Below are 57,671 nucleotides of genomic sequence, written 5' to 3' on the forward strand. Positions count from 1 at the left end.
CGACCGCATCTTCCTTGAACTGCTTCGAGAATTCCCGTCTTCCCATCTGACACCTCTCTGTCCGGGTATAAGTCTACCTTTTGAGGTGTCCAGGATTATTAGGCCACTACAGCACCTACTTTTCTTTGCTTGCCGCAAAGAAAAGTAGGCAAAAGAAAGCGGCTCAAACCGCTAATGCTAAGTGGGCGCCGCTGTCTGCTACGGGTAGTGGTGCGACTGGAATCCGTGCTCTCGCACATTCCGCGCTAGTGACAAAGGTGTCATCCGCTCCCACTCCGCACTGCGTGCGTCGCGGACGGGTATGCAGGGGAAACCACGGCTTCGGTTGAGGTTTGTGGGGGCCGTCGGCTTCGCCTCGGCGACGCGCTCCTCCACTCACCCGGGAACCCCCACCTCAAATGATTTGTCGGTCTCGGTCTCGGTCTCGGTCTCGGTCTCGGTCTCGGTCTCGGTCTCGGTCTCGGTCTCGGTCTCGGTCTCGGTCTCGGTCTCGGTCTCAGCTGTAGTGGCGGCGGCTGTGGCTGTGGCTGTGGCTGTGGCTGTGGCTGTGGCTGTGGCTGTGGCTGTGGCTGTGGCTGTGGCTGTGGCTGTGGCTGTGGCTGTGGCTGTGGCTGTGGCTGTGGCTGTGGTGGCTGTGGTGGCTGTGGTGGCTGTGGTGGCTGTGGTGGCTGTGGTGGCGGTGGCGGTGGCGGTGGCGGTGGCGGTGGCGGTGGCGGTGGCGGTGGTGGCGGTGGTGGCGGTGGTGGCGGTGGTGGTGGCGGTGGTGGCGGTGGTGGCGGTGGCGGCGGTGGCGGCTGTGGCGGCTGTGGCGGCTGTGGCGGCTGTGGCGGCTGTGGCGGCTGTGGCGATGGTGGCGGTGGCGGCGGCGGAGCAAAGACGAGCCACGGCCCGCTGGCGCGGGGTGAGCGTCAAAACGTAGCGGGTGGTTTTAAGAAGTACTCTTCGGCGCGCGCAGCGCCGCCGGAAGTATGACGCCCTTGTCACTGGCGTACGCACACGCACGAACACAGATTCCAGATGCACCACTACCCCATGCAAACCACGGACCCCACTTAGCATTAGCGGTTTAAGCTGCTTTCTTTTGCCTACTTTTCTTTGCAGCCGGCAAAGAAAAGTAGGTGCCCCCCCGCACAGGGGGAACGCTAATAGACCACTAACAAAACAAGGAAAGGCACCAAACCAAGAACAAGGAAAACCCAAAGCCCCAAGAACACTGACAAACAAGCGCTGCAAAAGGCAAAACCCTAAAACACCCCCATTAACCTGGAAAGCTCCAAAACATACTCCCCATAAAGGGGATCACTCTTAACGTGATCAGCCCCCCGAGGCCGCGGCAACTCAATCTTCAGATCGTGAACAACCTTCCCAGGCCGCTCCGACATCACCAACACCCGATCCGACAAAAACACCGCCTCATGAATGCTGTGCGTAACCAGCAAAACAGTCAGCGTGCTCCGCTGCCAGATCCGCAAAAGCTCGACATTCAACCGGTCCCGCGTCAACGCATCCAACGCCCCAAACGGCTCATCCATCAGCATCACTCGCGGTTCGAGCAGCAGAATCTGCCCGATCGCGGCACGCTGCCTCATGCCGCCCGACAACTCATGCGGATACCGGTCGGCGAACGCCGTCAATCCCAAGGTCTCCAGCAACGCGGGAAGCCGCTCCTCCACCTGCGCCCGCGGCACATTGCGCAACTTCGCGCCTAAGCGGATATTCGCCCCGACCGACAGCCAGGGCAGCATATTGCTCGTCTGAAACACCACGCCAATATCCGGCACCGGTGCGGAAATCGGCTCGGTGCCCAGCAGAATCCGCCCGCCGTCGCACGGCGCCAGACCCGCCACCATCCGCAGCAAGGTGCTCTTGCCACAACCGCTCGGCCCCAGGATCGAGACGAACTCGCCCTGACGAATCTGCAGCGACACATCATCGAGCGCGCTGAACGCCCCCGCCCCACCCCGTGCGGCAAATCGCTTGCCGACTTTCTCGACGGAAATCAGCGCGGGCGCCGCTTCGTCGCCATGCAACGGATGAACCTGTGCGCCGGTTGCCGCGGCGCGCTGCACTATACGCAACTTGTCGACCAATGCCATCAGACCGTCACTCCTCTCCACCACACGCCGCGCGAAACCAGTTCGACGGTCCAGTAAAACAGCATCGCCAGCACGGTCACCATCAGGATCGCAGCGAACGACAACGACGTCTGTGCATTCGATGTCGCGAACACAATCAGATGCCCCAGCCCCGACTCTGACCCAATGAACTCGCCGACAATCGCGCCAATCACGGCCAACGGCATGGCGATCTTCAATCCGTCGACCAGCGCGGGCAACGCAGCAGGCAAGCGTAAATACCAGAAGGTCTTGGCCTGCGAAGCGCCGAGCGCACGAAAATGCTCATCCAGATTGCGCGGCACACCGGCGAGGCCGCCCATCGTAGCGATCACGATCGGGAAGAACGCGAACAGCACGGCCGCGGCCAGCTTCGATGCAAACCCATAACCGAACCACACGATCAGCAACGGTGCGAGCGCGATCTTCGGCATGCTCTGCAATGCGGTGACAAGCGGAAACAGCGTGCGCCGCGCAATGCCCGACATGCTCGCGAGCAAGCCGATCGCCAGACCGCCGATCAGCGCCAGCGCAAACCCGGCGAACACTTCCCACGCGGTCGCCAACGTATCGGACAGCAACTGTCCGCGCATTTCCCATCCGGCCGCAAAGACCTGCGACAACGCCGGCAGCACATATTCACGCGTGCCCGTCCAACGCACGCCGAATTCCCAGATCAAGCCAATCACGATCCAGAACGAGACGGTTTCGATCAATCGCTTCATGAGGGTTCCGAATTATTCGTGATCGGACGGATCGGCTTTCGCTGAATCCCGACCCAGGGACTGCGCCGTTGACTGACCCGTTCCTTGTGCTGCTGTCTGGGCCGATTTTTGCGCGACCAGATGCGGTGGCGGCGGCACCACGAAGCGCTCGAAGCGGTACTGGTCGAACGATTCGATCGTGCGCTCCCACACCTGCGGCTCGTGCGCGTCGCGCTCGCCGATCTGTGTCATCTCGCAGTACACCTCGACGTTGTTGCCGTCCGGGTCCTTGAAAACGAGGAACAGATTGTTGCCCGGACCATGCCGGCCTATGCCGCGCACGATCTCGACGCCATGCTCCTGCAGCACCTTCACCGAGCGCTCCATCTCCTCGTAGCTGTCGATCAGATACGAAAAGTGCTCGAGACCGGGGCGCGAGTAACGCGGCAAGTCGTTGAAGTCGGCGGAATCTTTCGGCAATTGCGCGAGCGCAAGATCGTGGTGATCGCTGCCGGCACGCAGAAACACCATCTGGTCGCCGATCCAGTCCGATACTTTGAGGCCCAGTACGTCGGTATAAAACTGTGCGGACTTCTGGATATCCCGCACCATCAGTACCATGTGTCCAAGCCGCTTCGGACGCAAACTGTTCATTGCCTGTCTCCAATGTGCCCACGCTTCGCGCGGGCTGGTTGGAGCGAGCCCATCGTCTAACCGATGCGCCGCTCCCGAACGGATTTACTCGACGAACCGATTCGTATAGAGATCGGTGGCCTTCACCTTCGCGCCGGTGCCGAACGCACGCGACACGAACGCAGCAGTGGCATCCATGCGCGCGGGACGCAGCCAACCGGTTTTGTGCTGAGTGGGATCGTCGGCGATCAGGCCGTTGGTCTCGACGATCTGCTGCAACAGGATTGCCTTGTCGAGCACCGGATAGAGTCCGCCAATCGCATCCGCGGCTTCCTGTGGATGCTCCCGCATCAGCGCATACCCGCGATACGTCGCGGCGACAAACCGCTTGACCACATCGGGATGCTGCGCGACGAAGGTATCAGTGGTGACGATGCCGTTACCCATCATATCCAGCCCGAAATCCCGGTAGTAGACCTTGCCAAGTTGCTGGCCTGCCCGCTTCGCCAATGCGGCTTGCACAGGCAGGCTCGCGCCTTCCCAGCACTCGGACAGGTCGATGCGCTTTTGCAGCAGCGCGGTATTGATCACGGCCGGGTCGAGGCGCACGGTTTTGATCGCGTCCGGCGCCATGCCGTTCTGCTTGAGCCACGCGGGCATGATGTTCTGCACCGGCGATGCGCCACCGCCGCCAAGCGTCATGCCCGAGAGATCCTTCAGCGTATTCACCTTGAAGCCGGGCCGCTCGAGATAGCACATCGCGCCGGGCCAGCGCGTATTGATCGCGCCGACCATCACCGCATGGCCGCCATGCGCGCGGTTCAGCATCACGCTCACGGGGTCGCCATAGCCGAACTCGAACAGGCCCTCATCCACTTCATTGACGGTGCGTTGACCGCCATATCCGCGCATCACGCTGACGTCGAGCCCTGCGTCGCGGTAGTAGCCCTTCGCCTGCGCGAGCAGGATGCCACCGGTGCTGCCCTGCGGCAGCCACGCCAGATTGACGCGCACCGTATCGGCCGCATGGGCGCTCGTGACAAGCGCCCATGCGGTCAATGCAAACGCGCTCACCACAGCCCGCCGCTTCATTGGCTGAACCAGCCGTCGTACCGCGCGCCGTACCCGCTGCAACATGTCGTGTTCCCCGTCTATGAGTGGAGTGAGTGGATCGCGCGGCGAGCGTGCTGGCGCTCAGCCGGCGACCAGCGGATTCTCGATCGAACCGATCCCGTCGATCGATGCGACCATCACGTCGCCTGCCTTCAGATAAATGCCGCGCCCCATGCCGACGCCGGTCGGCGTGCCTGTCGCGATCAGATCGCCAGGTTGCAGCGTGAGAATCGTCGACAAATATTCGATCTGCTCGGCGATGTTGAAAATCATCTCGGACGTATTGCCGTCCTGCATCATTTCGCCGTTCACCGCGAGACGCATGCGCAGATTCTGCGGCTCGGCGATGCACGCGCGCGGCACGAACCAGGGGCCGAGCGGACCAAAGGTATCGAAACTCTTGCCGCGAAACCAGTCGTGTTTGAACGGATAGTCGGTGCGGCGATTCAGGTCTCGCGCGCTAACGTCGTTGAGAATCGTGTAGCCGGCGATGTACTCGTAGGCGTCTTCTTTGGCGATGTGGCGGCCGGTCCTGCCGATCACCACGGCCAGTTCCACTTCCCAATCCACCCGTTGCGCGTGCGGCGGAATCACCACGTCGGCGAGGGTCGGCACAACGCTCGTTTCCGCTTTCATGAACATGTACGGCGTGCTTTCTTCGCGCGGCGCCAACTCGGTCCCCATCTCCCGGGCGTGTTCGTAGTAGTTCGACGCCGCCGCGAAAATGCGCCGCGGCTGGTACGGCACGCACAGCGTGTGGCCGGCGAGCGGCGCGATGTCGAGCGTGCCCGCCTCGATCGCCCGCGCAGCGGCTTCGAGGCGTTCAACGGTCGCCGCGCTGCCGGTCTCCCAGGCAGCGATCAGCGTGCCGACATCGGCGAGCGGCGCCGCTGAAGCGGTTTGCCTCAACGCCGCCTGTGCGTCGTAAAGCGTGCCGCCGACCGCCAGGCCGGTGGCCGTCCGGCCATTCAATTGATAAGTTGCGATACCAAACCAGGTCACGTGTTGCCTCGCTTTTTGTGTTTGTAGGGTGCTAGTTAGCTGCTGCCGAGGGTTCAATATTTCGTATACATTAGGTAATCTGTGTATTTTTATTGAAATCATCGTATACACCAATCGGGGTGCGAACACGTTCGCGCGTACACTGCATGGGCCTGCAGAGGCCGGATATGCGCGGTGGCGATTGAGGCGGTTGGGCCGCTGGCGCATAATGGGGCCGCTTGCTCACGGTATCGCTCAACCCACGACCATCACGATGACGACGCTCTCCTCCAAGATCTACCGCCTGCTGTGCGACGAGATCATCGACGGCACGCTCGAACCGGGCCAAAAGCTCGAAGAAGCGGCACTCGCTGAACGCTTCAACGCCTCCCGCACGCCGATCCGCGAAGCGCTGCGCGAACTCGCCGCGCGCGGCCTCGTCGAACTGACGCCGCGCAAGGGCGTGGTGGTCGCGCAGTTCAGCATCGACGAACTGGCCGACATGCTCGAAGCGATGTGCGAACTCGAAGCGCTGTGCTGCCGCTTGAGCGCGCAGCGTATGAGCCTCGTCGAGAAGAAGCAGCTCGAAGAACTGCAAACCGAAATGAACGCCGCGATCGCGCGCGGCGATGAAACGGAGTACTTCCAGCTCAATCGCGAATTCCACGAACTGATCTGCAAGGGCGCGCAAAGCAAATCGCTGGCGTCGATCATGTCCGTTCAGCGGCAGCGCCTGGCGGGCTTTCGCGCAGCGCAGCCGGCTTCGCCGTCGCGCTTCGAAGCGGCTACCGACGAGCATCGCGAGATCGTCTCCGCGATCCTCAACTCCGAACCGGAACGTGCGTACAACGCGATGCGCGACCATACGGCGCGGCTGTCGATCGTCGTGCTCGGCCGGCTCAAGCGCCAGCGCACCGAGCGCGAGAGCGCCTGAGCCTCTGGGCGGCACCAGTCCATGCTGGCGCTGCGCCGGCTGCGCTCGCTCCATGCTCACGCCGCCACCGCCGCAAGCGATGCCATCGACGGCATCGAAAAATCCAATGCCTGCAGTTGCTGCAACAGTGCACCGGACTGCGCCGGATTCATTGGCGTGAGCGGCGCACGCACGCGCGTCCAGCTGGAATCTTTAGCGAAGTGCGCGACGATGCTTTTCAACGCGGGGATCATCGGCTGCGCCTGCACAGCCAGACGAACCGTCGCGACCTTGCCCTCCCACTCCGCCCTCTCTTCCAGCGTCACCGCATTCAGCAGGCTGGCAATCGCGCGAGGTTGAATATTCGCCGTTGCCGAAATGCAACCGGCCGCGCCCAGCGGCAGCGCCTTGCCGAGCAAAGCCTCGGAAGCGGGGAACACTGCGAAGCCGGGAAACTTCTCCAGCATCGCGGCGGTATTGGCCCAATCGCCCGAACTGTCCTTGATGCCCACCACCGTGTGCGGATACACCGCAATCAGCCGCTCAATCAGTGCGTGCGTGATCGGCACGCCGGTGAACTGGGGGATGTGATACAGCAGCACGCGCAACTGATCCGAGCCGACGGCCTGAATCACGTCGGAGTAGTACGCGAACAGTCCGTCGTCGCTAACACCTTTGTAGAAGAATGGCGGCAGCATCAATGCGCCGGCGCAACCGGCTTCGGTGGCGTGACGGGTCAATGCAATCGCATCGGGCAACGCGCATGCGCCGGTGCCCGGCAACATCTGCGCGGGGTCGATGCCGGCTTCGAGTACGTGATCCAGCAACGCGTGGCGTTCGGCAAGACTCAACGAATTGGCTTCGCTATTCGTGCCGAACAGCGCGAGCCCGGCACCCTGCCCGACCAGCCACTGACAGAACGCCACGAAACGCGGCGCATCGACATCGAGGCCGGCAGTAAATGGCGTAACGACCGGCGCGAACACGCGCGGTTTTGCAAAGACAGATGGAAGGCTGACGGACATGCGGATCTCCTGATTGACTGGACGGCTAGGCGTGGAGGCTGTCGTGGACAATCACGCGCTGAAAAAGCCGAGCATCGCGTCGCCTAACAACGTCTCGCCCGAATCGAAATGCGCGACGACCGATGTGTGGTTGTGCCCCAGCATCTGCACGAAGCGCGGTGCGCGTTTGAGCGCCGCGCCACCGGCGTGTTGACGCGCCTGCAGCACGCGCTCGAAGAACGCCGCGCCATAGGCGTCCAGATAAGGGTTCTCGTATTCGGCGACGACCACCATCAGCGGTGTGTCGAAATGCGCCGCATGGGTCAGGGGCGAGCGCGCGGCGTAGCGTGTTTCGTCCGCGCCAAAATAGGCGCGCACGCCTGCTGCGTTCGGGTTATCGGGAAGCACGTCGGCTACGAGCCGTGCGCTGATCAGTACGGCACCGGCAACCGCCGGAGCGCTGTCGCGCAACCCGGCCAATAACGGATCGCAAAGATACGTGGCGACATGTGCGCCGCCCGCCGAATGGCCGACCAGAAAAATCCTCCGCGGATTCCCGCCGAATTCGGCGACATGTTTCAGTGCCCACGTGAAAGCGGCGGCGACGTCCTCTGCGCCAGCGGGGTACGGCGCTTCAGGCGCAAGCCGGTACTCGACGTTCAGCGCGACGCAGCCCTGCCGCGCAAACCAGCGCGACACGTTGTCGTAAATGAGGCCGTTAAAGCTCTTGCTGCCGCGCAAAAATGCGCCACCGTGGACAAACAGCACGACATCGGCGCTGCCCTTCTCCCGCGTTTGCGCCGAAGCAAACACGTCCAGACGCTGCCGCTCATGGTCGCCGTACGCTATCTCGCGCGCCACCTCGAACGACTCGCCCTCATCTCTCGCAGCAGCCACCAAGGGCGAATACGCGTCGATCACCAGATCGCGATGCGTATTGATATCGCGCCCCCACACCGGCCCAATCTGCGCAAAGCGCTGCCTGAGCGTGGCGGAAAGACTGCCCAACGGTTCCTGCGAGGTGTGCATTGGTGGTCCTCATACAGTGCGGCGAATCGGCGCTTACGACGGCGACCGGCGTATGAAGACCATTCTGGTATATCAAATCGTTTTTGTGTATACATTTGTTATACGTAGTATACCTGGTGAAGTTGCGGACACACTTGATTCACAGTCACGACAACCCTTCCTTCGCCGACGGGCGATTCACCCCTATGACAACCCAGGCACACCTCAAGGACATCTTATGGACAAGCTCCGCCACATCGCGCTCTCGGTCGACGATCCCGAGGCCGCCGCGCAATTCTTCGAGCAGGCATTCGGCATGCGTCGCGCGGGTAACGCGATGCGCGGCATCTATATGACAGACGGCACGATGAATGTGGCGCTCCTCAACTTCAAGGACGAGACCGTCCCCGGTTATGCGGGCCTGAAAGACGTGCGTGGCGTGATCCACTTCGGCATGTGGGTGGACAGCGTCGAAGACACCGCGGCGCGCGTGGTCGCGGCGGGCGGCACATATCTGACGGGACGCCACGAGAAAGACCCGAACGTGTTCTACGAAGTGAAGTACCGCATGCCCGACGGCACCGTGTTCGATATCACCGAAAACGGCTGGAAAGGCGCTGTGAAGGAAGTCGCGCCCGCCGCGCACACGGCTGATCCACAATCATGAGCGCGGTGCTGGGCGGCAAACATGTGCTGGCGCTGATCGCGCTGCCCGACGCGACGCTCGATGCGCTGCGGCGCGACTACACGCTTCACTATCATCCCGACGGTTGGAGCGAGACGCTGCCCGCCGGCGTTGATCCAGTGAACGTGCGCGCGGTAGTAACCAACGGTTCGACCGGGTTGTCCGACTCGCAGATGGCCGCGCTGCCCGCGCTCGAGATCGTCAGCGCGTTCGGTGCGGGCTACGAGAACGTCGACGTGGCCGCCGCCACGCGACGCGGCATTGTGGTGACGCATGCGCCGGGTGCGAACGCGGCGACCGTCGCCGATCACGCCATCGGCCTGATGCTCGCGCTCGCGCGCGGCTATGCGCCGCTCACCGAGGCGGTGCGTGTCGGCCGTTGGCGCAGTTCGCGCGCCGAACGGCCCACGCTGACCGGCGCGCGCCTTGGCCTGGTCGGCATGGGACGTATCGGGAGACTGATCGCATCGCGCGCGCAGGGCTTCGATATGACGCTCGGCTATCACGCACGGCGTCCGCATGTCGATGCGCCTGGCCGCTACTACGCGAACCTCATCGAACTGGCCGCTGCCAGCGACTTCCTCGTGATCGCCTGCAACGGCGGCGCCGCGACCAGGCATCTGGTTAGCAGCGAGGTGCTGAAGGCCCTGGGGCCGAACGGCTTCGTGGTAAACGTCGCGCGCGGCTCCGTGCTCGACACGCAAGCGTTGATCGACGCCCTCGCTGACGCTGCGATCGCCGGCGCGGGACTCGACGTGATCGAAGACGAACCCGAGGTGCCTCGTGCGCTGCTCGATCATCCCGACGTGCTCGTCACACCGCACATCGCGGGCCGCTCGCCCGCTTCGTTGATCGCGCAACGAGACGCGTTGCTCGCCAGTCTGTCCCAGCACTTCGCGCACGCACTGATCGAATTCGCAGTGCCCTCTGCCTGAAACGTGGCGGCTCCGCGCCGCCACCTGACGCTTCGTCGCTGTCTCGCTGCCGTCCCGCTGCCGTCCCGCCGATGCCTTGCTAGTTGCAGGGCTGTTCTCTCGTTGTCCCAGCTGCACAAGAGGATCCGCCATGAACGTTCGATCGTTGAGCGCGCTCGCGCTCAGTTGCGCCGCCGCATGGGAACTCGCGTCCCACGGTGTTAAAGCGCAAACGTCTGTCACGCTATATGGGCTCGTCGGGCTCGATATCGCCAGCACCAAACGCAGTAACGGGCCGCCCGCCGCCATCGCCCAACAGAGCCCGGGGTTGACGGCGCCTTACTGGGGCATCCGCGTCAACGAAGAGCTCGGCGCCGGCTATCGCGCGATCGCCGTACTCGAGAGCTTCTTTCAGCCGACCAACGGCGGAATCGGCCGCACCGCCGCCGACCCGTTCTGGGGACGCAATTCATACGCCGGTATCGCCGGGCCGTTCGGACGCGTGACCCTCGGACGGCACACCAACCTGCTCTATCTCGCCGAACAGGCGGTCAATCCGTTTCAGGCGTCGATCCTGTTCTCGCCGCTCGTCATGCAGACATTCACCGCACCTTACGGCGGTGCGATGACCGGCGACACCGTCTGGAACAACGGCATCCAGTACACCAGCCCCAATCTGAACGGACTGACCGGCACTGCGGTCTATGCGCCCGGCGGTTTCGCGGGCTCGGACAGCACGTACAACGCCGCGCTATCGACACTCTATGCAGGCGGTTCGCTCACTGCTGTCGCGACCGTACAACGCACACGCGTGGTCGCCGGTGTGGCGTCGCCGACACAGAACGCGTACATCGTCGGCGCCGCCTACGATTTTTCGCTCTTCAAGCTGTATGGCGCGCTGCAAGGCCTGCGCACCGATTCGACCCATATCGGTGCGCACACCTATGAAGCGGGTCTCTCGGTACCGCTGAGCTCGCAACTCACCGCGCTGGCGGAATGGGCGTACACGCGCCGCAGCGCGCCGAAAAATGCCGTCACCGGTCGCAATACCGGCTCCGCGGGCCTCGACTACTTTCTGTCGAAGCGCACGGATCTGTACCTGCTCACTGTCTACGACAGGCTCTCCGGCTATGGCACTGCGATGACCTATGCAACCGGAATCCGGCATCTGTTTTGACGCGCGATGCCATCAGGGTCAACCCGCTATAACTAAACCGCTGTTTTGTATAAAAAAATAAAGCTCGGAATCCAAATTTTGCCGTGGGTATAATTTTTACCAGTTTGTGTATACACGACAGAAAAAGGACGTAACCGCGGCTGTCGCGCGCGACGACAGCACTCTCTACCACACGAAAAGAACAACGATCTGTTTGGAGATTGAATGAAAAAGAAAGCACTCGTGTCAGGCGCCGTCATGCTCGCATGCGCCGGGGCACACGCTCAGTCGAGCGTCTGGCTGTCGGGTTATGTCGACCTGAACATCGAACATCTGATTTCTTCCGGCTCCGGCGGCAACGTGACCCGCATGTCGAGCGGCGGCCTGAACAACTCGCGTTTCAACCTGAGCGGCGTCGAAGATCTCGGCGGCGGCAACAAGGCCGTGTTCGCCGTCGAGCCGATGTTCTCCGCGAATACCGGCGTGCAGTCGACGCAGTTCCGCCAGTCGTTCGTGGGCCTGAAAGGCAACTGGGGTGAAGTGACGATGGGCCGGCAGTTCACGCCCTCGTACTGGATTGCGGGCTACGCCGATCCGAGCTGGGCGGCCGATTTCAGTATGGTCAACAACATGGAGTTCTTCTACGCGTCGTACCGCGTGGATAACGCGATCCAGTACAAGACGCCGACGTTCTACGGCTTCACCGGCCGGATCATGGCGACGACCGGCGTAGGCGACAGTACTCGTGCGGGGCGTTTCCTGAGCACCAGTATCGATTACCGGCACGGGCCGATCTTTCTCGGCGCGGTGAGCGAGTTGCAGTACACGCGCGACATCTTCAAGTCGTCGCAGATCCATTCATCGCGAGACAATTATTTCTCTGCCGTCTACAAGTTCGGCGGTTTCGAACCGACGCTGATCTATCACACGTACAACGGCTACTACGCGTACCCGCCCTACGTCGCGTTCAATTCGCGCGGCTGGGATGTACAGGTCGGCGCGCGCTGGAATATCGACGGGCGCAACCGCCTGTACGCGAGCGTCGTGCATCGTCACGACGACAACAACACGAGCATTTCCAGCGCCACCGGCGGTGTGATCGGCTACCTCTACGGTTTGTCGAAACGGACGGACCTGTATGCGACTTTCGCACACGTAACGCATCAGCACGATGTACCCATCCCCTATCCGGTCACGTTCCAGGTGTATCCGAACGGTGGACAGAATCCGAGCGGCTTCCAGTTCGGGATTCGTCACGCGTTCTAATATAAAAAGGAGGAAGCCAATGCTTCGCAAACGCAATCTGCAATCCACTCTCGCAACAGGCGTCCTGTTGACCTTCGTATCCGCGGCGGCTTGTGCGGCTACGGAAGCCACGCCGGCCGCAGCGGCATCGGACAGCGCGGCCTCTGCTTCGCAAGCGACGCCCGGCACGCCAAACGCGAGAGACGCCTACCTCGCCCAGTGGCTGCGCCTCACGCCCGAGCGTCGGCCTGCCCCGCTCAAGCCGGGCGTCGACTACGGCATGGACCCGGCAACGGGCCAGTTCGTGTGGCCGAAAGCCACCCCTGAAGTACATCAGGGCCAGCACTTCCCCGGTGAAATGACCACGTGGGACAAGAAGAGCTATGCCAAAGACGTCAAGGTTCTGGCCTTCTATCCCCTCGTCGATTCGCCCTTTCACGCCTGGAATAATATTGCCGACTTCGACGGACGCCGTTACCTCTATATCCATGATCGCGACTATCTGCGGATCATGGACGTCACCGATCCCGCCAACGGCAAGGTCGTGTTTTCGCAGGGCGGCACGTGGGGACCGAAGGGACCGACCGAGAAGTTCGACCCGAACAATGTGCATGACTATCTCGGCGGCGCCACCATCGTGTGGAGCAAAAAGCTCGGCAAGCCGGTGCTGGTCGCCTCGTTTGAAATCGGCCGCTACGGCCTGATGACCGACAAGAGCGAGCAGCCTGACAAGGTCGAAGCACAGCGGCACTACAACTCGCTCAAGGGCTTCAAGGTCTTCGAAATGGACGGCCCGTTGCCGAGCCAATGGAAGCTGATCGCCACGCGCACGACCGACTACAAGCATCCTGATGCGCCGATCGGCCAGCAGCAGGGTTCAGGCTCGCTCGATGCGCCTGAATATTACGGTGGCAAGTACATGATCCTGTCGGCCGCGCCGGACGACAGCTACGCTCTGACTGAATACCCGAACTACCTGTATTCACCGGGTTATCAGGTCTGGGATATGTCCGATCCCGCTGATCCGAAGTTTGTTTCGCAGATCTCGGTGCCGGGGCAAAAACTCGGCAACGAAGCCGACGAACAGGCTTATCTGACGAACCCGCGCGCCGGCAACCGCACCTCGTGGATGGGTTCGCGTATTCCCATCTTCCTGCCGAAGCCTTTGGAACAAGGCGGCAAGATTGGTTTCGGCGCGATGGGCGGCCTGGGACTTTATTCGTTCGACCTGTCCAATCCGGCGAAACCGAAAGTGCTCGGCAATGTGAATACGGCGCCAAGCTTTGCCGGCACCGAGTACGACAATGCCGACGTCAGCCAGTACGAGCGCACGGGTTTCGTGCTGACGAGCGGGTATCCGATGAACCGCGATTGCTACGAGCCGTACAAAGACATTTTCGTCGTCGATGCGCGCGATCCGTCGCATCTGAAGGTCGCGGGCAAGCTGCCGCAGCCGACACCGCCTGAAGGCGCGCCGTTCACGAGTTTCTGTCAGCGTGGCGGCAACTTTGGTCCGAAACGTTCGAACGCGATTGGTCAGCCTGGTGGCTCGCGTCAGGGTGTGATTCCGTATTCGTTCTACAACGCCGGCGTGCAGATTTTCGACGTGCGCAATCCTGAAAAGCCGACGATTGCCGGGTATTTCGTGCCGGCGCTGGCCGACGAGAGCGAACTGCCGAGTTATACGCTCGGCAAGGGCGTGCTGGCGATTTATACCGAGTACGACCGAAACATCATTTGGGCCTTTACGGAGAATGGTGCGTATGCGTTGTCGACGCCGCTGCTGGGCAAGCCGGTGATTGGCGCTCCGGCCAAGCCGTGGCCGCCGCGGTAAGGTAGTTTGGTTTCCTCATTCTTCATGTTGGTTTGTTGAGCGCTTTGCCCTGCCGGCGGCTTTCGCCGGTGGGGTTTTTTGTTTTTTTACGGGGTGACATTGTGAGAGGGATGGTTCTGGTTGCTGCGCTGGCTGGCGTGTTGTGTGGGAGTTCTTTCGCTGCGGCGCCGGGGAGCGGCGGTTCTGTCTCTGCTAGCGAGCAGACTTGCCGCGCTTGTCATTCGATTGATACGACCAAGGTCGGGCCGTCGTTTCGGGCTATCGCCGAGCGGTATCGAGGGGATTCGGATGCGGTCGCGAAGCTTAAGAAGAGTATGTTGGAGGGGAGTTCCGGGAAGTGGAATACCGGGGCTCAGATGCCGCCTAATGCTATTTCGGCCGCTGACGCGGAGAGGTTTGCTGGGTGGATTTTGGGGGTTAAATGAGGGGTTGGGGGCGGTTCCTTGATCTGGGTTTGGGGCGGTTCCTTGTTCTGGCTTTGGTGCCTTTCCTTGCTTTGTTAGTGGTCTATTAGTGTTGCCCCTGTGCGGGGCGGCACCTACTTTTCTTTGCTTGCCGCAAAGAAAAGTAGGCAAAAGAAAGCGGCTCAAACCGCTAATGCTAAGTGGGCACCGTGGTCTGCTACGGATAGTGGTGCGACTGGAATCCGTGCTCTCGCGCATTCCGCGCTAGTGACAAAGGACTCATCCGCTCCCACTCCGCACTGCGTGCGTCGCGGACGGGTCTGCGTGGGAAACCGCCGGCTTCGGTTGTGGGCCGTGGGCATTAAAACGCAGCGATTGGTTTTATGAGCGGCTCTTCGGCGCGCGCAGCGCCGCCGGAAGTATGACGCCCTTGTCACTGGCGTATGCCGGGGCACGAACCCAGATTCCAGATGCACCACTACCTGTAGCGGACCACGGGTCCCGCTTAGCATTAGCGGTTTAAGCTGCTTTCTCTTGCCTACTTCTCTTTGCAGCCGGCAAAGAGAAGTAGGTGCCGCCCCGCACAGGGGCAACGCTAATAGACCACTAACAAAGCAAGGAAAGGCCAAAACCCTAAGAACACAGACAAACAAGCGCCGCAAAAGGCAAAAAACAAATCACATCACCTCAACACCCCCCACGTCCCCCACCCTCCCCCGATACCAAACAAAATAAACAACCAGCAACGCGACAACAAACGGCACACCAATCACCAAAGTCATCCGAAATTCCCGAGTAAACCACGTGGTGACAAGCGCACTCACCATCAGCCCTGCGCCAAGCAGAGAAGTCACCGGAAACCCCCACATCCTGAACGCCAGCGGCACACCCTTATGCCGATGGCGAAAAAAGAAGTGCGTAACAAAAATCATCAGCCACGTGAACATAGCCCCAAACATGGAAACCGACATCATCAACACAAACGAAGCATCCGGATAAACCACATTCAGCACAGCGGCCAACGCAATGCCAATCGTCGAAAGCCACAATGCGGCAACCGGCACCCCCTTGCGATTCAAAGCCCCCAGGCGCCGCGGCGCATACCCCGCGCGAGACAAACTGAACATCATCCGCGTCGTGATATAGAGCTGGCTATTCATCGCCGACAACGCAGCCACCAGAATCACGAAATTAATCACACCCGCCGCGCCCGGCACATGCGTCGCCGCCATCACCCGCACAAACGGACTCTCATCCGTACCCGCTGCATTCCACGGCACGATCGCCAGCATCAACGCCAACGTCAGCAAATAAAAGAACACCAACCGGAACATCGTCGCGCGAAATGCCCGCGTGATTGCCTTCTGCGGATCGCGTGCCTCGCCCGCCGCCACCGCAATCATCTCGATGCTCAGATAGCTGAAAATCGACACGATCACCGCCACCCACATGCCCCATACGCCCTTCGGAAAGAAACCATCGTGTGACGTGTAATTGGCAAAGCCGATTCCCGAACCCGACGGCGCGCCGAACACCACATAGGCGCCAAGCAGGATGAAACCGACAATCGCCACGATCTTCAACATCGAAAACACATACTCGACCGCGCCGAACACCTTTACGCTCACCGAGTTAATGCCGATCAGCGCCGCAGAAAATCCCACAATCCAGTACCAGCCGGGCACGGCTGGAAACCAGTACCTCATGTACACGGCAATCGCCGTCACCTCGGTGCCGACCGCAAATACAATCGACGACCAGTACGCGTAGCGCACCAGAAATCCCGCCCACGGCGCGATGTAGTGCTCGGCGTACGCGCCGAACGATCCCGACGTGGGATGCGCCACGGTCATCTCGGCGAGGCATCCCATCAAAAGCAGCGCAATCAACGCGCCAATCGCGTAACTGACCAGCACGCTCGGACCGGCAAAGCCGATGGCGAATCCGCTGCCGAGAAACAGGCCCGTGCCGATCGCGCCGCCAATCGCAATCATCGATAACTGCCCCGTCGATAATCCACGATGCAACCCCTTCTCACGTTCGACAATCGTGTCGAAGCCTCGCTGTTCCTGCGTCATCTTTGTGTCTCCTCCTGGGATACGGTTGCGTGTATGGACGCAACCGCCGGTGCCGCGCTGTCGTATTACTTGTATTACTTGTATTGCTCGACTCGCGGCGCTTGTCTGTTCACTGGGTTGTCGTCGAGTTCACGTCGAGTTCACGTACTCACGTCACCGCTCATGTGACTGATTTCCGGGCTTTGAATTCCTCGGTATTCCATGCATCAGTCGAGATGATGTCCTTGAGTTGGGCGATGGTGTCCCAGATGTCAACGTAGCGCACGTACAGCGGCGCAAAACCGAAGCGCAGAATGTCCGGTGCGCGGAAGTCGCCGATCACATTGCGCGCAATCAACGCCTGCATGATCGCGTAGCCTTGCGCGTGGCCAAGCGAGACCTGGCTGCCGCGTTGCTCGGCGTCGCGCGGCGAAGCGAGCATGCACCCGAGACCTTTCAGCTCCTGATCGGTCAGCTCGATAAACACATTGCCGAGCGCGACGCTCTTGTCGCGCAGCACATCGAGATCGACGCCGTCGAATGCTTCCAGCGCGCTCTCCAGCGCAATCACGCCGAGTTGCGGTGCGGTGCCGGTCAACATGCGGTCGATGCCCGGATGCGGCGCGTAGTCGTGGGTAAGATCGAACGGCTTCGAATGGCCGTGCCAACCCGTCAGCGGTTGACGCACCGCTTCGATATGGCGCGACGCGACGAACACGAAAGCCGGTGCGCCCGGGCCACCATTCAGATACTTGTAGCCGCAACCCACCGCGAAATCAGCGCCGCTGCGGTTCAGGCTCACGGGCATCGCGCCCGCCGAGTGGCACAGGTCCCACACGATCAACGCGCCGGCCTCATGCGCCTGGCGCGTCACCGCTTCCATGTCGTAGCGTTTGCCGGTTTTGTAGTTGACGTGCGTGAGCGACACGATTGCCACGGTATCGTCGATCGCCGCGACGATGTCGTCCGGATCGACACAACGCAGCTCGCAACCCGTCATCTCGGCGACGCTCGAGGCGATATACACGTCTGTCGGAAAATTGGTTCGCTCGGCAAGGATCACGTTGCGACCGGGGCGCATGCGCGTGGCCGCAACCAGCACCTTGAACAGATTCACCGAGGTCGAGTCGGCGACGATCACTTCGTCCAGTCCCGCACCAATCAGCCTGGCGATCTTGTTGCCGGTGCGCTGCGGCGCCGGATACCAGTCGGCGTCATTCCACGAACGGATCAAACCGTGCGCCCATTCCTGCTTGAGGGCGCGTTCGATACGCGCAGGCACATTGGCAGGCATCGCGCCCAGCGAGTTGCCGTCGAGGTAAATCGTGTCGGCGGGCAGATCGAAGCGCGCGCGGCAGTGGGCCAAGGTGTCGGCAGCGTCGAGTGCGGCGCAGTGTTCCCGGGTGATCATCTGGCTAATTCCCTTTTTGTTCTGATTGCAATTGCAAAGTCTGTAGCGTGGTTTGCCTAGGCGGCGTGCGCCACTGGTGTGGGCAAATCGAAAAAGCGCTGAGCGTTGGCGCCGAGGATCTTCGCCTTGGCCGTGTTGCTCAGTTGCGGGTGGTGTGCGACCAGGTCGCCGATCTTCTGCTCGCCAAGCGGAAACGGATAGTCGGAGCCGAGCAGCACGTGGTCTTCGCCCATCGTTTCGACCAGCAGGCGCAACGCCCCCTGGTCGAACACCGCGCTGTCCACGTAAAAGCGCTCGAGATACGACACCGGCGGATTGGGACAGTCTTCGCGCACTATGTCGCGTTGTTCCCACGCGTTTTGCACACGGCCAAGGAGGAAGGCGAAGCTGCCGCCGCCATGCGCGAAGCACAGTTTCAGCGACTTCGGAATCCGCTCGAAGGCGCCCGACAGAATCAGCGACACCATGCTCAATTGCGTTTCGGCCGGCATCGCGACGAGCCACGGCAGCATCCATTTCTTCATGCGGCCGTCGGTCATCATGTCCCACGGATGCACGAGCACCGGAATACCGTCGTTCGCACAGTGCGTGAGAAACGTCACGAGGTGTTCGTCGTCGAGATCGCGCGGGCCGAGGTGATTGCCGATCTGCACGCCGCGATGTCCCGCACGGTGAGCGCGCGTCGCCTCGCGGCACGCCAGCTCGATGTCCTGCAGCGGCACTTGCGCCAACGCCATCAGACGGTGCGGCGCATACGCGCACAGTTCGAGGGCGCGGTCGTTCATCCGCGCGGCCCAGTCGTGTGCGGCGGCTGCGTCGTTGCGATAGCCGAACATCACGGGTGTCGCGCACATCAACTGGATATCGACGCCGAGCGCGTCCATTTCGGCAATACGTGTGGCCGGATCCCACAGTGCGCGATACACCGGACGAAAGCTCTTCTCGCCGGTCATGATCATGCCGTGCTCGCCGTCCGCGTCGATCCTGAGCCACGGCGCGTGTTCCGCGTCGAGGCGCGCGGCCTCTTCCCGCGCGACGGGCGGGAAGAAGTGGGAATGCATGTCGATTCGAAGTGTCATCGTGATTCTGCTTGTTTAGACGGCGCGGCCGGGATGGACATGTCCGCAATGCGCACAGCGGCGTTTCTCTTCCGAGGCATAGAACGCGTCGAAAAGCGGTGGCAGATCGCTAACGATGCTTTCCAGTTGCACCTCGACGCGGTAGACGAGATGCCCGCAGCCATCGCAATACCATTCGAAGCCATCCACCACGCCTTGCGGGCGTTGCCGCTCGATCACGAGGCAGGCGCTGCCGGTTTCCGGCCGTTGCGGCGAATGGCGCACATGCGGCGGCATCAGAAACACGTCCCCTTCCTTCAGATCGACGCGTTCACGCTTGCCGTCGATCCATAGATACAGATACGCGTTGCCGCGCAACTGATAGAAGAATTCTTCGAACGGATCGTCGTGGTAATCGGTGCGGTGGTTCGGGCCACCCACCACCGTGACAATGAAATCGCTGTCCTGCCACACCTGTTGATTGCCGACAGGCGGCTTTAGCAGATGCGCATGTTCGTCGATCCAGCGCTGGAAATTGAACGGTTTGCCGTACGTAAGCATGGCTGTCTCTATCGTTAGTTTTCTATGCGTGTCTATTTTTTCGGTGCGTATGCAATCGCCTTCATCTCGATCAGCAGATGCGGATGAGGCAATTGATGCACGGCGACCGTCGTACGCGTCGGGCCGGTTTCGTCGAAGTACTCGCCGTACACGGTGTTATAGCCGCCGAAGTCGTTCATGTTGACGAGAAACGACGAGATCTCGACGAGGTTCGACAGGTCCGCGCCTTCACTCTGAAGAATATCGCGAATGTTCTCGATCACCACACGTGTTTGCTCGCGAATGTCGAGTTGCACGGTGCCGAATTCGTCGGCGGAGGCGCCTGCGATCGTATTGCCCGGACGACGCGAACTCGTGCCGGAGACGAACAGGAAGTCGCCCGCTCGCGTCACGTGCGGAAAGCGGCCACGCGGTTTGGCCTTGCCGGGCACGACGCGCCCTTGAATGTTCGGTTCGTTGGTCATGAGAGTCGATAGGTAGTGAATTCGGTGCTGCCGAGGCCGTTGATGACGCAATGCACGTGCGCATCGACGGGCAGTGGATGAGCCGCCGTGGCGGCGCCGGCCATGATCAGCGAACCGGCCGGCAAAACCAGGCCGCTCTGCGCAATCAAGCGCGAGGCTTGCACGATCGAGCGCAACGGATCGCCGAGAATCGCCGCAGTTGAACCGGCCTGGACGATGCGGCCGTCGAGTCGCATCGTCACGCCCGCGTTGCGAAGACCGTCGAAGCGTTTAGTCCACGGGCCGATCACCAGCCCTGCCGACGAACAGTTGTCGGCCACCACATCCTCGAGCGTGAATTTGAAATCGCGGTAGCGCGAATCGATGATTTCCATCGCCGGGGCCACTGCTTCCAGATAGCGCGACGCTTCAAGCATGGTCAACGGACGGTCGATCTCGCGGCTCGTCAGAAAGCAGACTTCCGGCTCGACACGCGGATGAATGAAGCGATCGAGCGCAACGCGCCCGCCGTCTTCGTCGAGCATCGCATCGGTCAGCCAGCCCCAGATCAGGCTGTCGACGCCCATCTGGATCATCTTCGCGCGGCTCGTAAAACCGAGCTTCACGCCGATCATGCTTTCACCGCGATGGATGCGCCGCTCGATCGACGCGCGCTGAATCACATAGGCGTCATCCAGCGAAAACGGCGTGGAGGCGGTGAGTTGCGCGATCGGTTCGGCGTGGCGCGCGGCGGCGTCAATACGTTCGGCCTGAGCGTCGAGGTCGATCATGCGGCCTCCTTCTGCGCGAGGTCGCGCGCCTTGAGCATATCCAGTGCGACGTCGACGATCATGTCTTCCTGGCCGCCCACCATGCGGCGCTTGCCGAGCTCGACCATGATGTCGAAGGCAGAAAGTCCGTATTTCCCTGCGGCTGCTTCCGTATGGCGGAGGAAGCTGGAATACACGCCGGCATAACCCAACGCGAGCGTTTCGCGATCCACGCGCACCGGCCGCTCCTGCAACGGACGCACGATGTCTTCCGCGGCGTCGATCAACTTCTTCACGTCGCAACCGTGATTGAGCTTCATCCGGTCTACCGCGGCGATGAACACTTCGAGCGGTGCATTGCCCGCGCCTGCCCCCATACCGGTCAGCGATGCATCGATGCGGTCGCAACCATGTTCGAGCGCGATCACGGAATTCGCCACACCCAGCGACAGATTGTGATGCGCGTGCATACCCGTTTGCGTCGCGGGATCGAGCACAGCCTTGAACGCATCGAAACGCTCGGCGACGTCGCGCATATTCAGCGCGCCGCCGGAATCGACCACATACACGCATTGCGCGCCGTAGCTCTCCATCAGCCTGGCCTGCTTCGCCAATGCATCCGGCGTGGTCATGTGCGACATCATCAGGAAGCCGACCGTATCCATGCCGAGCGAGCGCGCGTATTCGATGTGCTGCTTCGAAATATCCGCTTCGGTGCAATGCGTGGCGATCCGCACGATCCGCGCACCGGCGTCGTAGGCTGCCCGCAGATCGTGGACGGTGCCGATGCCGGGCAGCAATAGCGTGGCCACTTGCGCACGCTTCACCGTACTCGCCACCGCTTCGATCCATTCGAGATCGGTGTGTGCGCCGAAACCATAGTTGAAGCTCGACCCCGCCAGACCATCGCCGTGGGCAACTTCGATACTGTCGACCCCCGCTTCATCGAGTGCTTGCGCGATCGCTACCGCGTCGTCCAACGAGTACTGATGGCGGATCGCGTGCATGCCGTCGCGCAGCGTCACGTCCGACACGTAGATTTTCTTGTTGCTATCGGTCATTGCGTCTTTCCCCTCACGCTGCCACGCGGCTTGCCGCGATCTGCTCGGCCGCGGCGAGCGCCGCCGAGGTCATGATGTCCAGATTCCCCGCATACGAAGGCAAATAATGCGCGGCGCCCTCCACTTCGAGGAACACGCTCACCTTCAGGCCGGCGCGACGCTCGTTCGCATGCAGGGCAAGCGGGCTTGCCGCGGTGTAACGGTCGAACTGCACGGCCTGCTTCAGACGATAACCGGGCACGTAGCTCGCCACCGCCGCAACCATCGCGTGAATCGAGTTTTCGATTTCGCCGGTATCGGCGTCTTCTTCGGTCAGGCAGTAGACCGTGTCGCGCATCATCAGCGGCGGCTCAGCCGGATTCAGCACGATGATCGCCTTGCCGCGCGCCGCGCCGCCGACGGTTTCGATCGCCTTCGAGGTGGTCTCGGTGAATTCGTCGATGTTGGCGCGCGTGCCCGGTCCTGCCGAGCGACTCGCAATCGATGCGACGATTTCGGCGTAACGCACCGGCGCCACTCGCGATACAGCGTGGACGACCGGAATCGTCGCCTGACCGCCGCATGTGACCATGTTCAGGTTGGGCGCGTCGAGATGCGCGAAAAGGTTTACCACCGGCACCACGAACGGCCCGATGGCGGCAGGCGTCAGATCGATCACCGTGACACCGTGTTCGCGCAGTACAGCCGCATGGCGATGATGCGCACCGGCGGAAGTCGCGTCGAAGGCAATGCGAATATCGCCGAAGTTCGGCAGGTTCACGAGGCCGTCGATTCCCTGCGCGGTGGTCGGCACGCCGAGCCGTTCGGCGCGCGCCAGACCGTCCGAAGCCGGGTCGATGCCGACCATCGCGCCCATTTCGAGGTGTTTCGCGTGACGCAATACCTTGATCATCAGATCGGTGCCGATGTTGCCGGAACCGATGATGGCGACGGCCTGCTTGTCTTGCTTATCGTGCATGGCATTCCCAGTCATGATGCGGATTCAGGATGGTGGGCGAAACTCGCGCTCACGGAGCCGAGCCCTTCGATATGGGCGGTGAAGACGTCGCCGGCATTCACGCCGACCATCGGGCCCAGTGCGCCGGTAAGCACGATGTCGCCCGCTTTGAGCGACGCACCGACACGTGTCATCGTATTGGCGAGCCACACGGCCGCGTAGAGCGGATTGCCGAGGCACGCCGCGCCGACGCCGACACTCACCTGGTCGCCGCGCCGCTCCATCACCATGCCGCAGTTGATGGCGTCAAAGGCATCGAGTTTGACGGGGCGATTGCCGAGTACGAACAGACCGCTCGACGCGTTGTCGGCCACCGTGTCCGTCAGCCGGATATCCCAGTTGGCAATCCGGCTGCCGACGATTTCGATGGCGGGCAACGCATAGGCTGTTGCGCCGATCAGATCGGCAATCGTGTGGCGTTCGTGCGGCAGATCGTGCGCGAGCACCAAGGCGATTTCCGCTTCCACCTTCGCCTGCTGCGTGCGCGACATGGCGATCTCTTCACCGTCCGCGATCGACATATCGTCGAACAGCATGCCGAAATCCGGTTGATCGACGCCAAGTTGCGCCTGCACCGCTTTCGACGTGAGGCCGATCTTGCGGCCCACCAACCGGCGACCCATTGCCAGCTTGCGCCCGGTATTCAGGCGCTGCACCGCGTAAGCAGCTTCCAGCACATCACCGCCTAGCTCCGCGATGGCTGTGCGCACCGGTGCGACTGGCGTGCCGTTCTGCTGCGCCTGCCAGAGTGCATCGGCGATGTTCTGTGCGGCATTCAGGTCGATCCCGCTCATGCGATCCTCACGCAAACGTTGGTCAATTCCGAATAGAAATCGAGCGAATGACGCCCGCCTTCACGACCGATGCCCGAGAGCTTGGTGCCGCCAAACGGTGTGCGCAGATCGCGCACGAACCACGCATTGACCCACACGATGCCGGTTTCGATCTGCCGCGCCACGCGATGGCCACGCGAGAGCTGCGTCGTCCAGATGCTGGCGGCGAGGCCATAAGCGCTATCGTTCACGCGGCCGATCACCTCGTCTTCGCTATCGAACGGCGCAATGTGACAGACAGGTCCGAAGATTTCTTCCTTGACGCAGCGTGCATCGTCGGACAGACCGGTCCAGATGGTCGGCATCACGAACGCGCCCTGATCGCGCCCGTCGCCGAATTGCGGCACGTTGCCGCCGGTCACAACGGTCGCACCCTCTTCGAGCGCCAGGCGGAAATACGACAGCACCTTCTCGCGATGACCGCGCGAGATCAGCGGGCCCATCGTGGTGGCGGGATCGTGCGGAGCGCCGACCTGCAGCGCCTCGGTCTTTTCCTTCAACGCGGCAACGAAGCGTTCGAAGATCGGCCGCTCGACGTAGACGCGTTCGCTGCAAAGGCAAACCTGCCCGGCGTTCGTGAAGCTCGACTTCAACACCCCGGCGACGGCCGCCTCGAAATCCGCATCGGCGAACACCACCGCTGCGTTCTTGCCGCCAAGTTCGAACGAGATTTCCTTCACGCCGTCGGCGACGGTCTTCATGATCGTGCTGCCGGTACGCGATTCGCCGGTGAACGTGATCGCGCTGATGTCCGGATGGCGCGTGAGGAATTCGCCGGCCGCCTTCGGCCCGTGGCCATGGATCAGATTGAATACGCCGGGCGGCAGGCCTATGTCGTGCATCACTTCGGCGAGCAGCGTGGCCGAGCTGGGCGTTTCCTCCGAGGGCTTGGCGACGACGCAGTTACCCATGGCGAGGGCCGGCGCGACTTTCCACGTGAACAGCAGCAGCGGCAGATTCCACGGCGAGATGATGCCGACCACGCCGAGCGGTTTGCGCGTGACGTAGTTGATCAGTTCGCTGCCGTCCGCCGCATGCGTTTCGAAAAACTCGCTATTCGCGGTGCGGATCAGATCGGCGAAGGTACGGAAGTTCGCAATGCCGCGGGCAATGTCGAGCTTGCGGGCCTGCTCGATCGGGCGGCCGGTGTCGGCCACTTCCGCGGCGACGAAATCGTCGAAGCGGGCTTCTATGCCGTCGGCGATCTTATGGAGCCAGTCGGCGCGTTCAGCCGGTTTGGTATTGCGCCAGCCCGCGCGTTGGGCGGCGCTTGCAGCGCGCACGGCGGCGTCGACGGTAGCGGCCTCGGCTTCGCAGACTTGTGCGAGCTCACGGCCGTCGACGGGGCTGATATTAGGGAATGTGCTTGCAGTCGCAATGAATTCGCCGTTGATGTAATGGCGAAGTAATGGCTGAGCGCGCTGCGCGGCGGCCGGGGTGAGGGTCACGACGTCTCCTGCTCGATTGAGGTGTTGGCAGGAGTCTAAAGCGGGGCCCCGCGGGGGCGATAATCAAAGATTAGGCGGTGGGTATGCTAAAGGGGAATACCAGAAGGAGGGTTGGGGGTTTTGCAGAAAACCATCAGGCACTAACGTCGTCAGCCGCTGCGGCCACCGTTACCGCTTCCCGCAGGCACGCCACAAAGGCCTGGCAAGCCGTGCTCAACTCCTTGTGCGAGCGCACTGAAAATCCAACCGTCCCGAACGATCCGCTCTCAGGCAAGTCCAGAATCCGCAACAGCCCCGCATCTTCGAACTGCTGCGCCGCAACGCGCGGCATCAACGCAATTCGCGGCGTATCGAGCAGCAAGCCAATATTCGTCAGTAACGACAATGACTCCACGATATCCGTCGGCAACGGCAAACCCGCCGCCCGAAAGAGATGCTCCGCCGAAAGCCGCGCCGGCGAATCGGGCGTGGGCAGAATCCACGGCGAACCGATCAGGTCCGACAGATGCGTCACGCCGGCCGGCGCAGGCCCGTAGCCTTTGCCGACCACCACGCACAACGACTCCTCGAACAACGCCTCGTGCGTCAACGGAAAAGCACTCGCAATCGGCAATTCACGCTCGGGCAAACGCCCGACGACGATATCGAGGTCGCCCGTTGCGAGCGCCGGGAACAGATGCGCCGTCGTGCCCTCGCGCACCGTTACCAGAACGTTCGGCGTGCGCGCCTTCAACATGGCGATCGCCGTGGGCAACAGCCGCGCCGATGCCGAAATCAGTGTGCCGACGATCACGTGACCGCTCGTACCGAGCCGGAAGTCGTTGAGCTCGTCCGTCATATAGCGCAACTCCGCCATCAGCGACTTGACCCGCCGCCCGAGCAGCAAGCCTAGTTCAGTCGGCACGACGCCGCGATTCGAGCGCGCGAACAACGCGCCGTCGAAACACGATTCGAGTTCGTGGATGACCTTGGTGACGGCCGGTTGCGTCAAGCGCATTTCGTTGGCCGCGCGAACGACGGAGCGCGTTTCCAGCACGCGCTCGAAGATCATCAGCTGATTGAGCTTCAGCTTACGGATCAGGGAAATCTCGCTGAGCGGATTGTGTTGCATGGCGGGCGTGACCGGAAATCGACGATCCGCGATGGTACCAGCACAAAATCGGCTGGCCGATTAGGGGCACCCCCTGTTCGCTCCCGCTGGGCACACGTATTGCTCTATATCGCTCGCCGGCAACAACCGTCAAAGCACGCAGTGCCCACAACGAGTCGCCGTTTTCAACTTCGATCCAGCATCAATCGGTGGGAGGCCCCATGCTTCGATACGCTGTAATCTTTTTCATCATCGCGATCATCGCCGCGGTATTCGGCTTCGGCGGCATTGCCGCAGGCGCAACGGAAATCGCCAAGGTCCTGTTCTTCATCTTCGTGGTGATCTTCCTCGTCACCTTGTTGATGGGCGTGATGCGACGCTGACCTCCGCATCGAACAGGTAAGAAGAAACACCCGCCCCGGTGCGTGAATCAGCAGCGCATTGCAATACTTGCCACACCGTATTGCAAAAGTTGCTGCCCACACCGGGGTTTTCATCGCCAACGTACCTTTATTACGCCGCGCGCGCGATCCTCGCCGGCACAGTCAGCCTATGCGACCAGCTCGCGAGCGTGCGCGTCGCCACCGGCGGCTTGCTCAAAATCGCGCTGTCGTAGCGCTTGCCGTCAAAGCGTACGAAATCGACAATGCGAAACCCCTGCCCTCTGTAAAACGCAATCAGATGCGCAGCCGGTTGCGGCGTATCGAGCGCGAGTTCCGCGTAGCCGCGCGTCGCCGCCCAGTGGTCGGCGAAAGCGATCAACAGCGTACCGATGCCACGCGCCTGCCACACCGGCTCCACGCCGAACTGACGCAAGCTGGCAATATCGTCGCGCCGGTAGAGTTCACACGACGACTCACGGTCCGGCGCATACAGCGTCATCGTGCCGACAATGCGCCCTTCGCAGACCGCCACGTAGCAATCGCCGCGCGTCGCGCGTGAACGTGTCGTCTCCACCGTTTGATCCACACAGGTGCAATTCAGCCCCATCGCACCGAGTCGTGTGAAAGCGCGATGCAGCAGCGCGGTCAACGCGACATACGAATCGCGCGATGGATCGAAGCGGCGCAGTTCGACACGGCCCACGCCGTGACACACGTAATCGATACGGACGGATTGCTGCGTCGTTGCACGTCGCTTCACGTTGAGCACCTCGCGCTATCAAGATGCACGAAGTGTAGATTTCGCGCGTAGGCGTCTCAAGAAAAAATGTCGTAAAAACTCACATGGGATGTGCGTGCCGACGTGCATGCACGCCTGTTGCGGACACAGCTTGCCCGCGTCCTAGCCCGCCGGTACTACAAGCGGCTCGCTCTCCCGCAAGCCAAGATGCAATTCCTCGCACAGAAACGTCTGCAATGTCTGCACGGCGGCCGCCTGCGCACCGGAGACCGGGCGCATGAAGAGTCCGAAATCGGCGGTCGGCGCATCGGGTAATCCATCGGCCTGACCGAGCACGCGCATCGACTCCGAGCGGATATTGCCGTCGAGCAGCACCGACACACCGAGCCCCGCTTCCACGGCCGATTGCACCGCCGGCAAACTGGTGCTGGTGCACACAATGCGCCATGCAATCCCCGCGCGCCTTAGCGCCGTCAACACCTGTTGCTGCCACAGACACGCGCCGCCGAACGCAACCACCGGCAGCACGGCTTCATCCTCGCGGCTAAACCCGCGCGCGCCGACCCAGAAGAGCGGCTGTGTCCACGTCAGCAGCGGCACCGCGTCGACCAACGCCGGGTCTCCTACCACCACGTCGAGGCCGCCGTCCGCAAGCCGGTTCGACAATGCCGAGCTGGTATCGACGACGATCTCCAGCGCCACCTGCGGATAAGCGATCGAAAAACGCCGCAGCGCACGCGGCAAGCGACCGACCGCGATGTCTTCCAGCATGCCGAGCCGCACCGTGCCGGACACCTGTCCCGCGCTCAACGCCCGGCGCGCATCGGTGCCCGCGCCGAGGATCGTATGCGCGAACGGAAGCAGCAGATGGCCCGCCTCGGTGAGTTGCACGCCACGCGGCGAGCGGTCGAGCAAACGCTGCCCCAACTCTTCTTCGAGCCGGCGCAATTGCATGCTCACTGCCGCCTGGGTACGGGCAAGGCGGGCCGCCGCCACGCCCACCGCGCCGGTTTCCGCCACGGTGACGAACGCGCGCAGGAGACTGCTGTCGAGATCTCGGGTCATCACGTTTCTTGAAGTGGTCATAAGAAATATCAACTTATCTTAATACCGCCTGCACCGATAAGATAGCTTCCACCCCATTCGAAAAGCGGTAACGAGGCCAAGATGCAGGACACCACCATCAAACCCGCGCTGAATTCTGTGCCGACACCAGCATCCGTGAAGCCCGTGAGCGCCGCAGCCGGCGCGGCGCTACTGTGCGTGCTGTCGATGTCTAGCGTGCAATTCGGCGCCGCGCTCTCCGCGCCGACGATGGCCGAGTACGGCTCGCTCAGCACCACCTGGTTGCGCCTTTGCTGGGCGGCCGTCGTGCTTGCGTTGCTGGTGCGCCCGCGCTTCTTCACCTACTCGCGCTCGCATTGGCTCGCGGCCGGTGCGTTGGGGGCCGCGATGGCCGGCATGACGCTGTGCTTTTTCGCGGCGCTTCAGCGGATTCCATTGGGGCTCGCCGTCGCGATCGATTTTCTTGGACCGCTCGCCGTAGCGACTTTCGCGGTGAGACGAGCGCGAGCATTAGTGTGGCCGGCGCTGGCGATTGCCGGCGTGCTGCTGCTCTCGCGCGATCGCGCGGGCTGGATCGGCGAACCGCTCGGCGTATTGCTCGCGTTCGGGGCCGCGCTCGGCTGGGGCAGCTATATCGTGTTGATGAAAAAGACCGGCACGCTGTTCGCCGGCCTCGAAGGATTGTCGGTATCGCTGATCGCTGCGGCGCTGGTTGCCACGCCGTTTGGCTTCGCACAAAGTGGCATACACATCGCCGCAGGACAGATCGCTGCAACCGCGGGCCTCGCGTTGCTGGTCCCGCTCTTACCCTACGCGCTGGAAATGGTTGCGTTGCGGCACATGCCGGCCGCATCGTTCGGGATACTGATGAGTGTCGAACCGGCGATCGGCGCACTGGCCGGCTTCGTGGTGCTGCATCAACCGATGGGCGTCCTGCAGATCGCAGGCACATTGCTGGTGGTTGCCGCGAGCGTGGGCGCCGTGGTGGCGACACGCTGAACGAACGCCGCTAAACCGCTGCGTATGTGCGTGCGCAGCGCTCAGGCGATATTCTCCGCTTCGTAAAGACGCCGGCCCGCTGCGTCTTTCGCGCCGAGGATCGGCTCGATTTCGATCGGCCATTCAATGCCGATGTCAGGATCGCTCCACAAGATGCAGCGCTCGAGTTCGGGGAACCAGTATTCGGTGGTCTTCCACAGGCATTCGGCGACGTCGGACAGCACGACGAAACCGTGTGCGAAGCCCGGCGGCACCCACACCTGCCGACGATTGGCCGCGCTCAGGCAGGCGCCGCTCCACTTGCCGAAGGTCGGCGAGTTGAGCCGCACGTCCACAGCGACGTCGAACACCTCTCCCACCACCACGCGCACGAGCCGGCCTTGCGGCCGATGCACCTGATAGTGCAAGCCGCGCAACACACCACGCACTGCCCGTAAATGACGGTCTTGCACGAAATTGAAACCGTGCGAGACGTCGTCGGTAAACTCATCCGCGCTGAAGCTCTCGAAACAGAAGCCAAATTCGTCGCAAAACACCTCGGGCTCGATGAGTTTCACCTCCGGCAATGCTGTCGCCATTACCTTGTTACCCATGGCCACTATGCTCGTAAGAAGCCCGCCAGCAGAAAACACGACCGCCGACGCACACGCCGGGGCACGCACGGTCACACATGCCGTTGCGCACCCCGTTGCACACGCGCCCGTCCGCTCCAGGTTGCACCCTGCGCGGCACCGTCTGCACGGCGCCCGCTCAAGCTTACGCCTCGGTCGCCACCCGGCTGCGTGCGCGATATTCGGTGGGCGACAGCGCCATCCGCTTGCGGAATATCTTCGCGAGGCGATCGCCGTTGCCGGTGCCGCTGCGGCGCGCGATCTTGTCGACCGGCAATTCGGTTTCCGTCAGGAAGTTGCAGGCAATGCGCAACCTCACCTGCAGCAGATAATCCGAAGGCGTGACCTGCATTTCATGCTTGAAACGCCGCAGAAAATTGCGTTCGCTCATCGCCGCCACTTGCGCTGCGTCGGCAACCGACACCGGACGATCGCAATTCGCCTCCATCCAGCGAGCGGCGGCACGGATTTTCTCGGCGACGCTGAGTGTGCCGCCCTCGGCCGGTAGCGGCACCCAGGTCGCGGCCATACCTGGCATCACGCGATCGGCGACGCTGCGCGCGAGCTCCGCGCCAAGATCGCGCTTGATGAACATCAGCGCGCTGCGCGCGCAATCGTTACGATCGTTGGCGGCGCTGCGCACGGCATCGGCCGTGGCGCTGCCCAGATAGCGATTCACCTGCAGACCGTCATGCTCCGCGGGACCAGCTGCTTCGAGCACGAGACGGCCCTCGCCGATCGTCTCGATAGCACGGGTTCGCGTTTGCACCGATCGCAACCAGCCCAGCAAGCGTTCGTCGAGCGCGGCCTCATGTGCGCCGTAGCCGCCTGCGATGAACAGAACATCGAAACCGCTGCCATAACGCGTGTCGATACGGTCGGTCCAGATCCGCGCCGACGAAGAACTCGCGACGCTGCCACCGTCCATCGACAGAAACTGCACTTCGTAAGGCGGCTCTTCGCCTGCCCGCGAGCCCGAGAGTTCATTGGCGGTCTGGAACATCTCGACCACCGTGCCAGGCCCGAGCAGCCAGAAGCCGTCGAACAGCAACACGCCGATTCGCCGCGCTGCACTACGCACGTTTAGCGTCGGCGTATGTAACCAGGTAACCCTCGCAGTATCCAGATGCAAGTGCGGCATGATCTTTCCCCAAGCTGTCGTACATTGTGGACCCCGCTGCCCCGTCGGCCGGACGATATGGACGAATTGAATTACGGCGGATGAAAACCACCGGCAACGCCGCTTAACGGATTATGCGTGATGTTAGCCGAATGCCGCGCTATAGTAAATTTGAAAAACAAATCCGTATTGAGAAACACGATGTGCAACGAAAAACATTATTGTGTGTTTCATATGACTGTCGGCACATGAGCCGGCATAAAGGCGGGCCATCGCGGCTTGTCGACCAGCCGAAGACTGAAGAAGCCTGCACAGAGCCACGCTCAAGCCTGCGGCGCTGGCGAGCCGACTTCTCGCGAATCGCCGGATTCGCGATGTCGATTCAACGAAATCACATACAAAAATGTTTCAAACGTGAACTCGAAAGCTCGCAAATAATGAACGTTCAATCAGGCTTTTATTCGCAAATCGGGAATTTATCGACAGTGCCAATGTGGCAAACCGCACATTTATCGAAGCATTCACGATTAAGCAATTCGGCACTTATTTCCCATGCGGCTAAAAATGTTTCTATATTGAAACATCCAGCCTCTTTTACATATGACCAATACCCTGGTCATTAGTCTCTTCACAGGGAAAAACATCAGACAATTGTGCACTGCGGCGGAAATCGTGCCAGCTGGTTTCCTTAAACAAAGTTTCATCCGTTGATCGTGCTCTTTAAGACCCGGTTAAGCGAGGCGGCGCCATAATTTGCTCATCGTGAGAGCAGGAAGGAGCAGAGATATGTCGCGCCCCATGAGCATCGAGAGAGTCAACGAATATGGACAAAACGCGGTTCGCATCGCCATCGAGGACCGTGCGGTACTGCTCGAAACGGCCGACCTGGATGCCGTGATCGAGCATCTCAGCGCGCTGCGCGCCTCGATGCGCCCGGAAGTACCGAAGGAACCGCTGCGCACCCATCAGTATGTGATTGAAATCGATCCGTGCTGGCACGCCGAAAAACATCCGCTGCACGACGGCGCCGTGCTGTTCCTACGGCATTCCGGCTTGGGCTGGGCCGGTTTTGCACTCCCCACTGAGAGTCTTGCCAGATTGCATCACGCGTTGACGCAGCAACTGGAAGCCTCACTCGAAGTACACGGCATGCTCAATTGAACCGGCTGGATCGGCTGAATCAGCCGATACACGAACGGCCGCCGCTTGTTGCGTTTCGCGCAGCACTGCATTTCAGAGAGCGTCTGCACCTGGCGGCGCTTCGCTTCTATACTTCCCTCGCCGCGTCATAGCGGTTACTTTCATTCAGGTCTCTTTCCGAAGCGCGGCTCTGGCCGCGCTCTTTTTTTTGCGCGTCGCTTAGTCTTGCTGATCGTTCACGAACGCATCGGGATGCAAGACCGTCCGCGCAGTTCATGAACATTGCACAAAGTTAAAAAAGACTTAATCCACCTGGGCGTGCCGTTTTATCTGCGATCGCCGATGATGCAGCCATCGTCCTTCTCTACTGTTCCAACATGAACCAGCTACAAGCGATGCGTGTCTTCACACGGGTGGTCGATCTCGCCAGCTTCAATCTGGCGGCGAGACAGTTAGGCATGTCGGCGGCGGCTGTCACGCGCAGCGTCGGCACGCTGGAAGCGCATCTGAACATGCGCTTGCTGAATCGCACCACGCGCTCTCTCTCGCTGACCGATGTGGGCCGCGAGTATCTCGACGGCTGCCGCACGATCATCGAAAAGCTCGACGAGATGGAATCGAACCTGCTGGAGACCACGCGCGATCCGCAGGGCACGCTGCGGATCGCCACGCCGATGACGTTCGCGACTGCCGGGCTGGGCAAATTGCTGGCCGCGTATCGCACGCTGCATCCACGCGTGGATTTCGACGTGACGACGTTCGATACGCATATCGATCTCGTGGAAGGCGGTTTCGACGTATGTTTCTCCGACGACCGCCGGCTCGCCAACTCCTCGCTGGTCAGCCGCACCCTGACCAGCGTCGATGAAATGACGGTCGCGTCCCCCGCGTATCTGGCGCGTCACGGCACCCCTCGCGATCCGACGGCGTTGAACCGCCACGGCTTGTTGACGGTCTCCGACGGTTCGTCGCGTGCCTGGGAGTTCGCGGACGCCGACGGCATCTATCGCGTCAACACCGGCAGCGCGCTCACCGCAACCAGCAGCGCGATGGTGCGCGTGGCCGCGCTCAACCATATGGGTATCGCCTTGCTGCCGCTGCCGATCATCGCTGACGATCTTGCTCAAGGCTCGCTCATCCCCGTGCTCGAACAGTTCGAAATCAACGGCGGCCCGCGTCAGGTGTCGATCCTCTACTCCGGCCGCAACTATCTGTCGATGCGCGTGCGCAGTTTCATCGACTTCGCGGTCAGTCAGTATCGCGCGCCGGACCGCCCGGTTGCTCTGCGGGCGGTGGCCTGAACCGGGCTCGCGCATCATGCCCAAAATACTGACGATCGAAGACGACGAGTTGATCGCCCACGACATCGTGCGCACGCTCAGCGCAAGCGGTTTCTCTGTCGACGTGGCACGAACCGGCCGCGAAGGCATGGCGAAAGTAATGGCGGGCGACTACGACGTCGTCACACTCGACCGCATGCTCCCCGATCTCGACGGTCTGACCATCGTGGCGACGATGCGTGGCGTCGGCATGGAAACGCCGGTGCTCGTGATGAGCGCGATGTCCGACGTCGATCAGCGCATTCAAGGTCTGCGCGCCGGCGGCGACGACTATCTGACCAAGCCCTTTTCGCCAGAGGAAATGTTCGCGCGCGTCGAGGTGCTGTTACGCCGCCGCCCACGTCACACCAAAGTAGAAACGCTGCTGCGCAACGGTGCACTGGAACTCGACCTGGTCCGCCGCAAAGTCACCTACCGGCAGCGCGAACTCGATCTGCAACCCACCGAATTTCGCGTGCTCGAATTCATGATGCGCCACGCCGGCCAGGTGCTGACGCGCACGATGATTTTTGAAGCCGTGTGGGGCTGCCGCTTCGACCCCGGCACCAACCTGATCGACGTACACGTAGGCCGTTTGCGCAAGAAAGTCGAAACTCCCGGCGAGCGCCCGTTGATTCGCACCATTCGTGGCTCAGGCTATCTGTTCGGCTGACACCGCTTCATTTGCAGGCTTTCTGACCGAGCTTTAGCGCTGCATGCAGCGCTAAAGCCGTTGCGCAACGCGGCTTTCAACGCAATCGCGCGCACCCTCCAGGCTTCCTAAAACTAGTTTCATCTGTTTAGTCCGCGACTGTTAGGACCCGCTCTCCAGAATGCCGTTACCGAGCCGCGCCATTGGTGCGCGCCTTAACCGCCACCCGCCCGCGCAGATTCAATCGCGCCTCTGAACGGAGCAGCCTTCGATGTTAAAAATAGTCCGGTTAGCTTTGACCCGGCCCTACACGTTCATCGTGCTTGCGATGCTGATTCTGTTGATCGGCCCGCTTGCCGCGTTGCACACGCCAACGGATATCTTTCCCGACATCCGCATTCCCGTGATCAGCGTGGTCTGGAACTACGCCGGCCTGCAACCGGACGACATGTCCGGACGCGTCGTCACCTACTACGAACGCACGCTCGGCACGACCGTCAACGACATCGAGCATATCGAGTCACAATCGTTTCGCGGCTACGGCATCGTCAAGATCTTCTTTCAGCCAACCGTGGATATCCGCACCGCCACGGCCCAGGTGACCTCGGTCTCGCAAACCGTGCTCAAGCAGATGCCGCCGGGCACCACGCCGCCGCAGATTCTCAACTACAACGCATCCACGGTGCCGGTGCTGCAGCTTGCGCTGACCAGCAACACACTCGACGAACAGAAACTCGCCGACTACGCGACCAACTTTATTCGCCCACAATTGCTGAGCGTGCCAGGCGTGGCAATTCCGACGCCGTACGGTGGTAAAACCCGCGAAGTGCAGATCGATCTCGATCCGCAAGCCTTGCAGGCGAAAAAACTTTCGGCCAACGACGTCGCCACCGCACTTGCCCAGCAAAATCAGATCATTCCGGCGGGCACCGAAAAGATCGGCCGTTTCGAATACAACATCAAGCTGAATAACAGCCCGCTCGCGCTCGACGAACTGAACGCGCTGCCGATCAAAACGGTGGACGGCGCCACGATCTATATCCGCGATGTGGCTCACGTGCGCGACGGCTATCCGCCGCAAGGCAATGTTGTGCGCGTGGACGGTCATCGTGCGGTGCTGATGAGTATTCTGAAGAACGGTTCCGCGTCGACGCTCGACATCATCTCCGGCGTCAAGGCGCAACTGCCGCGCATCGAGGCGACGCTGCCGCCCGGACTGAAGCTCGTGACGATGGGCGATCAATCGACCTTCGTGAAAGGCGCGGTGAGTGGCGTGGCGCGTGAAGGCGTGATCGCCGCCGCGCTCACTTCACTGATGATTCTGCTGTTCCTCGGCAGCTGGCGCTCGACGCTGATCATCGCGGCGTCGATTCCGCTTGCGGTGCTGGCTGCGATTGCGGGCCTGGCCGCCATGGGCGAAACGCTCAACGTGATGACGCTCGGCGGTCTCGCGCTCGCGGTGGGGATTCTGGTCGACGACGCCACCGTCACGATCGAAAACATCAACTGGCATCTCGAACAGGGCAAGGACGTACGCAGTGCGATCATGGACGGCGCCGCGCAAATCGTTGCCCCCGCGTTCGTTTCGCTGCTTTGCATCTGCATCGTGTTTGTACCGATGCTGCTGCTCGACGGCATTGCGCGTTTCCTGTTCGTGCCGATGGCCGAAGCGGTGATCTTCGCGATGATCGCATCGTTCATCCTCTCGCGGACCTTCGTGCCGATGCTCGCGCAATACCTGTTGCGTCCGCATGCATCGGGCGGTCACGCCTCCGGCGAACTGGCCGCGGTGATGGACACGCATGGCGGCCACGCGCATCCGGCGCCATCGCGCAATCCACTGGTGCGCTTTCAACGCGGCTTCGAGCATCGTTTTGAGCGCGTGCGCAGCGTGTACCGGATCGTACTCGGCCTCGCGCTCACACATCGCAAGCGTTTTGTCGCGGGCTTCCTGATCGTCGTGGGTGCGTCGTTCCTGCTTGTGCCATGGCTCGGACGCAATTTCTTCCCCAATATCGACTCCGGCGAAATTGCGATCCACGTGCGCGCGCCGATCGGCACACGGACAGAAGATACCGCCGCGCAGTTCGATCTGATCGAGAACGCGGTGCGCCGCGCAATTCCACCCGACCAGCTGCGCAGTATCGTCGACAACATCGGCCTGCCCAATAGCGGCATCAACCTGACCTATAACAACAGCGGCACGATCGGACCGCAAGACGGTGACATTCTGATCTCACTGAACGAGAACCACACCCCCACCGCCGGCTTCGTGCGCACACTTCGTGAAACGCTGCCGCGCCAGTTTCCCGGGACGACCTTCGCGTTCCTGCCGGCCGATATCGTCAGTCAGATTCTGAATTTCGGCGCGCCCGCGCCAATCGATTTGCAGGTGGCGGGGCCGAATCAGGCGGCCAATCATCGTTACGCCAGCGAAGTGATGCGGCGCATGCGCATGATTCCCGGCATTGCCGATACGCGCATCCAGCAGGCGTCGACGTATCCGCAGTTCACCGTCTCGGTAGACCGCTCGCGCGCCGATCAACTCGGCATTACCGAACAGGATGTGACTAATTCCGTGGTGGCGAGCCTGTCCGGCACAAGCCAGGTTTCGCCGACGTATTGGCTGAATCCGAAGAACGGCGTGTCGTATCCGATCGTTGCGCAGACCCCGCAATACCGCATGACGTCCCTGTCGAATCTGAACAACTTGCCTGTGACCGGCAAGAACGGTCAGGCGCAGATTCTCGGCGGCATTGCGACCATTTCGCGCGGCGTCGGCAATGCGGTGGTGTCGCACTACAACATCGAGCCGCTCTACGACGTGTTCGCGACCACTCAAGGCCAGGATCTCGGCGCCGTCGCGGCGAAGATCCAGAACATCATCCATGCAACCGCAAAAGATGTGCCGAAGGGTTCGATCGTCACGCTGCGCGGCCAGGTGCAGACAATGAACAGTGCGTTCCTCGGTTTGTCGCTCGGTCTGGTCGGCGCGATTCTGCTGATCTATCTGCTGATCGTCGTGAACTTCCATTCGTGGAGCGACGCGTTCGTGATCGTCACGGCGTTGCCCGCGGCGCTAGCCGGCATCGTATGGATGCTGTTCACCACGCATACGCCGCTCTCGGTGCCAGCGCTGACCGGTGCGATTCTCTGCATGGGCGTCGCGACGGCCAACAGCATTCTGGTGGTGAGCTTCGCCCGCGAACGGCTGGCGGTGACCGGCAATGCACTGGTCGCGGCGATGGAGGCCGGCTTCACGCGCTTTCGCCCGGTGTTGATGACGGCGCTCGCGATGATCATCGGCATGGCGCCGATGGCGCTCGGCCTCGGCGACGGCGGAGAGCAGAACGCGCCGCTCGGCCGCGCCGTGATCGGCGGCCTGATTTGCGCGACTTTCGCCACGCTGCTGTTCGTACCGGTCGTGTTCAGCCTCGTGCATCGGCGCGACGCCGCGGGTCACAGTCCATCGCACGGCCCGTCGCGCAGCTCATCCAACGACCCCTCGCACGATCACTCATCATCCGAACCCGGAGTCCATCATGTCCACTGAGATCGAGATCAATTCGCCGAAGCGGCTGCGTCATCTGAAGCTGGTCGGCGTCGTCGCGCTGCTGGCGGCAGCGGGCATCGTGACGAGCGGCATTGCCAGCCGCGTGCATGCGAAACAGGAACTCACCACCTGGTCTGCCCAGCAAGCGGTGCCGACGGTGGTTGCGTACGCACCCAAACACGACCTCGATGCGCAGGCGCTGGTGTTGCCCGGGCGACTGTCCGCCTTCGTCAACGCGCCGATTTACGCGCGCGTGTCGGGGTATCTGCATGCGTGGTACGCCGACATCGGCACGCACGTCAAAGCCGGCCAGTTGCTTGGGGTGATCGATACACCCGACCTCGATCAGCAATTGCAGCAGGCTCGCGCCGACTTACAGAACTCGGTGGCTAATGAAAAACTCGCTGCCTCCACAGCAACCCGCTGGACGAAGATGCTGCAGCAGGACTCAGTCTCGCAGCAGGATGCTGACGAAAAGACCAGCGATCTTGTTGCCAAGCAGGCAACGGTAGCGGCGGCGCAAGCCAACGTGCGGCGTCTCGAAGCGCTCGAATCGTTCAAGCGTATCACCGCCCCGTTCGACGGCATCGTCACCGCGCGCACCACCGATATCGGCGCGCTTATCAATGCCGGCGGCGGCAACGGGCCCGAGCTGTTCTCTGTGTCGGACGCCCATCAATTGCGCGTTTACGTGAGCGTGCCGCAGGACGAAGCGGCCGCCATCAAACCCGGCATGACCGCCACGCTCACCGTGCCCGAACGCCCCGGCGTGAAATTCAACGCCAAACTCGTCGATACCGACGATGCGATCACGCCCTCCTCCGGCACGTTGCTGGTGCAACTCGCGGTCGACAATCAAAACGGTTTGCTGATTCCCGGCGAATACACCGAGGTACATTTCGCGCTGCCGACCAATTCGCATGCCTTGTCGATTCCGGCCAGCTCGCTCATCTTCCGGCAGAACGGTTTGCAGGTCGCGGTCGTCGGCAATGACAACCGTGCGGTTCTCAAATCGGTGTCGATCGCCACCGATCTCGGCACGCACGTCGAGATCGCCTCAGGCCTCAATCCTACCGACCGTGTCATCGACAATCCGCCCGACTCACTCGCCTCAGGCGATGAAGTGCGGCTCGCGGGCAATCCGGCCGGCACGACGGACACATCGCTCGCGGCACGCCGGCCGGCGGAGAGCGCTCATGGATAAACGCCGCATGTGCATCGCGTTGGCAGCCATGGCGCTGATAAGCGGCTGCTCGTTCGCGCCGACCTACCAGGCGCCGGCCACCCGCATCCCAACGACGTTCAAGGAAGGGGGCGCGTGGCAGCTCGCCCGACCCGCCGACCGCGTGCCGCGCGACGCATGGTGGACGGTATATCGCGATCCGGTGCTCGACCGTCTCGAAGTTCAGGTGGCCGCTGCCAATCCAGACGTTGCCGCGGCGATGGCGCGCCACGACGAAGCCACCGCCTACCTGTCGCAAGCACGCTCGGGCTTGTTTCCGACCATCGGCGCCGAAGCGTCGGTCGAACGCCAAAGGCAGTCGGATAACCGCCCGCTGCGTGGCGCGGATCAGCCCGCGGTGTACGGCACGAATACGGTCGACGTCGGCATCGGCTATGACCTCGACCTGTGGGGCAAGATCCGCAACGAGGTATCGGCGGGCCGCTCGGCGATGCAGGCGAGCGAGGCCGATCTCGAGTCCGTACGTTTGAGCTTGCAGGCGAATCTGGCAAGCGCGTACTTCAATCTGCGCGGACTGGACGAACAGCAGCAACTGCTCAACGATACGATCGACACCTACCAGCACGCGCTCAAGCTCACGCTAAGCCGTCACGCGGGCGGCATTGCATCCGACCTCGACGTCTCTCGCGCGCAGACGCAGCTCGATACCGCACGCGCTTCCGCCGACGACATCGCCGCACGCCGCGCGCTGTACGAGCACGCAATCGCCAGCCTGACCGGCGCGCCCGCTTCGGATTTCGCACTCGCGCCGGAGATCGAAACGGCGTACCTGCCGTCGATTCCAACCGGCGTGCCCGCGGCGCTGCTACAACGACGCCCCGATATCGCTGCCGCAGAGCGGCGTGTCGCCGAGGCCAATGCGCAAATCGGCGTGGCCAAAGCCGCATTCTTCCCGGACATTTCGCTCGGACTCGACGGTGGTTATCAAAGCGACACGCTTTCGCCGTGGCTGATGGCGCCGAACGAAATCTGGTCGGTCGGACCGAGCCTCGTGCTCACGCTATTCGACGGCGGCCGCCGTGAGGCGATCACGCAACAGGCGCGCGCCAAACTCGCCGAGAACGGCGCGAAGTACAAGGCCACTGTGCTGCTCGCCTTCCAGCAGGTCGAAGACAACCTCGCGCAATTGCATCATCTCGGCGACGAAGCCACGCAGCAGAACGAGGCGCTGGTTGCTGCGCAACGCACTTTGACACTTTCGATGTCGCGCTATCGCGACGGCGTTGTCAGCTATCTGGATGTCGTGACCGCACAGACCACCGAACTCACTACCCAGATCGATGCATTGAACCTCAATACGCGGCGTCTGCTGGCCTCGGTGGGGTTGATTGAGGCCCTGGGCGGAGGTTGGTCGGCGGACGGCGCTACGGGCTCGCCTGCCGTTCAGGCAGTCAGTGCACAAGCGGTGCATCCGAAGGTGCTCGCGTCCGCTGATTGAAACTGCGGGTTGAATCAGTCAGTTGAGTCCACCAATGCCGTTAAAAAAACGTCGCCGGTTCTTCACCGGCGACGTTTGCCATCCAAACATACTTACGACACCCTTTCGGCGCGCATGCCGCGCTCAGAATTTATGCCGTATCCCCATGGCCACCACCGCCTGTCGATCGCTTGACGAAGCCGCCAGCGAATAGATCGACGCATTGCCAAGCACCGCAATACCGTCCGCTCCCGACACATGCTGATAGACGCCTTCCAGATACAGATCGGTTCGGCGTGACAACGCGTAGTCCGCCTGCAGCATGAACTGATTCCACTTCGGTGCGACGCTCCTGCCGTCGTCACTGAAATGTCCATCCGTGAACGTGTACGAACCACCGAGCGAGAATGTCGGCGTGATGGCATAGCGCGCATTCAGTTCGTAGTTATTGAAAGTCAGCATATCGCCGTTGAGCGTGGAATACGCGCCGCCCTGCGTGATCTGATGCGGGTCGTCCAGCATGGTCCGCGTGAAGACGAGACCGACGCTCGCCGCGCCGAACGTATAGCGCCCAGCCGCGCCGAGGATGCGCTGGCGTGCGCCGGTGAAGGTCGCGTCGCCATCGCTGCTGCTCACCGCGCCGCCAGTGTTGGCGGGTTGATTGACGCCGCCCGGCTGGTTCACCTGGAGATACGCGAGCGCCAGATTGAACGGACCGCCCGCCCATTGCGCGCCGAGGCTATAGGCGTTGTTGTTGCTGAAGCCACCGGCCGCATTGCTGAACGCGTAGGCGCCGCCGACTGTGAAGCCGTCATAGGTCGCGCTGCGGAATTTCAGCGCGTTGTTCATGCGCAGATCGTTGTTGAGATTGTCGTTATCGAACGGATGGTCGGCGATATTGCCGCCGAAGCCCGAACCCGTCGCCGAAAGCGGCGCGACGAAATCGACCAGGAAGTCGTATTGCCGCCCCATGGTTACCGTACCCCACTGCTTGCTCGCGATGCCGACCCATGCCTGCCGGCCGAATTCATCGCCACCGTTGGAGAATTTGCCGCTGTCGATATTAAAACCGTTCTCCAGATCGAAGACCGCGCTCAGGCCACCGCCCAGGTCCTCGTTACCGCGCAGGCCCCAGCGGTCGGTACTGATATTGCCGCTTTCCATCATCCAGTTGCTTTTGCCACCTGAAGCCGTTTTCTGATTGCTGATGTAGTCGATGCCGGTATCGAGTGTGCCGTAGAGCGTGACGCTGCTTTGTGCGTGCGCCGCCGCGCCGAAGGTGCCGGCTAGCGCGACGAGTGTGGTTGCCAATCCTTTGTTCATGTTTGATTCCGGGTAAGAGGAGGCGCCGATCCGCGCAGTGACGGACCGATCCCGCACACCGTGCGGGTAGCCGCAATGTAGATTTGCGTGGTGACATACCCGTGATCAAAACCGGTCGATTCATGAAACGTTTTTTATGTTCATGACATGCACGGGACAAGCCCCTGAATCATCGGATTGCCGGCGCTCCAGCGGATAAATATCTTTTCATGCGTACACCACCGATCCGCTAACGCCAGGTCACTATCCTTCTTATCAACCGATCCACGAATGCATTGCGGTTCGCGCATCGGCTCCATTCAATTTGATTTGTGAGGATTACGAACATGAAGTCTCTGACGCTCGCCATCGCTTTCATCGGTGCAACCGCAACGGCCTCCGCTTTCGCTCAATCGACCACGACGCCCTCGCCGGCGCAACAGAGCGCCGCACCGGCTATGCAAGTAGCGGCGAACAGCACCGCCGCGGTCAACGCGGCTGGGTCGTGGGTGCCGCCTTACGGTCAGGCGACCGGTGAGAAGACGCGTGCACAGGTTTATCAGGAGCTGGTGCATGCGGAGAAGGACGGACAGCTCGCCTATCTGAACTCGACGCTTTACGCGCACTGATATCTGTCACTAAACGCAACACGCTGTATTTCTCGCCCTGATATCAATGACTCTTCGCACCGCGATCAAACGCACTGCCACGTTTGCCGTTGCCGCTGCTGCAGCCGGACTCCTGTTATCCGGATGCGCGACAACGTCGCCCTCAACAAGCGCCGACAACTGTGTCGGCCCACCGAGTTACTGCAATATCTATTTTGGTTCGTGAACAAAAAAAGCGCGCTACCCCTTCGGGCAGCGCGCTTTTTAAGCTGATGTTGATGCTTTAGAACGAGTGTCGAATACCCACGCGCCCCACCACCTGCTTGCCGTCAGACGAGGGATCGAAGCCGGCAATCTGCGCAACGGCGCCGCCGCTGGCTTTTTGTAGCGCGGCGAGCGCATAGATTGCGGTGCGCTTCGACAATTCGTACTCTGCGCTCAGGTTGAGCTGCTGATACTTCGGTTCCTGATTGGTCGCGTGATCGCGGCCATCTGTGTAGGTGTAACCGGCAGCGAGATTCAGCTGGCCGGTTGCCGCGAAGGTGCCGGCAATTTCATAGTTCTGGAATTTGACGTCTTGCCCCGCATCACCCTGCTGGAAATCAACGTTGGTGAAGTTGCCCATCACCTTGAACTTGCCGATCTGATAAGACACGCCCGCGGCAAAGATGCCTTGACTGCGGGCATTAGCCAGATAGTTGCCGTACACCGCGTTGGTAAAGCCCGAGCCGTTCTGATAGCTCTGGATTGCCTGTTCCGGATCGTTGACGCGAAGGTATCCCGCCCCCATCGAGAACTGCCCGTTCGTATACGACGCTGCCGCGCTATAGGCGGAGTTATTCGAGAACTGCCCGGCCTGCCCGCCGAACGAATAAAGGGCTTCGCCGGTAAAGCCCCCGATAGTGGGGCTCGTGTACTTCACCGAATTACTAATGGCGAAGCCGTTGTCGAGGTTGTCCATGTCGTTGGGGTGGGAGAAATACCAGCCGCCGTAGCTGTCGTTGAGCGAGAACGGCTCGATGAGATCGACGATCGGATCCCACTGCCGCCCGAGCGTGACAGTACCGGCCGTCTGACTGGCGAGGCCTACGTACGCATTACGGGAAAAAGCCAGACCACTCCCCAGGCTACCGTTGGTCGAATTGAAGCCGCTTTCCAGGTCGAACACAGCGGAGAGCCCGGCGCCGAGATCTTCCTTGCCTCTGAGGCCCCAGCGGCTACCTGCGCTGACGCCGCTGGCCATTTGATAGAGATGGTTGCCGTTGACGTTGCTGGCGAAGTCGATACCCGTGTCGAGCAGCCCGTAGAGCGTGACGCTGCTTTGCGCATGGGCGGTGGAAACGACGCCGACGCATAGCAGTGCCCCGAGCATGTGGGTCAGCTTCATCTTCTGATTCATGAATCACCTTTCATTTAATTAAGGATGCCTGATAGCCGTGGATACTTTCGATGCTTTGTGACTACTGGACGAATATATCGACATCAGAAATCACCGCATGTGCAACACAGACTTTCAGTTTTTTCGTTGGATTTTCATGAACAGATCATTGACCCAACCCAAAGCGCGCGAGCACCTTGGGAAGAAGAGAAGAACGGGAGCTTGAAGCGAATAGAACCAGGAGGAGCGAGACAAACGCACGTCAATCGAAACTGACGAACAAGGGGGATGTAGTATTGAGAAGTAGCGCTGCGACGCGAAGACTAATGCTAAGCCTCGCTACGCGACTTCGCGCGGCGAGGCACTGAACCTTTACGTTACGTCAGCGATTCGGTATGCGCGGAATGCCTTCGTTGCTCGCCGCTTTGAGCTGCTGAACCTGCCTGAGCGTCTTGTTCAACTGGGCCTGCGCGGCCACGCGCTGCGCCTCGATCTGCCCGATCTCCCTGCGCAACTGATGCTGCCGGTTTGTCACCAGCTGGGATAGCGTGTTGTTGCGTTCGAGATCGCTGCGTAGTCGTTCAGCCTGCGCTTCCGACTGCGCGGTCATGCGCGACAGGCGTTCATTGTGCGCCTCGAGCACTGCGCGGCGTATCTCGATCTCCGACAGGCGCATCACCTGTTCTTCGAATTGGCGGAATGCCGCTTCGGCGGAATCCAGCTCCGTAGAAGTCAGGACGCGCCATAGACACTCGTCGTGATACAGCGCGACGTAGTACGACAGTTCCGCGCGGTGAAACATCAGATTGACCGAATAATTGAAGCTGCGAACGAACCTGAACGAGGTCACCGCGTCGCTCGCGGCCAGCGCCTCGACCTCCGCAATGTCAGCCATCTGAAGCGTGTGCCTGCCTTGCGGTGACGGCATCACGGGTACTGCCCGCAACGGCGTAACCGGCTGCGGCGATTCGGCGGCGAGATCTTCGCCCGCGTCTGGTGGCGCCTTGTCTTCAGGCGTGGCAAGTTCGGCGCCTAGCGGGACAACATGGGACATCGGGGTTGCGGTAATGACACCCCACCGGTTCCATAGGTTTTTCAAGGCGAGTTCTCCGGTTGCGGCAAGTCTCTTCCGTCCATCATCAGGTGACTGATTTCTTCATGTCGCACAGTCACCACGCCGACGCAAAAGCAATCCAGCTTGTTCGATTTCATCCAAACAAACGTTTACATCCCCCGAAATCCACTGACCCGAAACCGAAATAAAGAAAATGCGATGTGCAGGATGACGAACCGTGCCCACCCGGCACAGTTCTCGTTCACGCTTCCTTCTCCACCATGCCCAACAACCCCGGCCGGATTCGTTTCTTACGAATTTGGCCAGTTAGTGGATCAACTCGCGCAGCAAAAGCAAATAGAGCGAGAAGGAGGAACGGAACAGAAATCAGAAGGACGATGTACACAACTTTGCCCGCAGCCAGGAATCGATGCACAGCAAGAGCAATATTCGTACCGACTATTTTGCGGCATGAAAACTCGCTGAATTCGCTCGAAAACCGGCGCTCATCCTGATTCACCGGCGTTCTGGCGTGCGAAACCGGTTGGATGTTACGTAACGTGTTACCGCGCTCGGGAGCGAGATTCAGAGTGACACGAGGCGCCGCGCAGGCAAAATAAGTCAGGAAGATGAAACAGAAACCTGATAGCCAAACCGGCTGACGGTCTCAATCCGAACCTCCGGTACATCGTCCGAAAGTTTGCGTCGCAGCCGGGAGACGACCAGATTCACACTGGAAGGATCGACATCCTCTTTCTCAGGCCAGGCATAGCGGATCAGCTGATCCCTGGCCACCGGCGCATTAACCTGCCTCAGCAAACACTCAAGGAGAAGAAACTCCCGCCGTGTCACGCCAACACGCCGGGCGCCACAAACGAGCTCCCGGGTGGCGGCATCCAAAGAAGGGCCACCCACGGCGGGCAAAACGGAAGCGACAGCAGAAACAAGACTGCTAACCCCTGCCCGGCCACCCCCAACCCGCTGCAAAGCGGCCATCCGCTCATGCATTTCAATAAACGAATAAGGCTGGCAAAAGCACGCATCCGCGCCGGCGCGCAAAACCTTCGTGCGATCCTGAGCAGTAGCCACGCCGAGTACAGCAACAATCGCCGCGCCACTCCCAGCAGTGGCGAACTCCCCAATGAACCCTTGCAACGCAGAATAAGATCCAACCTCGAGCACCATCAAAACAATCGCATCGAACGGTTCCTGCGAGGCGAGAAAAACCCCATCGCGCAGATCGTCGGCCCGTTGCAGACTATGGGCGCTTTCCTGCAGTGCCTTGAATAGCCACGCAGCTTCCGGATGAGAAGGACCAACGAACAGGACGCGCATTCACCACCCTGCCCGAGCAATAAAATAAATCACCCTCATGCGAGGGTCCTCGACCAGCATTCGATGGAAATCCTGGTGCCGGGCTGCGCATTACCGATTTTCATCGTGAAGTCATGCACCCGCATCACCGCTGACACGATGCTCAATCCCAGCCCCGATCCGGCCAGATGCCGCGTACTCTCTCCGCGATAAAACCGCTGCAGAACCGCATCGCGTTCATCCGCGGCAATGCCGGGTCCGTTATCGAGAATGTCCACCTGAGGCCCCGCCGACGTCTGTCGAAGTTCCATGCGCACCACGCCACCTTCGGGCGTGAACTTGATCGCGTTATCCACCAGATTGCTCAACGCCTCGAACAGCAAGGCACGGTCACCATGAATCGCATCGACCGGCTGTACATGCACAGATAGCTGAATCGAGCGGCTTTCGGCGAGCGGTTCATATAGTTCACCAACTTCCTGCATCAGCGTCTCCAACTGCATCTCTCCGAAGCCACCGCGCCGCTGAAGCGTGCCGATCTCGGAGATACGCAACATCGCGCGAAACCGGTCGAGCAATGCATCGGTCTCGATGCGCGCGCGCTCCACCAGCTGCGACAGCGCCGCATCGTCGAGCGTATCGGTGCGCTCCGCCACATGCGCCAGCAAGGTTCGCACATGCGCGAGCGGCGTGCGCAGATCGTGCGCGATACCGTCGCACGCACCTTTCACCTCATTCATCAGGCGTTCGACTTCCGCCAGCATATGGTTCACCAGATGCGCGAGCATATCCACTTCGTCGCGCCCGCCGATCGGCAGGCGCTGCGCGAGATCGCCCTGCGCAATACGCTGCGTGACGCGCCGGATCGCTTTCAGCCGGCGCATCTGCCGCACGCTCAGCGCCAGCCCGCCTGCCACGCCCGCGAGCAGACATACGATCCCGCCGCCCACCAGTGCGTTGATAATGGTCTCGCGAATCCGCAGGATGTGCGTCAGATCGCGCGCGATGACGAGCGTCGAACCGTCCTTGCGCCGCTCGGCCATGGCGCGGACCACCGGCGCCTCGTCGTTGCGCGCCATCGAGAGCACGAGATCGAGCGTCTTGCCGGTGCGATTGGTGGCTAGTTGTGACGGATACACCAGCACGTCCCCAGCCAGCAGACTGCCGTCTGCCGCAAACAGGCCGTAGTAATTGGTGTGCATGCGCTCATGCTCGATACGGCGATGAATCGCGTCGGCAAGACCGGAGTCAGGCAACGAATCGAAGTAGACCAGTTGCCAGTCCATCACCACATCGGTCTCGCGCTCCATATCTCCGGTCACGGCCCAGCCGATGTAGCCCAGCAACAGCATCACCGAAAGCGAAAAGATAACCGCGTAGACCGATAGCAGGCGAAAAGTCGTGGAATGCCAGCGCCGCCCGAGCGCAGATTGAGCCGGGAAGGTTGTGTCCATCAGAATGGTCTGTTCATGCGAGGATATAACCCGAGCCCCGCACGGTCTGGATCATCGGCGCGACGCCGGGCGGGTCGATTTTTTTGCGCAACCGGCCCATGTGCACGTCGATCAGATTGGTGCCCGGGTCGAAGTGGTAACCCCACACCGCCTCGAACAGCATGGTGCGCGTGATGGTTTGCCCAGCATGCCGCATCATGAATTCGAGCACGCGATATTCAGTGGGCAGCAAGACGATCTCTTCGCCGTCGCGCTGAACCTTGCGGGAAATCAGATCGAGTTCGAGCGGGCCGACTCGCAGATGCGTTTCGAGCGGGGCTGCCGGTGTTTGACTGCGGCGCAACAGCACCTCGAGACGCGCGGTCATTTCTTCAGGGTCGAACGGCTTGGTCAGGTAGTCGTCGCCACCGGCGCGCAGGCCGCGCACGCGTTCATCCACATCACCCAATGCGCTCAACATCAGCACCGGCGTTTGAATGCCGATGCTGCGCATGGTGGTGAGGATCGTGAGGCCGTCCACGCCCGGCAGCATGCGGTCGAGCGTGATTACGTCGTAGTCTTCGCTGATCGCGCGGGCCATGCCGTCGCGGCCGTTGGCCACCCAATCCACCGTAAAGCCACGGCTTTTCAGCTCCTCGACAATTTCATTCGCGGTAATTTCATCGTCTTCGATCGTCAGTACTCGCGACATGATCATTGCATGCGCCACCGCCAGCTCTACCGATGCAAGCGGCGGGCGCGACCGGTTATCAGTAGAAGGACATGATGCCATATTCGGCTTGCGCGTTCAGAGCACGGGCGTGCGATTCGACGGGTGTCGCCGCTTTGCCTCAGTGCCTGCCTGCAGGCTACGCGCAGTTGTATAGCGGATGAATATCCGCTTCATGAAGAAAAATTTAAGTTCGCCGCAGAGCCGCTAAAACTGACGACGGAACGATAAAACAAATTTCATTTTCCCGACGCCGCTCCGGTAGGTCGCCTCCACTAGCCTACTGCCATCCCGCTGTTTTCTTTGCGGTCCGACTCGAACCTTATCGTGGATGGTATGAAAATGAAGCTCGCAACCAGGACTCTCGTCACCACCCTTCTGTTGATCGGCAGCGCATCGGCGATGGCTTCGCCGGCGCTCACACAGCAACAATGCAACGACTATCCGTTCAAACAGCTCAAAGGCGAAGTGACGCACAAGCAATTGATGAACGAACTCGGCGAACTGGAAGCAGTCGGCTACAGCCCCAGCAACGACGACGACGAGTACCCCAGCGATCTGCAGCAGGCCGAGCAAAAACTGCAAGCCGAATATCGCGCGGACTGCCTGCCTGCCGCGCATGCATCGACAACCGCGACGCAAACGCCGGCCGGTGCGGCGCCCGCGCAAGTGGCGAATCAGCCGGCCGGCTGAACGCCGCGCTCGACTCAGACGGCGACCGCGCTCAGGCGCAATGTGGCCGCCGTCACGTCACCGGCCATTCGTCAACTGGCCGCTTTCGCTCGCCTGCCGCCGTGCGCGCCGCTCGTCACGCTTACGGCGCAATTCGGCAAGCCGCCGTTTGCTATAGGTTAGCGAGGCGACCGCATGGAACGCGACCGGTGCGAATACGAGGCCGAACAGCGTAGCCGCCAGCACCCCACCGAACACGCCCGTGCCGATCGAACGACGGCTTTCCGCACCCGCACCGCTCGATACCACGAGCGGCACGACGCCCAACAGGAATGCTGCCGAGGTCATCACGATCGGCCGGAAGCGCGCGGCGGCCGCTTCGGTCACGGCGCGCGTCAACGGCAGCCCGCGACGATACAGATCGCGTGCGAATTGCACGATCAGAATCGCGTTTTTCGCCGCAAGGCCGATCACCGTGATCATGCCGACCTTGAAGTACACGTCGTTCGGCATGCCCCGCAGCAGCATCGCGGCGATTGCGCCGATCACGCCAAGCGGCACCACCATCAGCACGGCAAGCGGGATCGTCCAGCTTTCGTACAAGGCAGCCAGCGCCATGAACACGGCCAGCAGCGACAGGGCGATCAGCAACGGTGTCAGCTGTGCCGCCGCAGTTTCTTCGCGCGCCGCGTCGACCCAGTCATACGACACCCCGACCGGCAACGAAGCAGCGAGCCGCTCCATCTCCGCCATCGCCGCGCCCGAGCTATAGCCTGGCGCCGCGTGGCCGCTCACGTCGAGCGACGGATAGCCGTTATAGCGCGTCAGCATCACCGGGCCGATGCTCCAATGACGCGACGCAATCGCGGATAAAGGCACCATGCCACCCGACGAGTTCGGCACGGCGAGCGCCATCAGATCGTCCTCGGTCATTCGCGTGGCAGCGTCGGCGGAAATCATCACGCGGCGCATCCGGCCACCGGCAGGAAAGTCGTCGATATAGGTCGAACCGAAGGTGCTGCCCAGCACGTCGGTGATGCGGTCAAACGGCACGCCGAGCGCATACGCTTTCGCACGATCGATAACGAGTTCGACGCGCGGCGCATCCGGCAGATCCTCCGAATGCACCGAAGCCAGCACCGGGCTTGCCTTGGCCTGCGCGAACAGTTGCTCGCGCGCTGCCTTCAGCGCATCCAGCCCGACACCGCCGCGATCTTCGAGCCGGAACACGAAACCGTCCGAATGCCCGAGTCCCGGCACGGAAGGCGGCAATTGCGCCTCCACGTTGCCGTCGAGAATCTTGTCGAACTTCTCATTGAGCCGTTCGCGCAGGGTCATCGCATCGATGTCACGCTTGCCCCAGTCTTTCAGCTCGACGAAGCCCATCGCCACGTTCTGACCGCTGCCGGTAAAGCTCCAGCCGACCACACTGGTGACGTGCGCGACCGCAGGTTCGGCGTGCAGAATCGTTTCCATGCGCTGGACCACCGCGAGCGTACGCGCCTGCGTCGCACCGGCCGGCAATTGCACCATCACCTGCAACTGGCCTTCATCTTCGCTCGGTAAAAAGCCACCGGGCATCTGCCAATAGAGCGCGGCGCACGCGCCGACCAGCACGGCATAGATCGCCAGCATCGGTCCGATACGGCGCAGCGTACGCGCGGTCAGCCCACGATAGCCGCTCGCGGCCCGATCGAAACCGGTCGTGAAGCGGCTCGCCGCGCGCGCCGCGAAGCCGGGCAGGCCACGGCGGCCATCGCGTTGACTCACCGGGTGCTTGTGCGCTTTCAGCAGATTCGCGCATAGCGCGGGCGTCAGCGACAAGGCCATGAACGACGACACCAGCATCGACGCGATCATCGACACCGCGAATTGCCGGTAAATACCGCCGACACCGCCCGGGAAGAATGCCATTGGCACGAACACGGCTGTCAGCACCGCCGTCACGCCGACGATCGCGCCGCCGATCTGCGTCATCGCCTTACGGGTGGCCTCGCGCGGCGGCAGGCCCTCCTCTTCCATCACGCGATGCACGCTCTCCACCACCACGATCGCATCGTCGACGAGAATCCCGATTGCCAGCACAAGGCCGAACATCGTGAACACATTGATCGACAGACCGCATGCGTACATCGCGAGAAACGCGCCCATCAGCGTGACCGGAATCACCACCGTCGGCACCAGCGTATAGCGCAGATCGCGCAGGAACAGCCACATCACGAAGAACACCAGCACCACGGCCTCTGCCAGCGTGACGAGCACCTCGCGAATCGCGATCTTTACGAAATGCGCGTTGTCGAACGGAATTTCGACGGCAACGCCCGGCGGCAAGCCTTTCGAGAGTTCGGCAAGCCGTGCGCGGATCGCGTTGGACGTCTCGAGCGCATTGCCGCGCGGCCCGAGCTGAATACCGACGGTCGCCGCGGCCTTGCCGTTCAGGCGGGAGTAGTACGAGTAATTGTCGCGTCCCAGTTCGACTCGCGCGACATCCCGCAAGCGCACGGCCGAGCCGTCAGGCAGCGCCTTCAGCACGATCTGGCCGAATTCGGCGGGCGAGATCAGTTGTCCCTTTACGCTCACCGATGCCGTTAGCTGCTGCCCCGGAACGAACGGTGCGTCGCCCAGCGTACCGGCCGTTACCGTCGCGTTCTGCGCGGCGATCGCGGCGTTTACTTCCGCCGCGCCGAGACCGTACTCGCGCAGCTTCATCGGATCGAGCCAGATGCGCAACGCTTCGTCGGCGTCCCACAGCTCCGCCGCGCCCACGCCCGGCGCGCGCTTCAGTTCGCGCAACACGTAGCGGCTCAGGTAGTCGCTCAATTGCACCGAATCGCGCGAGCCATCCGTGGAGGTCAGCGCGACCAGCATCAGAAACGTATTGGCGGCCTTGAATACGCTGATGCCCTGCTGCACGACCTGTTGCGGCAAGCGAGGCTCGACCTGCTTGAGACGGTTCTGGATATCGACCAGCGCGAGATCCGGATTGGTGCCCGGGGCAAAGGTTGCATCGATCTCGAGATTGCCGAGGTTGTCACTGGTCGTTTCGTAGTACAGCATATTGTCGGCGCCATCGAGACTCTCTTCGATGATGCTGCCGAGGTTGGCATCGACCACTTCAGTGGCGGCCCCCGGATAGGTGGCGCTGATCACGATGCGCGGCGGCGCAAGACGCGGATACTGCGCTACCGGCAGTTGCGGAATGGCAAGTGCGCCCGCCACGACAATGGCGAGCGCAACAATCCATGCAAAAACCGGGCGGTCGATGAAGAAAAATGGCACGCAAAAAATCCGTTCAGATTGTCTGGAGACGCGGCGCGTCAACGAGGCGGGCCATATGCAGCACGTCGGCCAGTATGCCGTCGCGCAATGCAAAACCGCGCGAGCGGCCTTCTTCGACAAAGCCGAATTTGCGGTACAGCGCGATTGCCGGCGCGTTGTCGCAGAACACCGTGAGCTCGATGCGGCGCAAACCGAGCGATGCGTCCGCAGAGTCGATCAGCCCTTGCAGAAGCGCCGAGCCGACACCGCGTCCATGATACGCGTCATGCACGGCCAATCCTAAATACGCGCAATGCGCGCGACTGTGCCGCTGAACCTCCAATCCGGCGTGGCCGACCACGCGCCCGCCGATGGTCGCGCATACGCTTACGCCGCTTTTGAGGCGCCGCTCGTACCACGCCTTGAGCTCTCCAGGACGGCGGTAGCCGACCGATAGCGTGCCGCGCCGCACGCCGGGCAGGCTCATGATATCGGCGAACGCATCCATGTCGGACGATTCGAGCGCTCGAAGCGTAATGCGATCGTCGAGCGCGGCCTCGCCTGGCAACGTTTCTTCTTTCATGGTCTCATTCCGCTGCAGTGTTGGCGGCTGATGGCGTCGACATCCATGGCGCCGCTTCGCGCAGCCGCGCCATGAAATAGCAGTCGATCAGCACACCACGGCGCAACACCGCGCCACGCTGATGCGCTTCGATCTCGAAGCCGAACTTGCGGTATAGGGCAAGGGCCGCATGGTTATCACTGAAGACTTCCAACTCGAGGCGACGCAGACCGAGCCAGTTGTCGGCCAGATCGAGCAGTTCGGTCATCAGCGCATTGCCGATGCCGCGCCGGTGCCATGCGTCGTGGACACCAATGCCGAGCGATGCGGCATGCGCGCGGCGCCCCTTAAAAGGCGTGAGCTCCGCGTCGCCGACCAGCGTGTCGCCAACCATCGCCACGATCGCGATCTCGGGCGGCGCGAGTTCTTCAAGGTATTCGCGCGTGCTGGCAAGCGTCCGAAACGGCACCTGCGGATTGCCGTTCACCACGACCGGCAACTGATGCATCGCGTGGTATTGCTCCGCATCGGCCACGCGCAACGCGCGCAGCGTCAGGCCCTCGGGCAAGCTCCCAGAATTAGATTTTGTTCTTATGTCCTGATTCATAGGCTCATAACGTCAATTCGAATGACCTCGTCAGAATGCCGGGTAATTGCATGCCGCCCGTGGCCCGCTCACCCCATGTCGAGTCGCTCAATAGCAATTCCGCCTGCGCGCCGAGTTGTTCAAGTTCACTGCCGAGCACGCGGTACAGGCTGTCGTCGAAACGCATGGCTTCGAGCGGCGCAACGATCTGCCCGTTCTCGACCCAGAAAGTTGCGAAGCGCGTCATGCCGGTCAGCCTGCAATTCATCCGGTCCGAGAAATTCACGTACCAGAGATTGCCGATGTAGAGGCCGGTATCGAGCTTGCCCAGCACGTCCTCTTCCAGCAGATCGCCCGCCTGCATCGAAAGCGCCGCAGGCGACTCGTTCGCCAGCGCACCGTTGGGCGTCAATCCATATTCGCGCGCGCTGCGCGCATTGGTCAGGCGTTCGGCACTGCGGCCGGCCTGGATCAGCGGGACGCTCTCGCGCAAATAGCCGTCGTCGTTGAAACCGGGTGTAATGCCGAGATTCAGATCTTCGCTGATCGTAACGCGCGGGTCGACTACGATTTCTCCCACATGCAGCTTGTACAACTCGCTGCGCGACGTGGCCTGGGCACGTGCGGAGAAGCCGCTCCATGCCGCCACGCCAAGCAGTTCCGCGAGCGCTGCGGGCGCGAGATATGAACGATAACGCCCCGGCGCCAAGCTGCGCGGTGTGCGCGCGAGCACCGTGAGACGCGTTGCGGCCTGCTCGACCTTGTGCGCGAAAACGGCGTCGCTCCAGTCGTCGCCCGCGTATGTGGTTTTGATCGCGCGGCCGCTCGGGTCGTATAGCGACCAGCTGAAATTGAAGTTGTCGACTTCGTACCAGCCGCGGCTGCCGTTCGTGGACGCGAACCCGCGCACGATCGTGCCACCCGCGTAGAAGCCCACGAAATCCAGCCCCTGCGCGCATTCTGCAACGGTACGCAACAGGCCGGCCGGCTCCGGCAGCTTGCCTGAGCGTTGTGTGGCGCGCTGCCATTGCGACGTATCGAACAACAGATGCGGATCGTCCGCCGCGCCGCGCAGGCTTTCACGCAAAGTGGCAAGCGCCGCGCTCACGTCGTCCAGATCCTGTTGCAGATCGCCGCAGACAGTCAGCGTCGAATAAGCCTGGCGTGCGCCGTCGATCAAACGCAAGGTCAGTTTGCCTTGTGACACGCTGCCGATCTGCCGCACCTTGCCCGAGTTGAAGCGAATAAAGTCGGACTGCTCGCCGGCAAATGAGCTCAGCGTGGTTTCCGCGCCTTGCTGCAGGCGCTCGATGGTATCAGCCAGCGAAGTGAAATGCTGCTGCCAGTCGATCGAAGGCGCGGTGCGTGAGGAGATGAACTGGCTCATCAAGCGCCTCCGAACACGTCGATGTCGCTAAACACGCAAGCCGGCGAGGCGTGGCCAACGCGAATGATCTGCGCCGGTTCGCCCTTGCCGCACATGGACGTGCCGTACACCTCGCGCGTATCCGCGTTCCCCACCGCGCTCAGGCTGCGCCAGAAATTCGCCGAAATACCGCGGTAATTCGGCTGTTTGACGATCTGGGTCAGCTTGCCGTTTTCGATCAGCTGACCAAACTCGCAGCCGAACTGGAATTTGTTGCGATGGTCGTCGATCGACCAGGACGTGTTGGTGCGCATCAGAATGCCGTGTTCGATGTTGCCGATCATCTGCTCCAGAGAACTCTCGCCGGGCTCGATGTTCAGATTCGCCATCCGGTCGATCGGCGGGCGGTTCCAGTTGGATGCGCGTGAATTCGCCACGCCCGCAATATGGGCGCGTTGCTGCGAAAGTGCTCCACCGAGCGGGCGTTCGAGCACGCCATCGCGAATCAGATACTGCTTTTTTGCTTCCGTGCCGTCGTCGTCGAATGCGTACGTTGCGGCTTCCTCGCGCAGTTCCGGGTCGAAGGTTACGTTCAGCAGTTCCGAACCGTAGCGATACGAGCCGAACATTTCTTTCTTGACGAAGCTCCAGCCGGCGAAGTTGCGCTCGTCGCCGAGAATGCGATCGAGTTCGAGCGGATGGCCGATCGATTCGTGAATCTGCAGCATCATCTGATCGGGCATCAGCAGCAAATCGCGCTTGCCTGACGGACAATTCGGCGCAGCCAGCAATTGCAGCGCTTCATTGGCGACACGCTCACCCGAGCCGTCGAAGCCGAAGCGCGCCAGCACCTCCATGCCGCCCTGCCCCAAGGTGCCGTAGTTGCCACCAAGGGTGCGCACTTGCGTATCACCGTCCGCATGCGCGGCCACGCTCAATTGAGGCATCACGAACTGGAACTGTTGATCGATCCGCACGCCGTCGCGGGTGATGTAAAGCTGATCGGTGTGCGTAATCTGCACAGCCGCAACGCGTTCGACAATGCGTGCATCGAGATTCGCGCCCGCGCACTCCACGCTCAGGCGCTCCAGCCATTCGGCGCGGCTCGGCAATGCAAGCTGCGCGTTCGGCGACACGTAGTAGCCGCTCAGCGCAGGACGCACCACCTCGCGATGATCGATCAACGACAAAGCCGCGCTCGCTTCCGCGCGGGCCGTTGCGAGGTCCAGCGCTTGCTGCAAGCCGGCGGCACTCAGATTCGCGGTAGCGGCATAGCCTGCACCTGCACCCACCCATGCGATCAGCATCGCGCCACGATCGCGCACCGTGCGCATGGGTTGCGCGACGTCGTTACGGATCTCGTGATCGTCGATCTGTTCATCGACAATGCGCAGCGACCAGAACGCCGCGCGGCTCGTAAGCGATCGGGCGGCTTGCGCCCAACGTTCGTCAATCATTAACGGTTCCCGTAGGAGTCTTCGCTGCACCCGCCGGCGACACGATCAGCGACGACGCAAGCAGCGACTGGGTATAAGGATGCGACGGCGCGTGCAACACATCGAGTGTGTCGCCGGCTTCGACGATGCGTCCCGACTTCATCACGATCACGCGATGCGCCATGGCTCGCATCACCGCCAGATCGTGCGTAATGAACAAATAGCTTAGCTTGTACTTTTTCTGCAGATTTGTCAGCAGATTCAGCACCTGTTTCTGGATGGATACATCGAGCGCACTGGTCGGTTCATCGAGCACCAGCAATTCCGGCTCGACCGCGAGCGCACGCGCGATCGCTATACGCTGGCGCTGGCCGCCGGAAAACTCATGCGGATAGCGCAACATGGCGTCCGCGGGCATCCCGACTTCTTCCAGCAGGCTGCCCACACGTGCGCGCCGCGCCTTTGCGTCCATGTCGGGTTGATGCATGGTCAGGCCTTCGCCGATGATCTGCTCCACCGTCATCCGTGGCGACAACGAGCCGAACGGGTCCTGAAACACGACCTGCATGCGCGAATACAACTCGCGGCGGGAGCGCGCGGTTTTCAGCGAGGCTAACGGCAAACCGTCAATATGAATATGGCCCGCGGCCGGTTTCTGCAGACCGAGCACCGTGGCCGCCAGCGTCGATTTGCCCGACCCCGATTCGCCGACGATACCGAGCGTTTCGCCGCGCCGCACGTTCAGATCGACGTCGTGCACTGCACGGAACGTGGAGCGGCCGAACATGGAGCGCCAACCTTTCGCGGAGGTGCTGTAGTCGACGGCGAGCCCTTGCACTTCGAGCAAACGCCGCGCATCCGGCTCGACGGGCTCTACCGCACGTTGCGGCTCGCTGTCCAGCAGGCGCTTTGTGTAGGGATGCTGCGGGTTGGAGAACAACGCTTCGGTCGTATTGGTTTCGACCAGCACACCCTTTTCCATCACCGCGACGCGCTGCGCGAAACGTTTCACCAGATTCAGGTCATGCGTGATCAGCAGCACGGCCATGCCACGCTCGGCCGCTTCCTGCTCCTGCAACGCGATCAATAGATCGACGATCTGCTGACGCACGGTGACGTCGAGCGCGGTGGTCGGTTCGTCGGCAAGCAGCAGACGTGGCCGGCATGCCAGCGCCATGGCGATCATCGCGCGCTGCCGCTGGCCGCCGGACAGCTGATGCGGGAAACTGTCGATGCGCCGTTCCGGCTCGGGAATGCCGGTGCGTCTGAGCAACTCGATGCCGCGCTTGCGCGC

53 protein-coding genes (1 of these 53 running past the window's edge) are annotated in these 57,671 nt (G+C 61.6%); 18 read left to right on the plus strand and 35 right to left on the minus strand.

Annotated features, from left to right (window positions below):
* The first annotated feature begins 607 nt into the window (after positions 1-607).
* A complete protein-coding gene (locus R8871_RS37070) occupies positions 608-919 on the plus strand; it encodes a hypothetical protein (RefSeq protein ID WP_175054868.1) in 312 nt (103 codons plus the stop codon).
* A gap of 325 nt (positions 920-1,244) precedes the next feature.
* On the opposite strand, the gene R8871_RS37075 is transcribed toward R8871_RS37070, so the two are convergent.
* The 5 genes from R8871_RS37075 to R8871_RS37095 all read right to left on the minus strand — a co-directional run bounded on the left by R8871_RS37075 (position 1,245) and on the right by R8871_RS37095 (position 5,566).
* The gene (locus R8871_RS37075; protein WP_175054869.1) at positions 1,245-2,096 is read right to left on the minus strand and encodes an ABC transporter ATP-binding protein; all 852 of its coding nucleotides are present in this window, start codon (positions 2,094-2,096) and stop codon (positions 1,245-1,247) included.
* Positions 2,096-2,839: an ABC transporter permease gene (locus tag R8871_RS37080; protein ID WP_175054870.1), complete on the minus strand. Its 744-nt coding sequence runs from the start codon at positions 2,837-2,839 to the stop codon at positions 2,096-2,098. Before R8871_RS37080 ends, R8871_RS37075 begins: the two co-directional genes overlap by 1 nt.
* Before the next feature lie 12 nt (positions 2,840-2,851).
* Entirely contained in the window at positions 2,852-3,472 is a 621-nt protein-coding gene (locus R8871_RS37085; RefSeq protein ID WP_175054871.1) for a VOC family protein, read from the minus strand.
* A gap of 84 nt (positions 3,473-3,556) precedes the next feature.
* Complete coding sequence (locus tag R8871_RS37090) at positions 3,557-4,543, minus strand: ABC transporter substrate-binding protein (RefSeq protein ID WP_246288028.1); 987 nt, start codon at positions 4,541-4,543, stop codon at positions 3,557-3,559.
* Positions 4,544-4,645: 102 nt separating this feature from the next.
* Positions 4,646-5,566 carry a fumarylacetoacetate hydrolase family protein gene (locus R8871_RS37095; RefSeq protein WP_175054873.1) on the minus strand — a complete coding sequence of 307 codons (921 nt, stop codon included), beginning with the start codon at positions 5,564-5,566 and terminating at the stop codon, positions 4,646-4,648.
* A 253-nt stretch (positions 5,567-5,819) separates the two neighbouring features.
* Here R8871_RS37095 and R8871_RS37100 point away from each other — a divergent pair, with 253 nt between their 5' ends.
* Entirely contained in the window at positions 5,820-6,479 is a 660-nt protein-coding gene (locus R8871_RS37100; protein WP_175054874.1) for a GntR family transcriptional regulator, read from the plus strand.
* Between the two features lie 56 nt (positions 6,480-6,535).
* Here the strand turns inward: R8871_RS37100 and R8871_RS37105 are convergent, their stop codons facing one another.
* Positions 6,536-7,483 (minus strand): dihydrodipicolinate synthase family protein, encoded by a 948-nt coding sequence (locus R8871_RS37105; RefSeq protein ID WP_175054875.1) that lies wholly within the window; start codon positions 7,481-7,483, stop codon positions 6,536-6,538.
* A 51-nt stretch (positions 7,484-7,534) separates the two neighbouring features.
* Positions 7,535-8,491 (minus strand): alpha/beta hydrolase, encoded by a 957-nt coding sequence (locus R8871_RS37110; protein ID WP_175054876.1) that lies wholly within the window; start codon positions 8,489-8,491, stop codon positions 7,535-7,537.
* A 217-nt stretch (positions 8,492-8,708) separates the two neighbouring features.
* On the opposite strand from R8871_RS37110, the gene R8871_RS37115 reads away from it, so the two are divergent.
* The 6 genes from R8871_RS37115 to R8871_RS38895 all read left to right on the plus strand — a co-directional run bounded on the left by R8871_RS37115 (position 8,709) and on the right by R8871_RS38895 (position 14,729).
* A complete protein-coding gene (locus R8871_RS37115; protein WP_175054877.1) occupies positions 8,709-9,137 on the plus strand; it encodes a VOC family protein in 429 nt (142 codons plus the stop codon).
* On the plus strand, positions 9,134-10,090 hold the full coding sequence (locus tag R8871_RS37120) for a 2-hydroxyacid dehydrogenase (protein ID WP_175054878.1): 957 nt from the start codon (positions 9,134-9,136) through the stop codon (positions 10,088-10,090). Before R8871_RS37115 ends, R8871_RS37120 begins: the two co-directional genes overlap by 4 nt.
* Positions 10,091-10,220: 130 nt before the next feature.
* Positions 10,221-11,246 carry a porin gene (locus tag R8871_RS37125; RefSeq protein ID WP_175054879.1) on the plus strand — a complete coding sequence of 342 codons (1,026 nt, stop codon included), beginning with the start codon at positions 10,221-10,223 and terminating at the stop codon, positions 11,244-11,246.
* Positions 11,247-11,450: 204 nt separating this feature from the next.
* Positions 11,451-12,491 carry a porin gene (locus R8871_RS37130; RefSeq protein ID WP_175054880.1) on the plus strand — a complete coding sequence of 347 codons (1,041 nt, stop codon included), beginning with the start codon at positions 11,451-11,453 and terminating at the stop codon, positions 12,489-12,491.
* A 19-nt stretch (positions 12,492-12,510) separates the two neighbouring features.
* Positions 12,511-14,304: an LVIVD repeat-containing protein gene (locus tag R8871_RS37135; protein ID WP_175054881.1), complete on the plus strand. Its 1,794-nt coding sequence runs from the start codon at positions 12,511-12,513 to the stop codon at positions 14,302-14,304.
* A gap of 110 nt (positions 14,305-14,414) precedes the next feature.
* Positions 14,415-14,729: a c-type cytochrome gene (locus R8871_RS38895; RefSeq protein WP_175054882.1), complete on the plus strand. Its 315-nt coding sequence runs from the start codon at positions 14,415-14,417 to the stop codon at positions 14,727-14,729.
* 656 nt (positions 14,730-15,385) lie between these two features.
* Here the strand turns inward: R8871_RS38895 and R8871_RS37145 are convergent.
* The 11 genes from R8871_RS37145 to R8871_RS37195 form a co-directional block, all read right to left on the minus strand.
* Entirely contained in the window at positions 15,386-16,786 is a 1,401-nt protein-coding gene (locus R8871_RS37145; RefSeq protein ID WP_175054883.1) for an amino acid permease, read from the minus strand.
* Between the two features lie 160 nt (positions 16,787-16,946).
* On the minus strand, positions 16,947-18,176 hold the full coding sequence (gene kynU, locus R8871_RS37150; RefSeq protein ID WP_175054884.1) for a kynureninase: 1,230 nt from the start codon (positions 18,174-18,176) through the stop codon (positions 16,947-16,949).
* A 56-nt stretch (positions 18,177-18,232) separates the two neighbouring features.
* On the minus strand, positions 18,233-19,255 hold the full coding sequence (locus R8871_RS37155; RefSeq protein WP_175054885.1) for an amidohydrolase family protein: 1,023 nt from the start codon (positions 19,253-19,255) through the stop codon (positions 18,233-18,235).
* Between the two features lie 15 nt (positions 19,256-19,270).
* Positions 19,271-19,795: a 3-hydroxyanthranilate 3,4-dioxygenase gene (locus R8871_RS37160; protein ID WP_175054886.1), complete on the minus strand. Its 525-nt coding sequence runs from the start codon at positions 19,793-19,795 to the stop codon at positions 19,271-19,273.
* Between the two features lie 32 nt (positions 19,796-19,827).
* Positions 19,828-20,259 carry a RidA family protein gene (locus R8871_RS37165; protein WP_175054887.1) on the minus strand — a complete coding sequence of 144 codons (432 nt, stop codon included), beginning with the start codon at positions 20,257-20,259 and terminating at the stop codon, positions 19,828-19,830.
* Positions 20,256-21,029 (minus strand): 2-keto-4-pentenoate hydratase, encoded by a 774-nt coding sequence (locus tag R8871_RS37170; protein ID WP_175054888.1) that lies wholly within the window; start codon positions 21,027-21,029, stop codon positions 20,256-20,258. Before R8871_RS37170 ends, R8871_RS37165 begins: the two co-directional genes overlap by 4 nt.
* A complete protein-coding gene (gene dmpG, locus R8871_RS37175; RefSeq protein WP_175054889.1) occupies positions 21,026-22,069 on the minus strand; it encodes a 4-hydroxy-2-oxovalerate aldolase in 1,044 nt (347 codons plus the stop codon). The genes R8871_RS37170 and dmpG overlap by 4 nt, the downstream gene beginning before the upstream one ends.
* A gap of 13 nt (positions 22,070-22,082) precedes the next feature.
* Positions 22,083-23,027: an acetaldehyde dehydrogenase (acetylating) gene (locus tag R8871_RS37180; RefSeq protein WP_175054890.1), complete on the minus strand. Its 945-nt coding sequence runs from the start codon at positions 23,025-23,027 to the stop codon at positions 22,083-22,085.
* Positions 23,028-23,038: 11 nt separating this feature from the next.
* Complete coding sequence (locus R8871_RS37185; RefSeq protein WP_175054891.1) at positions 23,039-23,860, minus strand: 2-keto-4-pentenoate hydratase; 822 nt, start codon at positions 23,858-23,860, stop codon at positions 23,039-23,041.
* Positions 23,857-25,347 (minus strand): 2-hydroxymuconic semialdehyde dehydrogenase, encoded by a 1,491-nt coding sequence (locus R8871_RS37190; RefSeq protein ID WP_175054892.1) that lies wholly within the window; start codon positions 25,345-25,347, stop codon positions 23,857-23,859. The genes R8871_RS37185 and R8871_RS37190 overlap by 4 nt, the downstream gene beginning before the upstream one ends.
* Before the next feature lie 133 nt (positions 25,348-25,480).
* Positions 25,481-26,458 carry a LysR substrate-binding domain-containing protein gene (locus R8871_RS37195; protein ID WP_175054893.1) on the minus strand — a complete coding sequence of 326 codons (978 nt, stop codon included), beginning with the start codon at positions 26,456-26,458 and terminating at the stop codon, positions 25,481-25,483.
* A gap of 200 nt (positions 26,459-26,658) precedes the next feature.
* Between R8871_RS37195 and R8871_RS37200 the strand changes: the two genes are divergently transcribed.
* On the plus strand, positions 26,659-26,820 hold the full coding sequence (locus tag R8871_RS37200) for a DUF1328 domain-containing protein (protein WP_035551387.1): 162 nt from the start codon (positions 26,659-26,661) through the stop codon (positions 26,818-26,820).
* Between the two features lie 130 nt (positions 26,821-26,950).
* On the opposite strand, the gene R8871_RS37205 is transcribed toward R8871_RS37200, so the two are convergent.
* Both R8871_RS37205 and R8871_RS37210 read right to left on the minus strand, forming a co-directional pair.
* Positions 26,951-27,580 carry a GNAT family N-acetyltransferase gene (locus tag R8871_RS37205; RefSeq protein WP_175054894.1) on the minus strand — a complete coding sequence of 210 codons (630 nt, stop codon included), beginning with the start codon at positions 27,578-27,580 and terminating at the stop codon, positions 26,951-26,953.
* Positions 27,581-27,721: 141 nt separating this feature from the next.
* Positions 27,722-28,624, minus strand: coding sequence for a LysR substrate-binding domain-containing protein (locus R8871_RS37210; RefSeq protein ID WP_246288030.1), 903 nt, complete (start codon positions 28,622-28,624; stop codon positions 27,722-27,724).
* A gap of 102 nt (positions 28,625-28,726) precedes the next feature.
* On the opposite strand from R8871_RS37210, the gene R8871_RS37215 reads away from it, so the two are divergent.
* Positions 28,727-29,623 (plus strand): EamA family transporter, encoded by an 897-nt coding sequence (locus R8871_RS37215; RefSeq protein WP_175054896.1) that lies wholly within the window; start codon positions 28,727-28,729, stop codon positions 29,621-29,623.
* 41 nt (positions 29,624-29,664) lie between these two features.
* On the opposite strand, the gene rfbC is transcribed toward R8871_RS37215, so the two are convergent.
* Together rfbC and R8871_RS37225 are read right to left on the minus strand one after the other, a co-directional pair.
* Positions 29,665-30,216, minus strand: a complete 552-nt coding sequence (gene rfbC / locus R8871_RS37220; protein ID WP_175054897.1) for a dTDP-4-dehydrorhamnose 3,5-epimerase — start codon at positions 30,214-30,216, stop codon at positions 29,665-29,667.
* A 163-nt stretch (positions 30,217-30,379) separates the two neighbouring features.
* A complete protein-coding gene (locus tag R8871_RS37225; protein ID WP_175054898.1) occupies positions 30,380-31,375 on the minus strand; it encodes a GlxA family transcriptional regulator in 996 nt (331 codons plus the stop codon).
* A 765-nt stretch (positions 31,376-32,140) separates the two neighbouring features.
* On the opposite strand from R8871_RS37225, the gene R8871_RS37230 reads away from it, so the two are divergent.
* The 6 genes from R8871_RS37230 to R8871_RS37255 all read left to right on the plus strand — a co-directional run bounded on the left by R8871_RS37230 (position 32,141) and on the right by R8871_RS37255 (position 40,699).
* Positions 32,141-32,515 (plus strand): hypothetical protein, encoded by a 375-nt coding sequence (locus R8871_RS37230; protein ID WP_175054899.1) that lies wholly within the window; start codon positions 32,141-32,143, stop codon positions 32,513-32,515.
* A gap of 356 nt (positions 32,516-32,871) precedes the next feature.
* Positions 32,872-33,795, plus strand: a complete 924-nt coding sequence (locus tag R8871_RS37235) for a LysR family transcriptional regulator (protein ID WP_175054900.1) — start codon at positions 32,872-32,874, stop codon at positions 33,793-33,795.
* 16 nt (positions 33,796-33,811) lie between these two features.
* Entirely contained in the window at positions 33,812-34,486 is a 675-nt protein-coding gene (locus R8871_RS37240) for a response regulator transcription factor (RefSeq protein ID WP_175054901.1), read from the plus strand.
* Between the two features lie 250 nt (positions 34,487-34,736).
* A complete protein-coding gene (locus tag R8871_RS37245) occupies positions 34,737-38,018 on the plus strand; it encodes an efflux RND transporter permease subunit (protein ID WP_175054902.1) in 3,282 nt (1,093 codons plus the stop codon).
* Entirely contained in the window at positions 38,008-39,222 is a 1,215-nt protein-coding gene (locus R8871_RS37250) for an efflux RND transporter periplasmic adaptor subunit (RefSeq protein WP_175054903.1), read from the plus strand. The genes R8871_RS37245 and R8871_RS37250 overlap by 11 nt, the downstream gene beginning before the upstream one ends.
* On the plus strand, positions 39,215-40,699 hold the full coding sequence (locus R8871_RS37255; protein ID WP_175054904.1) for an efflux transporter outer membrane subunit: 1,485 nt from the start codon (positions 39,215-39,217) through the stop codon (positions 40,697-40,699). Before R8871_RS37250 ends, R8871_RS37255 begins: the two co-directional genes overlap by 8 nt.
* Positions 40,700-40,822: 123 nt before the next feature.
* On the opposite strand, the gene R8871_RS37260 is transcribed toward R8871_RS37255, so the two are convergent.
* Complete coding sequence (locus tag R8871_RS37260; protein ID WP_175054905.1) at positions 40,823-42,001, minus strand: porin; 1,179 nt, start codon at positions 41,999-42,001, stop codon at positions 40,823-40,825.
* A gap of 326 nt (positions 42,002-42,327) precedes the next feature.
* Between R8871_RS37260 and R8871_RS37265 the strand changes: the two genes are divergently transcribed.
* Positions 42,328-42,609: a DUF4148 domain-containing protein gene (locus R8871_RS37265; RefSeq protein ID WP_175054906.1), complete on the plus strand. Its 282-nt coding sequence runs from the start codon at positions 42,328-42,330 to the stop codon at positions 42,607-42,609.
* Between the two features lie 262 nt (positions 42,610-42,871).
* Here R8871_RS37265 and R8871_RS37270 read toward each other — a convergent pair whose 3' ends face one another.
* The 6 genes from R8871_RS37270 to R8871_RS37295 all read right to left on the minus strand — a co-directional run bounded on the left by R8871_RS37270 (position 42,872) and on the right by R8871_RS37295 (position 48,479).
* A complete protein-coding gene (locus R8871_RS37270; RefSeq protein WP_175054907.1) occupies positions 42,872-43,987 on the minus strand; it encodes a porin in 1,116 nt (371 codons plus the stop codon).
* Between the two features lie 361 nt (positions 43,988-44,348).
* On the minus strand, positions 44,349-45,020 hold the full coding sequence (locus tag R8871_RS37275) for a DUF2968 domain-containing protein (protein WP_246288032.1): 672 nt from the start codon (positions 45,018-45,020) through the stop codon (positions 44,349-44,351).
* Positions 45,021-45,282: 262 nt separating this feature from the next.
* Positions 45,283-45,540: a hypothetical protein gene (locus R8871_RS37280; protein WP_175054909.1), complete on the minus strand. Its 258-nt coding sequence runs from the start codon at positions 45,538-45,540 to the stop codon at positions 45,283-45,285.
* A 101-nt stretch (positions 45,541-45,641) separates the two neighbouring features.
* Positions 45,642-46,355 (minus strand): response regulator transcription factor, encoded by a 714-nt coding sequence (locus R8871_RS37285; RefSeq protein ID WP_175054910.1) that lies wholly within the window; start codon positions 46,353-46,355, stop codon positions 45,642-45,644.
* A gap of 35 nt (positions 46,356-46,390) precedes the next feature.
* Positions 46,391-47,788: a sensor histidine kinase gene (locus R8871_RS37290; RefSeq protein WP_175054911.1), complete on the minus strand. Its 1,398-nt coding sequence runs from the start codon at positions 47,786-47,788 to the stop codon at positions 46,391-46,393.
* A gap of 13 nt (positions 47,789-47,801) precedes the next feature.
* A complete protein-coding gene (locus R8871_RS37295) occupies positions 47,802-48,479 on the minus strand; it encodes a response regulator transcription factor (RefSeq protein ID WP_175054912.1) in 678 nt (225 codons plus the stop codon).
* Between the two features lie 360 nt (positions 48,480-48,839).
* On the opposite strand from R8871_RS37295, the gene R8871_RS37300 reads away from it, so the two are divergent.
* Positions 48,840-49,190 carry a DUF4148 domain-containing protein gene (locus R8871_RS37300; RefSeq protein ID WP_175054913.1) on the plus strand — a complete coding sequence of 117 codons (351 nt, stop codon included), beginning with the start codon at positions 48,840-48,842 and terminating at the stop codon, positions 49,188-49,190.
* A 57-nt stretch (positions 49,191-49,247) separates the two neighbouring features.
* Here R8871_RS37300 and R8871_RS37305 read toward each other — a convergent pair whose 3' ends face one another.
* The 6 genes in view from R8871_RS37305 to R8871_RS37330 are tightly spaced (at most 43 nt apart) and all read right to left on the minus strand, a layout consistent with a single transcriptional unit that may run on beyond the window.
* Positions 49,248-52,448: a multidrug efflux RND transporter permease subunit gene (locus R8871_RS37305; protein WP_175054914.1), complete on the minus strand. Its 3,201-nt coding sequence runs from the start codon at positions 52,446-52,448 to the stop codon at positions 49,248-49,250.
* 13 nt (positions 52,449-52,461) lie between these two features.
* Positions 52,462-53,010: a GNAT family N-acetyltransferase gene (locus R8871_RS37310; RefSeq protein WP_175054915.1), complete on the minus strand. Its 549-nt coding sequence runs from the start codon at positions 53,008-53,010 to the stop codon at positions 52,462-52,464.
* Positions 53,011-53,014: 4 nt separating this feature from the next.
* The gene (locus R8871_RS37315) at positions 53,015-53,557 is read right to left on the minus strand and encodes a GNAT family N-acetyltransferase (protein ID WP_407673256.1); all 543 of its coding nucleotides are present in this window, start codon (positions 53,555-53,557) and stop codon (positions 53,015-53,017) included.
* A gap of 43 nt (positions 53,558-53,600) precedes the next feature.
* Positions 53,601-54,962 (minus strand): TldD/PmbA family protein, encoded by a 1,362-nt coding sequence (locus tag R8871_RS37320; RefSeq protein ID WP_175054917.1) that lies wholly within the window; start codon positions 54,960-54,962, stop codon positions 53,601-53,603.
* Positions 54,962-56,398: a TldD/PmbA family protein gene (locus R8871_RS37325; RefSeq protein ID WP_175054918.1), complete on the minus strand. Its 1,437-nt coding sequence runs from the start codon at positions 56,396-56,398 to the stop codon at positions 54,962-54,964. The genes R8871_RS37320 and R8871_RS37325 overlap by 1 nt, the downstream gene beginning before the upstream one ends.
* On the minus strand, positions 56,391-57,671 hold the 3' portion of the coding sequence (locus tag R8871_RS37330; RefSeq protein WP_175054919.1) for an ABC transporter ATP-binding protein. Its footprint extends 381 nt past the window's final position; only the last 1,281 of its 1,662 coding nucleotides appear in the window; its start codon lies beyond the right edge, outside the window — the gene reads right to left on this strand; the stop codon is at positions 56,391-56,393. The genes R8871_RS37325 and R8871_RS37330 overlap by 8 nt, the downstream gene beginning before the upstream one ends.

The sequence above is a fragment of the Paraburkholderia sediminicola genome (genome assembly GCF_902859805.1).
GTDB classification, from domain to species: domain Bacteria; phylum Pseudomonadota; class Gammaproteobacteria; order Burkholderiales; family Burkholderiaceae; genus Paraburkholderia; species Paraburkholderia sediminicola.

Coding starts and splice junctions, on each gene's coding strand:
- R8871_RS37160 (WP_175054886.1), bottom strand. CDS start 19,795: ATGCTTACGTACGGCAAACCGTTCAATTTCCAGCGCTGGATCGACGAA.
- R8871_RS37120 (WP_175054878.1), top strand. CDS start 9,134: ATGAGCGCGGTGCTGGGCGGCAAACATGTGCTGGCGCTGATCGCGCTG.
- R8871_RS37265 (WP_175054906.1), top strand. CDS start 42,328: ATGAAGTCTCTGACGCTCGCCATCGCTTTCATCGGTGCAACCGCAACG.
- R8871_RS37275 (WP_246288032.1), bottom strand. CDS start 45,020: ATGTCCCATGTTGTCCCGCTAGGCGCCGAACTTGCCACGCCTGAAGAC.
- R8871_RS37125 (WP_175054879.1), top strand. CDS start 10,221: ATGAACGTTCGATCGTTGAGCGCGCTCGCGCTCAGTTGCGCCGCCGCA.
- R8871_RS37195 (WP_175054893.1), bottom strand. CDS start 26,458: ATGCAACACAATCCGCTCAGCGAGATTTCCCTGATCCGTAAGCTGAAG.
- R8871_RS37090 (WP_246288028.1), bottom strand. CDS start 4,543: ATGAAGCGGCGGGCTGTGGTGAGCGCGTTTGCATTGACCGCATGGGCG.
- R8871_RS37250 (WP_175054903.1), top strand. CDS start 38,008: ATGTCCACTGAGATCGAGATCAATTCGCCGAAGCGGCTGCGTCATCTG.
- R8871_RS37200 (WP_035551387.1), top strand. CDS start 26,659: ATGCTTCGATACGCTGTAATCTTTTTCATCATCGCGATCATCGCCGCG.
- R8871_RS37230 (WP_175054899.1), top strand. CDS start 32,141: ATGTCGCGCCCCATGAGCATCGAGAGAGTCAACGAATATGGACAAAAC.
- R8871_RS37320 (WP_175054917.1), bottom strand. CDS start 54,962: ATGAGCCAGTTCATCTCCTCACGCACCGCGCCTTCGATCGACTGGCAG.
- R8871_RS37270 (WP_175054907.1), bottom strand. CDS start 43,987: ATGAATCAGAAGATGAAGCTGACCCACATGCTCGGGGCACTGCTATGC.
- R8871_RS37075 (WP_175054869.1), bottom strand. CDS start 2,096: ATGGCATTGGTCGACAAGTTGCGTATAGTGCAGCGCGCCGCGGCAACC.
- R8871_RS37295 (WP_175054912.1), bottom strand. CDS start 48,479: ATGTCGCGAGTACTGACGATCGAAGACGATGAAATTACCGCGAATGAA.
- R8871_RS37110 (WP_175054876.1), bottom strand. CDS start 8,491: ATGCACACCTCGCAGGAACCGTTGGGCAGTCTTTCCGCCACGCTCAGG.
- R8871_RS37185 (WP_175054891.1), bottom strand. CDS start 23,860: ATGAGCGGGATCGACCTGAATGCCGCACAGAACATCGCCGATGCACTC.
- R8871_RS37215 (WP_175054896.1), top strand. CDS start 28,727: ATGCAGGACACCACCATCAAACCCGCGCTGAATTCTGTGCCGACACCA.
- R8871_RS37225 (WP_175054898.1), bottom strand. CDS start 31,375: ATGCCGCACTTGCATCTGGATACTGCGAGGGTTACCTGGTTACATACG.
- R8871_RS37105 (WP_175054875.1), bottom strand. CDS start 7,483: ATGTCCGTCAGCCTTCCATCTGTCTTTGCAAAACCGCGCGTGTTCGCG.
- R8871_RS37080 (WP_175054870.1), bottom strand. CDS start 2,839: ATGAAGCGATTGATCGAAACCGTCTCGTTCTGGATCGTGATTGGCTTG.
- R8871_RS37135 (WP_175054881.1), top strand. CDS start 12,511: ATGCTTCGCAAACGCAATCTGCAATCCACTCTCGCAACAGGCGTCCTG.
- dmpG (WP_175054889.1), bottom strand. CDS start 22,069: ATGACCGATAGCAACAAGAAAATCTACGTGTCGGACGTGACGCTGCGC.
- R8871_RS37170 (WP_175054888.1), bottom strand. CDS start 21,029: ATGATCGACCTCGACGCTCAGGCCGAACGTATTGACGCCGCCGCGCGC.
- R8871_RS37115 (WP_175054877.1), top strand. CDS start 8,709: ATGGACAAGCTCCGCCACATCGCGCTCTCGGTCGACGATCCCGAGGCC.
- R8871_RS37255 (WP_175054904.1), top strand. CDS start 39,215: ATGGATAAACGCCGCATGTGCATCGCGTTGGCAGCCATGGCGCTGATA.
- kynU (WP_175054884.1), bottom strand. CDS start 18,176: ATGATCACCCGGGAACACTGCGCCGCACTCGACGCTGCCGACACCTTG.
- R8871_RS37245 (WP_175054902.1), top strand. CDS start 34,737: ATGTTAAAAATAGTCCGGTTAGCTTTGACCCGGCCCTACACGTTCATC.
- R8871_RS37210 (WP_246288030.1), bottom strand. CDS start 28,624: ATGACCCGAGATCTCGACAGCAGTCTCCTGCGCGCGTTCGTCACCGTG.
- R8871_RS37100 (WP_175054874.1), top strand. CDS start 5,820: ATGACGACGCTCTCCTCCAAGATCTACCGCCTGCTGTGCGACGAGATC.
- R8871_RS37260 (WP_175054905.1), bottom strand. CDS start 42,001: ATGAACAAAGGATTGGCAACCACACTCGTCGCGCTAGCCGGCACCTTC.
- R8871_RS37165 (WP_175054887.1), bottom strand. CDS start 20,259: ATGACCAACGAACCGAACATTCAAGGGCGCGTCGTGCCCGGCAAGGCC.
- R8871_RS37130 (WP_175054880.1), top strand. CDS start 11,451: ATGAAAAAGAAAGCACTCGTGTCAGGCGCCGTCATGCTCGCATGCGCC.
- R8871_RS37155 (WP_175054885.1), bottom strand. CDS start 19,255: ATGACACTTCGAATCGACATGCATTCCCACTTCTTCCCGCCCGTCGCG.
- R8871_RS37180 (WP_175054890.1), bottom strand. CDS start 23,027: ATGCACGATAAGCAAGACAAGCAGGCCGTCGCCATCATCGGTTCCGGC.
- R8871_RS37240 (WP_175054901.1), top strand. CDS start 33,812: ATGCCCAAAATACTGACGATCGAAGACGACGAGTTGATCGCCCACGAC.
- R8871_RS37325 (WP_175054918.1), bottom strand. CDS start 56,398: ATGATTGACGAACGTTGGGCGCAAGCCGCCCGATCGCTTACGAGCCGC.
- R8871_RS37285 (WP_175054910.1), bottom strand. CDS start 46,355: ATGCGCGTCCTGTTCGTTGGTCCTTCTCATCCGGAAGCTGCGTGGCTA.
- R8871_RS38895 (WP_175054882.1), top strand. CDS start 14,415: ATGGTTCTGGTTGCTGCGCTGGCTGGCGTGTTGTGTGGGAGTTCTTTC.
- rfbC (WP_175054897.1), bottom strand. CDS start 30,216: ATGGGTAACAAGGTAATGGCGACAGCATTGCCGGAGGTGAAACTCATC.
- R8871_RS37085 (WP_175054871.1), bottom strand. CDS start 3,472: ATGAACAGTTTGCGTCCGAAGCGGCTTGGACACATGGTACTGATGGTG.
- R8871_RS37235 (WP_175054900.1), top strand. CDS start 32,872: ATGAACCAGCTACAAGCGATGCGTGTCTTCACACGGGTGGTCGATCTC.
- R8871_RS37300 (WP_175054913.1), top strand. CDS start 48,840: ATGAAGCTCGCAACCAGGACTCTCGTCACCACCCTTCTGTTGATCGGC.
- R8871_RS37290 (WP_175054911.1), bottom strand. CDS start 47,788: ATGGACACAACCTTCCCGGCTCAATCTGCGCTCGGGCGGCGCTGGCAT.
- R8871_RS37145 (WP_175054883.1), bottom strand. CDS start 16,786: ATGACGCAGGAACAGCGAGGCTTCGACACGATTGTCGAACGTGAGAAG.
- R8871_RS37310 (WP_175054915.1), bottom strand. CDS start 53,010: ATGAAAGAAGAAACGTTGCCAGGCGAGGCCGCGCTCGACGATCGCATT.